The 57,671-nt window shown below is 38.1% G+C and carries 58 protein-coding genes and 2 pseudogenes (2 of these 60 running past the window's edge); 47 read left to right on the forward strand and 13 right to left on the reverse strand.

Annotated features, from left to right (window positions below; all coding sequences use genetic code 11):
* The 7 genes and pseudogenes from LG329_RS17425 to LG329_RS17455 form a co-directional block, all read left to right on the forward strand.
* On the forward strand, positions 1-91 hold the end of the coding sequence (locus tag LG329_RS17425) for an MBL fold metallo-hydrolase (RefSeq protein ID WP_404452102.1). The gene continues 611 nt to the left of window position 1, outside the view; only the last 91 of its 702 coding nucleotides appear in the window; its start codon lies off the left edge, out of view; the stop codon is at positions 89-91.
* Between the two features lie 270 nt (positions 92-361).
* The gene (locus LG329_RS17430) at positions 362-1,165 is read left to right on the forward strand and encodes an RNA polymerase sigma factor (protein ID WP_404452103.1); all 804 of its coding nucleotides are present in this window, start codon (positions 362-364) and stop codon (positions 1,163-1,165) included.
* A 24-nt stretch (positions 1,166-1,189) separates the two neighbouring features.
* Positions 1,190-1,303 (forward strand): annotated as a pseudogene (locus LG329_RS17435) (ATP-dependent Clp protease proteolytic subunit); the annotation flags it as partial.
* A 68-nt stretch (positions 1,304-1,371) separates the two neighbouring features.
* Positions 1,372-2,421: an SDR family oxidoreductase gene (locus LG329_RS17440; protein ID WP_404452104.1), complete on the forward strand. Its 1,050-nt coding sequence runs from the start codon at positions 1,372-1,374 to the stop codon at positions 2,419-2,421.
* A gap of 373 nt (positions 2,422-2,794) precedes the next feature.
* Positions 2,795-3,007 carry a helix-turn-helix transcriptional regulator gene (locus tag LG329_RS17445; RefSeq protein ID WP_404452105.1) on the forward strand — a complete coding sequence of 71 codons (213 nt, stop codon included), beginning with the start codon at positions 2,795-2,797 and terminating at the stop codon, positions 3,005-3,007.
* Positions 3,004-3,483: a hypothetical protein gene (locus tag LG329_RS17450; RefSeq protein WP_404452106.1), complete on the forward strand. Its 480-nt coding sequence runs from the start codon at positions 3,004-3,006 to the stop codon at positions 3,481-3,483. Before LG329_RS17445 ends, LG329_RS17450 begins: the two co-directional genes overlap by 4 nt.
* A gap of 124 nt (positions 3,484-3,607) precedes the next feature.
* Positions 3,608-4,168, forward strand: coding sequence for a GNAT family N-acetyltransferase (locus LG329_RS17455; protein ID WP_404452107.1), 561 nt, complete (start codon positions 3,608-3,610; stop codon positions 4,166-4,168).
* Between the two features lie 254 nt (positions 4,169-4,422).
* Here the strand turns inward: LG329_RS17455 and LG329_RS17460 are convergent.
* Positions 4,423-5,756: pseudogene (locus tag LG329_RS17460) on the reverse strand (purine-cytosine permease family protein).
* A 389-nt stretch (positions 5,757-6,145) separates the two neighbouring features.
* Between LG329_RS17460 and LG329_RS17465 the strand changes: the two are divergent.
* Positions 6,146-6,541, forward strand: a complete 396-nt coding sequence (locus LG329_RS17465; protein ID WP_404452108.1) for a VOC family protein — start codon at positions 6,146-6,148, stop codon at positions 6,539-6,541.
* A 62-nt stretch (positions 6,542-6,603) separates the two neighbouring features.
* On the opposite strand, the gene LG329_RS17470 is transcribed toward LG329_RS17465, so the two are convergent.
* Complete coding sequence (locus LG329_RS17470; RefSeq protein ID WP_404452109.1) at positions 6,604-7,248, reverse strand: peptidylprolyl isomerase; 645 nt, start codon at positions 7,246-7,248, stop codon at positions 6,604-6,606.
* 366 nt (positions 7,249-7,614) lie between these two features.
* Here LG329_RS17470 and LG329_RS17475 point away from each other — a divergent pair, with 366 nt between their 5' ends.
* The 5 genes from LG329_RS17475 to LG329_RS17495 all read left to right on the forward strand — a co-directional run bounded on the left by LG329_RS17475 (position 7,615) and on the right by LG329_RS17495 (position 12,612).
* On the forward strand, positions 7,615-8,004 hold the full coding sequence (locus tag LG329_RS17475; protein WP_404452111.1) for an SRPBCC family protein: 390 nt from the start codon (positions 7,615-7,617) through the stop codon (positions 8,002-8,004).
* 166 nt (positions 8,005-8,170) lie between these two features.
* The gene (locus LG329_RS17480; protein WP_404452112.1) at positions 8,171-9,280 is read left to right on the forward strand and encodes an amidohydrolase; all 1,110 of its coding nucleotides are present in this window, start codon (positions 8,171-8,173) and stop codon (positions 9,278-9,280) included.
* Between the two features lie 129 nt (positions 9,281-9,409).
* Positions 9,410-10,780 carry a Na+/H+ antiporter NhaC gene (gene nhaC, locus LG329_RS17485; protein ID WP_404456755.1) on the forward strand — a complete coding sequence of 457 codons (1,371 nt, stop codon included), beginning with the start codon at positions 9,410-9,412 and terminating at the stop codon, positions 10,778-10,780.
* Positions 10,781-10,807: 27 nt separating this feature from the next.
* Positions 10,808-11,920 carry a mandelate racemase/muconate lactonizing enzyme family protein gene (locus LG329_RS17490; RefSeq protein WP_404452113.1) on the forward strand — a complete coding sequence of 371 codons (1,113 nt, stop codon included), beginning with the start codon at positions 10,808-10,810 and terminating at the stop codon, positions 11,918-11,920.
* On the forward strand, positions 11,917-12,612 hold the full coding sequence (locus tag LG329_RS17495; RefSeq protein WP_404452114.1) for a hypothetical protein: 696 nt from the start codon (positions 11,917-11,919) through the stop codon (positions 12,610-12,612). Before LG329_RS17490 ends, LG329_RS17495 begins: the two co-directional genes overlap by 4 nt.
* A 50-nt stretch (positions 12,613-12,662) precedes the next feature.
* Here the strand turns inward: LG329_RS17495 and LG329_RS17500 are convergent, their stop codons facing one another.
* Positions 12,663-13,010 (reverse strand): winged helix-turn-helix transcriptional regulator, encoded by a 348-nt coding sequence (locus tag LG329_RS17500; RefSeq protein ID WP_404452115.1) that lies wholly within the window; start codon positions 13,008-13,010, stop codon positions 12,663-12,665.
* A 175-nt stretch (positions 13,011-13,185) separates the two neighbouring features.
* Between LG329_RS17500 and LG329_RS17505 the strand changes: the two genes are divergently transcribed.
* Together LG329_RS17505 and LG329_RS17510 are read left to right on the forward strand one after the other, a co-directional pair.
* The gene (locus LG329_RS17505) at positions 13,186-14,244 is read left to right on the forward strand and encodes an LLM class flavin-dependent oxidoreductase (RefSeq protein WP_404452116.1); all 1,059 of its coding nucleotides are present in this window, start codon (positions 13,186-13,188) and stop codon (positions 14,242-14,244) included.
* Positions 14,245-14,256: 12 nt separating this feature from the next.
* Positions 14,257-14,823, forward strand: coding sequence for an NADPH-dependent FMN reductase (locus LG329_RS17510; protein WP_404452117.1), 567 nt, complete (start codon positions 14,257-14,259; stop codon positions 14,821-14,823).
* Between the two features lie 85 nt (positions 14,824-14,908).
* On the opposite strand, the gene LG329_RS17515 is transcribed toward LG329_RS17510, so the two are convergent.
* Positions 14,909-15,781 (reverse strand): GNAT family N-acetyltransferase, encoded by an 873-nt coding sequence (locus LG329_RS17515; RefSeq protein ID WP_404452118.1) that lies wholly within the window; start codon positions 15,779-15,781, stop codon positions 14,909-14,911.
* A gap of 429 nt (positions 15,782-16,210) precedes the next feature.
* Here LG329_RS17515 and LG329_RS17520 point away from each other — a divergent pair, with 429 nt between their 5' ends.
* The 5 genes from LG329_RS17520 (at position 16,211) to LG329_RS17540 (ending at position 24,680) form a co-directional block, all read left to right on the forward strand.
* Positions 16,211-19,612 (forward strand): phosphodiester glycosidase family protein, encoded by a 3,402-nt coding sequence (locus LG329_RS17520; protein ID WP_404452119.1) that lies wholly within the window; start codon positions 16,211-16,213, stop codon positions 19,610-19,612.
* Between the two features lie 246 nt (positions 19,613-19,858).
* A complete protein-coding gene (locus LG329_RS17525) occupies positions 19,859-22,765 on the forward strand; it encodes a beta-N-acetylglucosaminidase domain-containing protein (protein WP_404452120.1) in 2,907 nt (968 codons plus the stop codon).
* Between the two features lie 189 nt (positions 22,766-22,954).
* Positions 22,955-23,506, forward strand: coding sequence for a GNAT family N-acetyltransferase (locus LG329_RS17530; RefSeq protein WP_404452121.1), 552 nt, complete (start codon positions 22,955-22,957; stop codon positions 23,504-23,506).
* Between the two features lie 225 nt (positions 23,507-23,731).
* Entirely contained in the window at positions 23,732-24,256 is a 525-nt protein-coding gene (locus LG329_RS17535) for a hypothetical protein (protein ID WP_404452122.1), read from the forward strand.
* 31 nt (positions 24,257-24,287) lie between these two features.
* Positions 24,288-24,680, forward strand: coding sequence for a UPF0715 family protein (locus LG329_RS17540; protein WP_404452124.1), 393 nt, complete (start codon positions 24,288-24,290; stop codon positions 24,678-24,680).
* 865 nt (positions 24,681-25,545) lie between these two features.
* On the opposite strand, the gene LG329_RS17545 is transcribed toward LG329_RS17540, so the two are convergent.
* Together LG329_RS17545 and LG329_RS17550 are read right to left on the reverse strand one after the other, a co-directional pair.
* Positions 25,546-26,481: an EamA family transporter gene (locus LG329_RS17545; RefSeq protein WP_404452125.1), complete on the reverse strand. Its 936-nt coding sequence runs from the start codon at positions 26,479-26,481 to the stop codon at positions 25,546-25,548.
* 481 nt (positions 26,482-26,962) lie between these two features.
* Positions 26,963-27,976 (reverse strand): DUF3231 family protein, encoded by a 1,014-nt coding sequence (locus LG329_RS17550; RefSeq protein ID WP_404452126.1) that lies wholly within the window; start codon positions 27,974-27,976, stop codon positions 26,963-26,965.
* Positions 27,977-28,184: 208 nt separating this feature from the next.
* Here LG329_RS17550 and LG329_RS17555 point away from each other — a divergent pair, with 208 nt between their 5' ends.
* The 4 genes from LG329_RS17555 to LG329_RS17570 all read left to right on the forward strand — a co-directional run bounded on the left by LG329_RS17555 (position 28,185) and on the right by LG329_RS17570 (position 31,518).
* Entirely contained in the window at positions 28,185-29,501 is a 1,317-nt protein-coding gene (locus tag LG329_RS17555; protein ID WP_404452127.1) for an alpha/beta hydrolase family protein, read from the forward strand.
* Positions 29,502-29,729: 228 nt separating this feature from the next.
* Positions 29,730-30,410 carry a phosphatase PAP2 family protein gene (locus LG329_RS17560; RefSeq protein ID WP_404452128.1) on the forward strand — a complete coding sequence of 227 codons (681 nt, stop codon included), beginning with the start codon at positions 29,730-29,732 and terminating at the stop codon, positions 30,408-30,410.
* An 82-nt stretch (positions 30,411-30,492) separates the two neighbouring features.
* Entirely contained in the window at positions 30,493-31,110 is a 618-nt protein-coding gene (locus tag LG329_RS17565) for an HAD family hydrolase (protein ID WP_404452129.1), read from the forward strand.
* A 105-nt stretch (positions 31,111-31,215) separates the two neighbouring features.
* Positions 31,216-31,518 (forward strand): DUF3892 domain-containing protein, encoded by a 303-nt coding sequence (locus tag LG329_RS17570; RefSeq protein WP_404452130.1) that lies wholly within the window; start codon positions 31,216-31,218, stop codon positions 31,516-31,518.
* A 54-nt stretch (positions 31,519-31,572) separates the two neighbouring features.
* Here the strand turns inward: LG329_RS17570 and LG329_RS17575 are convergent, their stop codons facing one another.
* Positions 31,573-32,622, reverse strand: coding sequence for an aromatic acid exporter family protein (locus LG329_RS17575; protein WP_404452131.1), 1,050 nt, complete (start codon positions 32,620-32,622; stop codon positions 31,573-31,575).
* 493 nt (positions 32,623-33,115) lie between these two features.
* Here LG329_RS17575 and LG329_RS17580 point away from each other — a divergent pair, with 493 nt between their 5' ends.
* The 9 genes from LG329_RS17580 to LG329_RS17620 all read left to right on the forward strand — a co-directional run bounded on the left by LG329_RS17580 (position 33,116) and on the right by LG329_RS17620 (position 41,897).
* Positions 33,116-33,400: a hypothetical protein gene (locus LG329_RS17580; RefSeq protein WP_404452132.1), complete on the forward strand. Its 285-nt coding sequence runs from the start codon at positions 33,116-33,118 to the stop codon at positions 33,398-33,400.
* A gap of 24 nt (positions 33,401-33,424) precedes the next feature.
* On the forward strand, positions 33,425-33,829 hold the full coding sequence (locus LG329_RS17585) for a hypothetical protein (RefSeq protein ID WP_404452133.1): 405 nt from the start codon (positions 33,425-33,427) through the stop codon (positions 33,827-33,829).
* 104 nt (positions 33,830-33,933) lie between these two features.
* Positions 33,934-34,089 carry a small acid-soluble spore protein O gene (sspO, locus tag LG329_RS17590; protein ID WP_404452134.1) on the forward strand — a complete coding sequence of 52 codons (156 nt, stop codon included), beginning with the start codon at positions 33,934-33,936 and terminating at the stop codon, positions 34,087-34,089.
* 538 nt (positions 34,090-34,627) lie between these two features.
* Positions 34,628-35,218, forward strand: a complete 591-nt coding sequence (locus LG329_RS17595) for a TetR/AcrR family transcriptional regulator (RefSeq protein ID WP_404452135.1) — start codon at positions 34,628-34,630, stop codon at positions 35,216-35,218.
* 567 nt (positions 35,219-35,785) lie between these two features.
* Positions 35,786-36,553, forward strand: coding sequence for a 3-hydroxyacyl-CoA dehydrogenase (locus LG329_RS17600; RefSeq protein WP_404452136.1), 768 nt, complete (start codon positions 35,786-35,788; stop codon positions 36,551-36,553).
* Between the two features lie 33 nt (positions 36,554-36,586).
* Positions 36,587-37,732, forward strand: coding sequence for an acyl-CoA dehydrogenase family protein (locus LG329_RS17605; protein ID WP_404452137.1), 1,146 nt, complete (start codon positions 36,587-36,589; stop codon positions 37,730-37,732).
* Between the two features lie 60 nt (positions 37,733-37,792).
* On the forward strand, positions 37,793-38,944 hold the full coding sequence (locus tag LG329_RS17610) for a thiolase family protein (RefSeq protein ID WP_404452139.1): 1,152 nt from the start codon (positions 37,793-37,795) through the stop codon (positions 38,942-38,944).
* Between the two features lie 132 nt (positions 38,945-39,076).
* Positions 39,077-40,216: a CaiB/BaiF CoA transferase family protein gene (locus LG329_RS17615; RefSeq protein ID WP_404452140.1), complete on the forward strand. Its 1,140-nt coding sequence runs from the start codon at positions 39,077-39,079 to the stop codon at positions 40,214-40,216.
* Between the two features lie 61 nt (positions 40,217-40,277).
* Positions 40,278-41,897: a long-chain fatty acid--CoA ligase gene (locus tag LG329_RS17620; RefSeq protein WP_404452141.1), complete on the forward strand. Its 1,620-nt coding sequence runs from the start codon at positions 40,278-40,280 to the stop codon at positions 41,895-41,897.
* A gap of 86 nt (positions 41,898-41,983) precedes the next feature.
* Here LG329_RS17620 and LG329_RS17625 read toward each other — a convergent pair whose 3' ends face one another.
* The gene (locus LG329_RS17625) at positions 41,984-43,474 is read right to left on the reverse strand and encodes a BCCT family transporter (protein ID WP_404452142.1); all 1,491 of its coding nucleotides are present in this window, start codon (positions 43,472-43,474) and stop codon (positions 41,984-41,986) included.
* Between the two features lie 222 nt (positions 43,475-43,696).
* Between LG329_RS17625 and LG329_RS17630 the strand changes: the two genes are divergently transcribed.
* On the forward strand, positions 43,697-44,206 hold the full coding sequence (locus LG329_RS17630) for a GNAT family N-acetyltransferase (RefSeq protein WP_404452143.1): 510 nt from the start codon (positions 43,697-43,699) through the stop codon (positions 44,204-44,206).
* Positions 44,207-44,283: 77 nt separating this feature from the next.
* Complete coding sequence (locus tag LG329_RS17635) at positions 44,284-44,454, forward strand: hypothetical protein (RefSeq protein WP_404452144.1); 171 nt, start codon at positions 44,284-44,286, stop codon at positions 44,452-44,454.
* A 285-nt stretch (positions 44,455-44,739) separates the two neighbouring features.
* Here LG329_RS17635 and LG329_RS17640 read toward each other — a convergent pair whose 3' ends face one another.
* Both LG329_RS17640 and LG329_RS17645 read right to left on the reverse strand, forming a co-directional pair.
* Positions 44,740-46,659, reverse strand: a complete 1,920-nt coding sequence (locus LG329_RS17640; protein WP_404452145.1) for a vWA domain-containing protein — start codon at positions 46,657-46,659, stop codon at positions 44,740-44,742.
* 281 nt (positions 46,660-46,940) lie between these two features.
* Entirely contained in the window at positions 46,941-47,816 is an 876-nt protein-coding gene (locus LG329_RS17645; RefSeq protein WP_404452146.1) for an AAA family ATPase, read from the reverse strand.
* Positions 47,817-48,055: 239 nt separating this feature from the next.
* Between LG329_RS17645 and LG329_RS17650 the strand changes: the two genes are divergently transcribed.
* The 5 genes from LG329_RS17650 to LG329_RS17670 all read left to right on the forward strand — a co-directional run bounded on the left by LG329_RS17650 (position 48,056) and on the right by LG329_RS17670 (position 50,664).
* Positions 48,056-48,463 carry a hypothetical protein gene (locus tag LG329_RS17650; protein WP_404452147.1) on the forward strand — a complete coding sequence of 136 codons (408 nt, stop codon included), beginning with the start codon at positions 48,056-48,058 and terminating at the stop codon, positions 48,461-48,463.
* A gap of 122 nt (positions 48,464-48,585) precedes the next feature.
* Positions 48,586-48,777 carry a helix-turn-helix transcriptional regulator gene (locus LG329_RS17655; RefSeq protein ID WP_404452148.1) on the forward strand — a complete coding sequence of 64 codons (192 nt, stop codon included), beginning with the start codon at positions 48,586-48,588 and terminating at the stop codon, positions 48,775-48,777.
* Positions 48,778-48,789: 12 nt separating this feature from the next.
* On the forward strand, positions 48,790-49,185 hold the full coding sequence (locus tag LG329_RS17660; RefSeq protein ID WP_404452149.1) for a hypothetical protein: 396 nt from the start codon (positions 48,790-48,792) through the stop codon (positions 49,183-49,185).
* 161 nt (positions 49,186-49,346) lie between these two features.
* Positions 49,347-49,922: a DUF4256 domain-containing protein gene (locus tag LG329_RS17665; RefSeq protein WP_404452150.1), complete on the forward strand. Its 576-nt coding sequence runs from the start codon at positions 49,347-49,349 to the stop codon at positions 49,920-49,922.
* Between the two features lie 244 nt (positions 49,923-50,166).
* The gene (locus LG329_RS17670) at positions 50,167-50,664 is read left to right on the forward strand and encodes a hypothetical protein (protein ID WP_404452151.1); all 498 of its coding nucleotides are present in this window, start codon (positions 50,167-50,169) and stop codon (positions 50,662-50,664) included.
* Between the two features lie 627 nt (positions 50,665-51,291).
* Here LG329_RS17670 and LG329_RS17675 read toward each other — a convergent pair.
* The gene (locus tag LG329_RS17675; RefSeq protein WP_404452152.1) at positions 51,292-51,459 is read right to left on the reverse strand and encodes a hypothetical protein; all 168 of its coding nucleotides are present in this window, start codon (positions 51,457-51,459) and stop codon (positions 51,292-51,294) included.
* A gap of 216 nt (positions 51,460-51,675) precedes the next feature.
* Between LG329_RS17675 and LG329_RS17680 the strand changes: the two genes are divergently transcribed.
* The 5 genes from LG329_RS17680 (at position 51,676) to LG329_RS17700 (ending at position 55,497) form a co-directional block, all read left to right on the forward strand.
* A complete protein-coding gene (locus LG329_RS17680) occupies positions 51,676-52,110 on the forward strand; it encodes a cell wall hydrolase (RefSeq protein WP_404452153.1) in 435 nt (144 codons plus the stop codon).
* A 282-nt stretch (positions 52,111-52,392) separates the two neighbouring features.
* On the forward strand, positions 52,393-53,661 hold the full coding sequence (locus LG329_RS17685) for a cytochrome P450 (RefSeq protein WP_404452154.1): 1,269 nt from the start codon (positions 52,393-52,395) through the stop codon (positions 53,659-53,661).
* A 288-nt stretch (positions 53,662-53,949) separates the two neighbouring features.
* Positions 53,950-54,420: a DJ-1/PfpI family protein gene (locus LG329_RS17690; protein WP_404452155.1), complete on the forward strand. Its 471-nt coding sequence runs from the start codon at positions 53,950-53,952 to the stop codon at positions 54,418-54,420.
* 168 nt (positions 54,421-54,588) lie between these two features.
* A complete protein-coding gene (locus tag LG329_RS17695; protein ID WP_404452156.1) occupies positions 54,589-55,227 on the forward strand; it encodes a hypothetical protein in 639 nt (212 codons plus the stop codon).
* Between the two features lie 114 nt (positions 55,228-55,341).
* Positions 55,342-55,497, forward strand: coding sequence for a DUF1540 domain-containing protein (locus LG329_RS17700; protein WP_404452157.1), 156 nt, complete (start codon positions 55,342-55,344; stop codon positions 55,495-55,497).
* 162 nt (positions 55,498-55,659) lie between these two features.
* Here LG329_RS17700 and LG329_RS17705 read toward each other — a convergent pair whose 3' ends face one another.
* A complete protein-coding gene (locus LG329_RS17705; RefSeq protein WP_404452158.1) occupies positions 55,660-56,031 on the reverse strand; it encodes a YybH family protein in 372 nt (123 codons plus the stop codon).
* A gap of 374 nt (positions 56,032-56,405) precedes the next feature.
* Between LG329_RS17705 and LG329_RS17710 the strand changes: the two genes are divergently transcribed.
* Positions 56,406-56,924, forward strand: coding sequence for a DinB family protein (locus tag LG329_RS17710; protein WP_404452159.1), 519 nt, complete (start codon positions 56,406-56,408; stop codon positions 56,922-56,924).
* 117 nt (positions 56,925-57,041) lie between these two features.
* On the opposite strand, the gene LG329_RS17715 is transcribed toward LG329_RS17710, so the two are convergent.
* On the reverse strand, positions 57,042-57,329 hold the full coding sequence (locus LG329_RS17715) for a transposase (RefSeq protein ID WP_404452160.1): 288 nt from the start codon (positions 57,327-57,329) through the stop codon (positions 57,042-57,044).
* Positions 57,330-57,567: 238 nt separating this feature from the next.
* Between LG329_RS17715 and LG329_RS17720 the strand changes: the two genes are divergently transcribed.
* A protein-coding gene (locus LG329_RS17720; protein ID WP_404452162.1) for a peptide ABC transporter substrate-binding protein crosses the window boundary here: on the forward strand, positions 57,568-57,671 show its start. 1,567 nt of this gene lie beyond the right edge of the window; only the first 104 of its 1,671 coding nucleotides appear in the window; its start codon is at positions 57,568-57,570; its stop codon lies off the right edge, out of view.

Here is a 57,671-nt window from a genome sequence, read left to right on the forward strand (position 1 = left end):
CTCACCATCCTTGTTAGCGGTTGGCCACGGCGATGCGCTTGATCAACCATTACTAGAGATGGACCGCGCAATTAAACTCGCACAAAGTTGAGGATACTTATAATCGGGTTAAGCTCTTCATCATCGTATAAGGAACGAAATAAAAAAATATTTCTATTCAACAATACGAACGGGCGCTTTCTGGAATAAAGGTCAGTGCTCACTTTTCATTTAAAGGGCTATTTTGTTAAATAAAAGATTAATAATCAAAATTAGCAAAGACCATCCATTTTTCAAAAAAATTTTTTATATACCCGTATCTTTTTGTTTTGATTTTTCGTTTATAAGAAGTGAAAGACCAAAATTGAGGAGTGGATTTGCAATGCGGCCGCATGTACAAAAAACTCTCGCTGTAGCGAATGAAAAGTTTGAGAATGCTGTTCAACAATACCTGAAGGACTTAGAAAACTATTGCCAATCATTGAGTAACTCAACATGGGATGGAGAAGACCTGATGCAGGAAACATTGACCAAGGCTTATAAAAGCTGGATTGGAACACCGAAGTCTGTGTCCAAAGCTTATTTATTTCGAATTGCCTCCAATACATGGATTGATGAATTCCGAAAATGCAAGCCGGATGTAGTTTTTAATTCGGATATGTCTGAACGAATGGCGAAGAAAGAAATGAATTCGGATGTTATGTATAGTGCAATTGAAATGTTGTTGCGTGAGCTTACGCCTAAACAACGTGTTGCCATGTTGCTGTCTGGAATGGACTACACAGCACAGGAAATCGCAGAGATGACTGGAACAAGTGAAGGGGCAGTTAAGGCAGCTCTCCATCGTGCTCGAAAAAGATTAAATCGGATGAAAAATGAAGATGATTTAAACATGGACCATCACAGAGTTATAACGTATGTCACTGCAATACAAAATGGGAAACCGGAAAAATTAATAGATCTCTTTCAAAAAGAAATGTTGGAACCCCACCAAATGTCCGTCACATCTGTTCAAATAGTTTCTAGACCAAGGGTAGCAATACAACAAATTTCGAGAGTAGGTGTGTCATACTTACTTGTGGCAATTCAAGTTAACAATGGAAATCTCTTATTTATACCATTTTATAGGTCAGAATGGCTGAATTCATCGTTATGGTTGACGCAGGAGTCTTCATTCGTCTCATAAAGAAAGGGATATCCAAGATGTCGAATGTCAGAACGTTCGTATGATATTTATTCACGGTTATTAAAGGACCGGGTTGTGTTTCTTGGGGCAAAGGTCAATGATGAAATTGCGAATAGTATTGTGGCGCATTGTTGTTTTGCGGTGGATTCAGAGTATAATTGAAGGAATTTTTATTTGATATTAAACGAAAGGAATGGAGGAGAACTATGAAGGTTCTTATTTTAGGAGGTACTCGTTTTTTAGGAAAAGCTTTAGTGGAAGAAGCATTGAAAAGAGGGCATGAAATTACCTTATTTAATCGTGGGAACAATAAAGAAGCGTTTCCTGAGGTTGAGCAGCTAATCGGTAATAGAGACAGCGATGTATCACTTCTAAAAAAACGGAAATGGGATGTTGTAATGGACACATGCGGATTTGCTCCTCATCAAATCAAAAAAATCGCTTCTGTACTTGGGGATAACATCGAACATTATACATACATCTCGAGCATCTCGGTTTATAAAGATTGGATTCCACCCAATATTACAGAAGGGTATCATTTAACATCCATGATGCCGCCCGCTGATAAATTGAAAGACGTTGAGGATGGCAAAATCTCTCCTTATGAGTACTACGGTGCGCTGAAAGTACTATGTGAAGAAGAAGCAGAGAGGCATTGGCCAGGACGTGTTTTGCAAATAAGAGCAGGTTTGCTGGTCGGACCGTTTGACTATTCGGATCGTCTTCCCTACTGGATTCAGCGTGTAGCGCAGGGTGGTAAAGTATTAGCGCCGGGACGTTCAGATCGTCCGATTCAATTGATAGACATAAAAGATATAACTACATGGGTGTTCAATATGGCGGAAAACAGAAAAGTAGGTACGTTCAATGTAACAGGCCCGAATTATGAATTGACTATGGAAGAGCTATTGAACACTTGTAAAACTGTTACAAACAGTGATACCGAATTTGTGTGGACAGAAGAACATTTTATAATGGAGAACAAAGTACAGCCATGGACAGAAATGCCTTTATGGATCCCTGAACACTTTCCGTTAGACGGAGAGGCTGAACCTTGGAAAGGTGCCTTTGACATCAGTATAGAAAAAGCTGTTAATGATGGTCTTTCCTTCCGCCCTCTTGAAGATACTATTTATGATGCGTATCAATGGGTGAAAGAAAGACAGAATACAGAACGAAAAGCGGGGATATCACTAGAAAATGAGAAAGAGCTGCTAGAGACTTGGCTCCAAAAAGAGAAAAAGAAGACATTGTGATGTTCTTTATGAAATCAGTTCAACAAAAATAGTTTTCTCTTAACTTCCATTTAGAAATAAGGTAAACAAATTTTCAGCAAAAGAGGCGCAATTCTGTAGTTAGAATTGTGCTCTTTTTATTGCAGATGGGCGAGTACTTGATTTAAAAACCTGATTATCCGCCAGTAAACAAAGCTTCTGGAGGAAGGTGTTCCAAATAAGTCTGTTTGAGAGGGGTTCTTTCCTCTTGTATAGGGCGCGTTTCTGGAGTTGAATGCGTCTTTTTTAATCTAAATTAAAGTAATAATAAACTTAACGTAATGTTAACTTGACTTAACATTATGTTAAGTTTATTATATTTATAAATTAAAATAATGAAATGAAGGAGATCAATGTGCAACTATCCAATCGAATTAGGGAATTGCGTGCTCGTTTCCAATGGACCCAGCAAGATCTTGCGTCAAAAGTGGGAGTAACTAGACAAACAATTGCTGCATTAGAAAAGGGAGATTATATTCCTTCTCTTCTCTTAGCGATGAACATTTGTCTTGAATTTCAACTGACTGTTGAAGAGGTATTTCAATTAAAAGGGGAGGAACAACAATGAAATTAAAAGGAAACTATTTATTAAATATAACGGTCTTAGCCTTGTTTGGATGGGGAATGATAGCATTTTATGATACAGCAATGGAAATTAAATCTACTATTGATAATTCAAATATAAATGGTTTTGGTTTTTCGTTGAATGTACTACCGATTATTCTTTTTTTAATTGTTGCCATACCAGCTTCAGTTGTATTTACTCGAAAACAACGAAAGGATAAAAAGGGATGGAAGGAAGCAATTCTCTTTCCAGCTGAATTTAGGGAAAAAGATGAACGAGAAAAAGCGCTAACTTCGAAGGCTTGTCGAAATACTTATATATCAACGTTGATTGCATTTCCATTTCTTGCTGTATGTATGATATTTCAGCCGTTTGCTTCTGATTATTTTGCTGCCTATCCTATTGTTGTTTTAATGCTTTTTCCAATTACACAAGTAACAGTTTATTATCTGTCATTAAAAAAGGACTACGCTGATTGATAAGAAACTGCTAAAGTATCTATCGTAACCCTGGCTATATAACACATAGCACTAATCGGCTTAGAAGTTGCTAGAGTAATTGAGACAACTAATCTTATAATTAATAGATAGGGGACCGAGGTTAATGGAGGTTAGTCAAAAAGAATTTTGTATTAATAATTTACGTTATAGCATAAGGTCTGCAATTGATCAAGATGCAAAAAACTTGTCTGAAGTAAGATTACAAATAGATGGTGAAACTGAAAATTTGGATAGAGAAAAGGGCGAGGCGTACATAGATGAATCAGGTTTTAAACAGATGATTCAAGACGACACAGAAAGTACTAGTAACCTATTTTTAGTTGCTGAAGCAGGTGAAAGAGTTGTAGGTTTTTCAAGATGTGAAGGGAACAAACTAAAAAGAATTTCTCATAAAGTAGAATTTGGGGTCTGTGTATTAAAAGAATACTGGGGATATGGTATAGGAAAGAATCTATTAAAAGAAGCTATTCATTGGGCAGACTCAAATGAGATTAAGAAAATCACGTTGAACGTCCTTGAAACAAATGATAAAGCTGTAAATCTTTATAAAAAGTATGGTTTTGAAGTGGAAGGTATCTTAAAAAATGACAAGATTCTATCTGACGGGAATTACTATAATACCGTGTTGATGGGTAGGTTTAATGATAATTTAATAATAAGATGATTTTGTGTTACAGATTTATGGCATGGTGTTTCTGATGGGATAGACATGTATTCAAAAATGAAAAAGTATGAGAAACAAAGTCTCAATACTGTATTCATGTATTGGATAGAAAAGTCTATTTTGTGCTATTTATAATAAGGAATTAACAAGTAATTACTTTATGTCAGGGCTTAACTGCATACCAAAAGGACAGCACCTATTTAATTTTGGTGCTGTCCTTTTAACATGAAGATGGGGGCTGACCCCCAAAATACTTATCTAATATAGTCTTCTTTATCAATATCGTTGGCTTCATTCTTGACGTAGTATTTACCTTTAGTGGCAATTGCCAAAACGATGGTGAGGATAGCAGCAAGGATTGCGGAGAAGAATGCAGCAGTACTTTGTAGGAATGTTCCCATGAATCCTAATGCTGCGATAGTACCTAGGCCACTTGAAATAACTAGTGATCCAACACCAACCGGATTCCACTTAAATAAATAGTTTTGTCTTGCCTCAAAATAACTAGGACCAATCTTCAGGGCTTTTTTAACAACAATTGCATCTATAACTATTATAGTTGCCCAAGATAAGAGAAAGACCCCTTGAAATGTCAAGACTACTTCAAGATGATCGACAATATTGAGAAGCATCAGGATGATTGCTGATATACCAGTAACCACTACCCAAAAACGTCTTCCAGGCTTAAATTTAAATACATTTTCAAAGAAGCTCGATAAGGATAATGAACCGCTATAAATATTTGTAACATTAATCCTGATTTGAGTTAACATCGTAAATAAAGCTCCCCAGATACCAAGTAGCAACACAATATATACTCCAGGATTCGGCTCTCCTAGACGAACACCAAACCAGATGCCAAGACCACCCATTACTCCGAAGCAGAAGATTTGTGGGACAAACCCGATAGCAAAGATTCCAATTTTCGTATCCTTAGGTTTTAAAAAGCGGGCGTAATCCGAAGCAAGAAGGGGAGTTAAACCCATAATTCCATGTTGCATTCCGATACAGAGTAATAATGCAGTTCCTCCAACTTGAACACCTTCTGGCATGTATGACCAAAAGCTTCCATCATACGAAGAAGGCCCCATAGCGGCCATTACAATAGCAGCAATTAGAAAAATAAAAAATAAAGGCAATGACCATTTCTGTATTTTGTCTAATTGCTAACGGGAAAGAATTCGTGAACAGCAGCGACCAGGATTAACCCTTCCAATGCACAATACATGATGAAATTGGTTGCATAAATAAATGAAGTCAAGGATGCGCCAACATATCCAAACCCGCCACCTCTAGATAACAAATTGACGTTCATTCCAGATTTAGCAGATAAATAGGCAATAAAAGTTCCCAATACCCCTGCAACAACAATTGCGTAAACAGCAGATATAATAGCATTTATAGCTCCAAATTGAAGTGCCATAACACTTCCCATCTGAAAATAAAAAATAGCTGTTGCAATACCAAATGTAATATTGGTAATACTTAACCAACCCATGTTTCTCTTATCTCGAGGTACTCTATCTAGTGAGTAATCACCATCCAGTTCCTCGGGCTCTTTACTTTCTTGAGATTGATAGGCTTCCATTGTAATCAGCTCCTTTTCTATGTTGTAAAGTGCAGACATAACGTCGTGCCAATAGAAGTGCAACCTTATTAACCTATCAATAAAGAAAGAATGATTCAAACCGTAATATACTGCATATAGCACGGATAGTTCAAGAAAAAGCCTATTAATCTCTTTAATACTGTTATTAACTTATAAATAGTTATTATCTGTATATAAGTAACCTTAATAGTCATTAATATTCGGAATTACGGCCAGTCCAAAGTTTGATTCTATTTTTTTGAACCATGGTAAATTGAATATATTTAATTATTAATATATTCCCAAATTTGTTATAATAATGGAGTGCCGAAGACTGTTGAATATGCTACATAATTTAATGGTACAAAATTAAATCTAGGAGGAAAATGATGGGAAGATTAGTGCATTTTGAAATCCATGTGGATGATATGGAAAGGGCTACGAAGTTTTATGGAGAGGTATTTGGCTGGAATTTTGAAGATTGGAGCGAATATGCTGGCATGCCTTATATGGGAGCTGTTACTGGCGATGAAAATGAGCCTGGAATTAACGGAGCTTTGATGCAACGCCAAAGTCCTCCTCCAGAACCAAAACAGGCTTTGAATGGCTATGCGTGTACAATGGGAGTGGAAGATTACGATTCTATCGAAGAAAAAATTATTAATAATGGAGGCAAGGTAGCATTGCCTAAATATGCTCTGCCGGGAATGGCTTGGCAGGGGTATTATATTGATACGGAAGGAAACACATTTGGCATTCATCAACCAGATGAGAACGCAAAGTAGAGTAAATAAGAAAAATCTCAGTTAATTTTGAACTGAGATTTTTCTTATTTACTCTACTAGAATTATTCAATTACATCTGGCTCAGAATAATCATATCCATTGGTCTCTACTTTTACATTTTTCATTCGCTGTTCTTCTATTGGTTTGTCAGCAGCATTTCGTTCTACAGAAACGATCGCATCAACGACCTCCATGCCTTCGACTACTTTTCCAAATGCAGCATATTTTCCATCGAGGTTAGGGGACGCTTTAACCATGATAAAGAATTGTGATCCTGCTGAATCAGGATCTGACGAGCGAGCCATCGAAATAACGCCGCGTTCATGTTTTAAGTCATTTTCAAAACCATTTGAACTAAACTCACCCTTAATCGAATATCCGGGTCCACCTGTACCATTTCCTTTAGGGTCGCCACCTTGAATCATGAATTCAGGAATCACGCGATGGAAAATTAACCCATCATAAAAACCCTCTTTGACTAGAGAAATAAAGTTATTGACGGTGTTTGGGGCTTTATCCGGATACAATTCAATCTTTATCTCCTTGTCATTTTCCATTGTAATGGTGACTATTGGATTCTCTTGATCAGACTTTTCCTGGCCCTTTGACTCACTATCTGATTCTTTTCCGCAAGCTGTAAAAATTATAACGAACAACATTGCACTAACAATTAACAAAAATCGTTTATTTCTGGTTAACTTCTTCATCCCATCCCAAACCTCCCTGTGAAATGCAAAAAAACTTTCAAAATAATATATAATGTTAGCTTCTCATGTATCTAGTAACCTGTGGAATAGGTATTATTAACCAAATTTGACCTTGTTCCTCTTTGAAAGTCTGACTATAACTATTTTGATAGATTAAGAAATAAATATCCAATACGGAGCCGATTGCAGAATAAGCAGGAGTTTATTAATGGTTGTCGAATTTACTTTATATATAGTTTTTAGCAAAAGGTACTGGTAAAATAATAGTGTGGGATAATAGATATGAATTTGGAGGAAATCAGCTTGAGTATTCATTTTGAAGTAAAAAGAACTTTTCAGGTATCTTAACAAAAAGCGTATACAGGTTTGCTTGATCTCGATTCTGCCAAGAACTGGATGCAAGGATTAGTGGGCATAGAGCGATTGGATGAGGGTCCATTGCAAGTGGGAAGTCAATGGAAAGAGACAAGAAAGATGTTTGGAAAAGAGGCTTCTGAACACTTTGAAGTTATCGAACTCGAAGAACCAGAGAAAATTGTACTACGCTGTGATGGGACGAAAGGAACAATGGGAAAAGGAGAGCTTGTGTTTACATATATAATTTCTTCATCGGATGATTATACAGATATTACTTTATCCGGTGAAGTAAAGGGACTTACTGGTTTATCCAAATTGTTTGGAAAAATGATGGCAGGAACCTTTAAAAAAGCAAGTGCGAAAGATTTGGATGCGTTAAAAAGTTATTTGGAAAAGTGAATCATTTTGTATAGAATTAAAACGCTTAGAGGGAGGCAATTCTGGGCGTTTGTTGTACCGTTTCATGTGTCGTAGCATGGGGCGGTATTTTTCTTCTTTAAATAATCTTTGTGTAGAAATTTTTTCGGAAAATGTGTAGTATTCTAAAAAAGGAGGATGGATTCTAATGGTTAGTAACATTAAACAAATGATTCATGATTGGTTTCAATACTTTCACTCCTATCCGGAAATTAGCTGGAAAGAAGTTGAGACAACCAATAAAATTGGCTCAATTTTGGATTCGATGGGGGTAACCTATCACAGGTTTAACGATGTGACTGGCCTTGTTGCTGAAATTGGCACTGGTGATGAAGTTATTGCGGTTCGTGCTGATATTGATGCGTTATGGCAGGAGGTAGATGGGAAGTTTCAAGCAAATCATTCATGTGGACATGATGCAAATATCTCGATGGTGCTTGGTGCACTCGCTTACTTGAAGGATGAAAAGTTAACAAAACGAATTCGCTTTATATTTCAACCAGCTGAAGAGAAAGGTAATGGTTCTGAAGCAATGATTGAGCGTGGTGTAATTGATAATGTCTCCTATTTATTTGGCGTGCATTTACGTCCGATTGAGGAACTTACTTTTGGTCAAGTTTCTCCCGCAATCCAGCATGGTGCTGCTGTCTTTTTAGAAGGGAAAATTCAAGGAGAAGATGCACACGGCGCAAGGCCACATCAAGGGAAAAATGCTATTGATGTCTTATTTTCTATCCAGCAACTACTGAAAAATATTTATTTTTCACCATTTGAACCATATTCTATTAAACTAACAAAAGTTCAAGCTGGTGGAGAGAGTTTAAATATCATTCCGGGGTCAGCTTCTTTTGCTATTGATCTACGTGCCCAAAATAATTCAGTGTTGGCCGAGATACAAGAACGAGTTGAAAAAGAACTAGAAACTATTTCAGCATTACATGAAGTAACTATTTCAACGGACTGGATTGATTATACACCAGGAGCAGAGGTTTCAGCAGATGCTGCAGCAATTGCGGGGGAAGCGATACGCGAGGTAGTTGGCGATTCGAATACAATGCCAACAGTGGTAACTTCTGGAAGTGACGATTTCCACTTCTACACGATTCATGATACCAACTTAAAAGCAACAATGATTGGAATTGGTGCGGATTTAGTACCAGGACTGCATCATCCCCAAATGGAATTTAACCACGAAGCATTGGATATCGGTGCAAGAACTTTAGCAAAAACAATTGAAAAGTGTGCAAATAAAAATTGACAGGTCGATAAACTGCATCTAGAATTAACTAAATAATCTTTAAATAGAAATAATTGAAAACACATTACAGGAGGGAATATCTTGAAAAATAAAATAAACATTTGGTGGGCTTTATTGCCCTTGGTAGTAATGATTGTTGTCATGATTCTAACGATTGTTGTATTTGAACAAGGACCACATATTCCCTTAGTTATTGGAACTGTTATTGCTGCTTTAGTTGCTTGGAAAAAGTGTGGTTTTAAATGGAAAGAGATTGAGGAGATGATGTATAAAGGTGTTAAGTTAGCGCTACCCGCAATTGTAATTATTATGCTGGTCGGTTTAATAATAGGCTCTTGGATTGGCGGTGGAGTAGTTGCTACGATGATTTATTATGGCTTGGAAATCATTTCACCATCACTTTTCCTCGTCACAATTGCAATCATTTGTGCGATCGTCTCACTTGCGATTGGAAGTTCCTGGGCAACAATGGGAACGATTGGAGTAGCAGGAATGGGGATTGGTATTAGTATGGGCATCCCTGCGCCTATGATAGCTGGAGCTGTCATTTCAGGAGCATATTTTGGTGACAAAATGTCTCCTTTGTCAGATACGACGAACCTGGCTTCCGGGTTAACTCATACCGATTTATTTGTACATATCAAACATATGTTGTGGACAACTATTCCGGGCCTATTAATTGCCCTTGGTGTTTATGCGTACTTAGGAAAGGATTTTGGCCAAAGTGCGGCAGAGTCTGCTGATATAGGCAAAACAATTACTGTTTTACAAGAAAGTTTTGTTATATCACCTTTTTTATTATTGGTTCCGTTAGCCGTAATATTACTTGTTGTGATGAAAGTACCTGCAGCCCCAGCATTATTCGTAGGGATCATTCTTGGCTTTTTAGCGCAAGTTGTCATTCAGGGTGACTCTATAGCAAGTGCCTTGGCAGTTCTGCAAAGTGGGTACACGATTGATACAGAAAATGCAGTGGTAGCCGATTTATTAAATCGGGGAGGGCTCGATTCCATGATGTACACTGTTTCATTGGCAATTGTAGCAATGACCTTTGGTGGTATATTAGAGTATTCGGGCATGCTGCAATCGATCATGGACCAATTATTAAAAGTAGTGAAATCATCTAGCTCGTTAATAGCGTCAACCCTTGGTGCATGTTTTCTGACAAATGTATCGTGTGCAGAACAGTATGTTTCCATTGTTGTACCATCAAGAATGTTTGCTAAAGTTTATACAGATAAAAATCTTCATTCCAAAAACTTATCCCGAGCACTCGAAGATGGAGGTACATTAACATCTGTTTTCGTACCATGGAATACGTGTGGCGTGTTTATTCTTGGAACATTGGGTGTTCATGCATTTGCCTATGCTCCATATGCGATATTGAATTTTATTGTACCGATTATTTCCTTGATCTACGCATTCACAGGATATACGATTGCCAAATTATCAACGGAAGAAAAGCTTGCTATACAGGAGAAAGAAGAAGCGGCTGGATAAACAACGATAGATAGGAAGGATTATATTATGAAAATATCAGAAATCGAAATTTTTGCTATCGAACTGCCACTTATTGAGCCATTCGTGATTAGTTATGCTAATTATAGCTCGATGCCATCCATTATCGTTAAAATTACAACAGACAATGGACTTGTTGGTTACGGGGAAGGTGTGGCTGATGAGCATGTTACAGGTGAAAGCTTTGAAAGCACGTTCCATGTTCTTGCATCAACAATTGCACCAAAAATTTTAGGTGAGAATCCGATAAATATGGAACGAATTCATGATGTAATGAATACATCCATCTATGGTGTTCCAACCGCTAAGGCGGCCATCGATATAGCTTGTTACGATGTGGTAGGTAAAGCGTTAGGCGTTCCGGTGTATGCGCTTTTAGGTGGTAGATACCATGAAAAGTTTCCAATTACACATGTGTTAAGCATTGATACACCTGAGAAAATGGCAGATGATGCTGCAAGACGTGTTAAGCAGGGATATCGTTCCTTTAAAATGAAAGTTGGTACAAACATCGTTGAAGATGTGAAACGGATTCAGTCTGTTTATGATCGAGTGGATGAGAATATTTCAATTCGTGTCGATGTAAACCAAGGTTGGAAATCGAGCTCCAAAACATTACAAGCGCTTGATAAGTTACAGGGTGTTTCATTGGATTGGCTCGAACAACCAGTTATAGCAGACGATATCGATGGCATGGTCGAAGTAAAATCAAAATCGCCCATTCCTATGATGATTGATGAAGGTTTACGTGGAGTACGAGAGATGCGAGAAATTATTGCAAAACGTGCGGCTGACAAGGTAAATATCAAATTAATGAAATGCGGTGGAATTTACCCAGCTGCTAAACTAGCACATATGGCTGAGATGGCCGGTATTGATTGCCAAGTTGGTTCGATGGTAGAGTCGTCAATCGGGTCAGCAGCAGGATTTCAAGTTGCATTTTCAAAAAAGGTTATAACGAGTGTTGAGTTAACAGGTCCTTTGAAATTTGAAAAAGACATAGGTAACCTGCAATATGATGTACCATTTATTCAGCTTAATGAAAAGCCCGGATTAGGTATAGACGTTGATAAGGATATGTTAGATGAATTAACCGTGCATTCAAAAAGGGTGACATTATGAGTGGAAAAGTCACAACAGGAGAACTACGTGATGGACAACCCTTTGACGTTCGCTATTTGACATTTGCTGATTTGTCTATCATTATGCAGCTACAAAAGAAAGTTGAAAATGCACTTTTATCAAATGCCACTTTAGAGCCACTTAGTAAAGAAGAGTTTACCGAAATTTTATCTGAACATCAATTCATGATAGGCGTCTTTGTAGATGAGAAAATGATAGCGTTCCGGGCAATGCGGCTCCCTGAAATGGACGGGGAACATTTAGGAATTGATGCAGGTCTCTCAGATGAAGAACTTTCAAAAGTCATCTATCAGGAAATTTCAACTATAGACCCTGATTATCGGGGAAATGGATTGCAAAATTATATGGGTAAGCTTTTTATGAATAGACTCGATAGTAAACGTTTTCGTTATGTTTGCGCAACTGTTGCTCCTTTTAATATTCCTAGTATAAAAGATAAACTGGAACTAGGTTTAGAAGTTGTTGCATTAAAAAGGAAATATGGTGGAAAACTTCGGTATATTTTCATGAAAGATTTAGCCGATTCTAGGAGTGAGCGCGTCTTTAATGAGGAAGTTTCCCTTAAGATGAGCGAAATTGAGAAGCAACAAAATTTATTACACTCAGGCTTCCTGGGAATATCTATTAAAGAAGTACAGGAAGAGTGGTATGTGAACTATTGTAGGATTTAATAGGTTGAATTAAAACGCTCAGAGGCAATGAACTCTGGGCGTTTTTTTGGTTACTCGCTCTTTTGATTCAATTTTTGCTTCTTATGCAACGTATGCTTCGTTCCCCATTCATGCATGGCTTCTAAAATGGGTTCCAGGCTTCTACCATATTCGGAAATGGAATATTCCACTTTGGGAGGAACCTGTGGGTATACCACGCGCTGAATAATGTCTTCTTTTTCTAATTCCCGTAACTGCTTTGTCAGCATTTTCTGTGTGATTCCAGGCAAACTACGTTTAAGTTCGCTAAAACGTTTTGTGCCTTCTTGGAGCAAATGTAATAGAATAATCGGTTTCCATTTACCGACTAAAATACCTAAAGCATCCTCTACACGGCAGTATTCCGGCACCTTGTCCATTTTATTTCCTCCTTAGTATCTTTTTGTATACTATAACACTTAAAAGTGCGTACTTACTAAAACGTGCTATCTATTCTATAATAGCATTATAAGAAGATTGTCGAAAGAAGGCAATGAATAGCAAACGCGACAAGTATTGGCCAAATTTAGTATGAAATGAAAGGTTGACAAATAGATGGAAAAATATCGTATTGATCAAAGCAAAGGGATGGAGTTTGGTATATATACACTAGGTGATCACTTACCTAATCCTTTAACAGGAGAGAGAATTTCAGCAGGAGAACGTATTCGTGAACTCATTGAATATGCCAAGCTAGCCGATCAGGCAGGGATAGATTTTTTCAGTGTAGGTGAAAGTCATCAGGAGTATTTTGCAACGCAGGCGCATGCTGTTGTTCTTTCTGCAATTGCTCAGGCTACAGAGAATATTAAAATTGCAAGCTCCTCTACAATAATTAGCACATCAGATCCGGTACGTGTATATGAGAATTTCTCCACGCTTGATTTGATTTCAAAGGGTCGTGCGGAGATTGTTGCTGGTCGTGCCTCTCGAATAGGACTTTTTGATTTGCTGGGCTATAATGTTCGTGATTACGAAGAATTGTATGAAGAAAAGTTTGACCTGTTGTTAAAGATTAATGAAGAGGAAAATGTTAATTGGAGTGGAGAATTCCGCGCTCCTTTAAACAATGCGAAGGTGCTTCCGCGTCCACAAAATGGCTCAATGCCGATTTGGCGTGCAGTAGGTGGGTCACCTGCTAGTGCAATCAAGGCGGGTAATGCTGGTGTACCGATGTTCTTGGCTCATTTAGGTGGACCAGCTACCGCTTTTAAGCGTGCTGTTGATGCTTATCGCGAGGCTGCACAACGTAGTGGCTTTGATCCAGCAGAGCTACCTGTTGCAACGGCCTGTTTTTTCTATGCTGCTGAAACATCACAGCAGGCTCTAAAAGATATGTATCCCCACATCAATGAGGGGATGAAGCGAACGAACGGACAAGGGTTTCCAAAGCAGCACTTCGCACAGGGCGTAGATCCGCATAATGTCATGAATATCGGTAGTCCACAGGAAATCATTGAAAAAATTCTCTATCAGCATGAAGTATTTGGCCACCAACGTTATATTGCACAAATCGATTTTGGTGGAGTGCCATTCGATCGATTAATGAAAAATATTGAGCTGATTGGTACAGAAATTTTACCAGCAATCAAAAAATATACGGCAAAAAAATAGGGGGTAGAAACAATGAAGATTGTTGGGTTATCCGGTTCAAAAGTGGGCTCGAAAACAAGGACGGCTATGAACTATACAGTTAAATCTGTCACGGAAAAATATCCTGATGTTGAAGTGACATTAATTGATTTGGCTGAATATGATGTTCAGTTTAGTGATGGACGTAATTATTTGGATTATGAGGGCGATACAGGATATGTAGCAAAAACGATAATGGAAGCAGATGCCATTATTATTGGTACACCTATTTTTCAGGCATCCATACCAGCTACATTGAAAAATATATTTGATTTACTACCCGTAAACGCATTTCTCGATAAAGTTGTCAGTATGCTTGTAACAGCAGGTTCGCCAAAACATTACTTAATTGCAGAACAACAATTAAAACCTATTTTGGGTTATATGAAAGCACAAATTGTTCAGTCGTATGTATTTATCGAGGAAAAGGATTTCTATCGAAAAGAAATTACAAATGATGATGTGTTATTCCGAATCGAACGGTTAGTGGAAGATACAGTAGTATTAACGGAAACATATACGAAAATTCGTGAAGCTAAAGAAGCGGATTACGGTTTTTGATAAAAAATTGTAGGATCATTTTTTGGATCGAAATGACCACGTCGAAAAGTAGACCAACTTCCCTGGAGGATGTTGGTCTTTTTGATTAGTATTTTAGCCACTTCGATTTATCCATACCATACAAAATCCATGGTGAAGGCAATTCAAATTGATGGCCGGTGGGGAGGGAGAGTGCTGCCTCCTTTGTGATATCCATCCATATGTAAGTTTCTTCTTCTGTCTGCTTTGCTAGCTGTCGGTAGTCGTTTGAAATCGTCTCCCATAACCCTTTTTGCGAAGTGATGTCATTCCATGGATAGACGGTATGCAAATAATGATGCTTTTTTTGATCGTACTTTGTAATCAGTGCTCGTGTTTTTGCTTCATTTTCATAAAAAGACCATTGCCTTAAATCATGCTCCTGAAACAAGTCTTTTGAAATTGGAAAAGTATAATAGCATTCGTACGGGAATACAGACGCTGATGTTGCATACATTTCCTGCACCCAATCTTTTTTTCGCTGGATATCCGTGACAGGATTCCACAATTTTGAGCCTGATTCCAGAGCCGATGTATCCTTCGTGATAGCGCCGTGTAGCGTGGAATATGGGGTTAGTCCGATTTTTGCCATTACACGACATGCGGCTGTATTATGTTCCTGTGTATTGGCTCCCACCCACTGAATGTCATTTAGTTGGAATGCTTCGTTGATCATATGAGACATTAGTGTTGTTGCAAATGAATTTCCTTTATATCGACGGTCACTTCTTAATCTCCCTAGCATCGCATAACGTTTTGCGTAAATAGAGTATCCCCCCATACTGACCATTTGGCCATCAAGGAAGAATCCATATAATCGATTGTTTCCTGTTATAAGTCTACTAAATATACGTTTTACATAATCGTCTTCAATTCCTGTATCCATCGCTTCCAAATGGGGATAGTCTTCACTGTGTAGAACCCGGATGGTCTGATCCATTGGTATGTCACTCCCTGAATATTTCTTTCACTTGAGGCATTATTCTTTCAAATTGCCTATTTAAGTATAAACATAAATCTTTTTGATTGAAATTATTGAGCCCTAACTATTGTACTAGTTCGTTTTTGAGTAGTAATGACCATATTTGTTTTTAGAATATTCAGGTATAGTTATAGTAATTAAATCTACTAACAAAACTACTTTTTATTAGTGGCTCTTTTTGCAAAGTTGTTTAACCTCACAGTGGAAATATACTCGCTTTCTATTTTGAAAGCGATTTCAACATAATTTAATAAAATTTTACAAAACATTTATATTCACTTCATGTTCCTTTGATAGCTTATATAGTGAATGAAGAGAAAGAGGGTTTACTTTTCCAGAGAAGATTATTGCGAGTTAATTTAATTATCTATTAGGAGGGGATTTTTAATGAATCAAAAATGGAGGATACGAAGTTTACTAGTTTTTATCATTGCTTTGGCATCAATCGTTCCTGCCTTACATGCAGATGCGGCATCCAATCCTGTATCTGATGTCCGGTCATCATCTGATCGAACAGAGCCTGAGAGGACTGTTGGTTCAGATGGGAAAACAATTGTTTCTAAGGAAGAAACCACAACAATAGGTCCGGGAGTTGAACTGACAACGTTCGAACGTTTTGATGCCCGTGGCTGGATAAACGGAGAAATCATGACAGTGGATTTGGCAAATGATCAAAGTTCAACAGATCTGATTTTTTCAGGTGAAATCTCCGATGCGATGCCGGTGTCAGAAATGGTTGAGGCAGCTGGTACTATTGGCGGTGTGAACGGGGACTTTTTCGATATTAATAGAACAGATGCACCGCTCGGGACAGTTATTAAAGGCGGTAAGCTATTAAAAGGCCCACAAGGTTCGCACACGTTGACAGCTGGTGTGGACGAGCAGGGTGTCGGAAAAATCACAGAAATTTTCCTGGAAGGCAATGTAACACTACCAACTGGTGATTATCCGCTGGCAGCCCTTAACCAATATGCTATTCCAGTAAATGGAATTGGCCTGTACACCTCTGTATGGGGAGAAGCGCAGCGTTCAACAAGCGGGTCTGATGTGTATGAAGTGACTGTTCAAAATGGCAAGGTGACGACGGTTGCTGATGGTGCTGGGAAGGGTGAAATTGAGAAAAATACAATGGTACTTGTAGGCCGTGAACAAGGGGCTGATAGATTAAGAGAACTTTCAGTTGGCGATGATGTCACGGTTGATTACACACCGGCAGTCGATGGGAACTCGCTGATGGATTTTGCAGTCGGCGGGAATGTCATGTTGGTTGAAGATGGACAAGTTAAAGGGGGACTGGATGACAGTACGACTGCACCGCGGACGTCTGTTGGATTTTCTGAGGATGGAAAAACGATGATCCTCGTTGCAATTGATGGCCGTCAAGTCGACAGCCGAGGAATGACTTATAAAGAATTGGCAGAATTTATGAAGGAACAAGGAGCTTATACAGCTTTAAATATTGATGGCGGTGGTTCTACCACAATGGTGGCTCGTAAAGCGGGCAGGGAAGATGCCGAAGTGGTCAATTCACCCTCTGACGGAGAAGAGCGGAACGTGCCTAATGGGATTGGTGTTTTTGCGAAAGCTGGAAGTGGTAATTTGACTGCCTTTTCAGTTGAAACGCTAATTGACGCTGAAAACAGTAACCGAGTTTTTCCTGAATTAAGCAGAACGTTTGTCGGGCTGGGGCATGATGAAAATTATTGGCCAGTGGATGTCAACGGCATTTCCTGGCAGGCTATACCAGCTAAGGTCGGGTCTTTTGGCAAGGATGGTATATTTTACGCTGAAAAATCCGGATCTGCGGTAGCTCGGGCGAAAATTAAATCTAAAAAAGGAACAATGCCATTGACCGTACTTGGTGAGTTGAACCGGATTGAAGCGACAACATCACACCTCGTGCTTGAAATGGGCAGGGAAAGCAATTTTTCCGTGACTGGTTACGATAAATACGGGTATTCTGCTCCAATTGAGCCACGGGATATCAAATTAGAGTATGACGACTCAGTTATTTCAATTGAAAAAAACGAAGATGGTAGTTTTACCGTACAACCAAAACAGGACGGGGCGGCGACGCTAATTACCATCCAGGTGTTGGACCATGAGATACAGGTTCCTGCGACAATCGGTCTGACAACAGAAGTAGTGTCCAATTTTGAAGACGTGTCGGGATGGGATTCTACAAGCTATCCATCCAGTGTTGAGGCTTCGTTGGAACTTGTTGAAGGCAGGACTGGAAGCGGTCTTCAGCTGAACTATGACTTTACGACAACGACAGCAACGCGTGCCGCTTACTTACAGGCTTCACCGCTTCTCGAGCTTCCCCGGGATGTCCAAAAAATTGGTTTATGGGTCAATGGTGATGGTAACGGAGCCTGGCTGCGTGCTGTTATTGAAGACGATACTGGAACAAGCTATACCCTGAATTTAGCAGATGAAGTGGACTGGACAGGCTGGAAACACATTGAAACGACGCTGCCGGAAGGAATTCAATATCCGGTCAAATTATGGCGTATCTACCCGGTTGAAACGATTGGCAAGGAACAATATACCGGACGGCTGATATTCGATGATCTGACAGTCGAGGTCCCACCATCTGTCGAGATGCCAGAACAGGAAGCGGTTAAGCCGGATTCATTAGTCATTCAAAATGATACAATCGGCGAGGACCGCTGGAAATTTGCCGTTCTTGCTGACAGCCAGTTTACAGCAGATTCACCTAATAGCCGTGCAGCGAAGATGGCTCGGAAATCATTACGTCAAATTGTCCAGGAGAATCCTGATTTTCTGGTCATAAATGGTGATCTTGTTGATTCAGCATGGGAAGAGGATTTTGCGTATGCCAAACAAGTTCTGGAAGAAGAAGTTGGGGATGAAATACCGATTTATTACATTCCGGGAAACCATGAAATTGCTGGGCCGGGAACACTGGATAACTTCCTGGAGGTTTTTGGGGAAAACCGTTATAGCTTTGACCATGAAGGTACACGGTTTATTCTACTTGATTCGTCAACAGGCAGTTTCAGGACAAGTGATTTCAAACAATTGATTGAACTGAAAGAATCGCTCCAGGATGCAAAATCAGACCCTAGTATCAACAATGTTGTTGTTTTCGGCCATCATCCGACAAGGGATCCGCTGCCAACTGACAACAGTCAGCTCCAAGACCGTAAAGAAGCTGATTTAATCGAGAATTGGCTCACCGAATTCCGTCAAGATTCAAAAGGAAAAGGTGCCATCTATATCAGTGGTCATGCACATACAGTGAATATTGATCGCGTAGAGGGTGTGCCATATATGGTTGTCGGCTCTTCCGGAAAAGCTCCATATGGGCCACCTGATGCAGGCGGATTCTATGCTTGGACACTTTTCGGAGTGGATCCAACACCAGTGCCTGACAGAGCGCATGGTACGGAGCAGGCTTCAACGAACAGCAACGTTTACGGCCAGGAATGGATCGAAGCAGAGGTTCGTCCAATACTAGAGTCGATTACACTTAACGCACCGGAAACAATCAATGCCGGTGAAACGTTGAAGATTGACGCGACAGGTCATCAGCCCGGCAATTTAGATTTTCCGCTTCGCTACCCGGCATCTGTCACATGGGAAGGAAGCGATAATGTCTTTATTGGTACAGGAAGTGAACTCGATCGCGCTAAAAAGTCAGGGCAGTATGCAGCAGTTTTCAATACATCAACCAAAGAACTAACAGCCCTTACTGCTGCTGAAATCACGCTGACCGTTTCTGCTAATAATGTGGAAGCAGATAAGACAATTACTATTCAATAATTTTTCACTGTATGTACAGTAAGGGCTGCGCTTATAGCAGTCCTTACTGTACATACAGATAGATAAAGGCTTACAACTTAGAAATATTAAAATAAATGAAAGGTGGTTTTAGCTATTAGTCTATCAAAAAAATTGTTGGTGCTTAGCCTTAGTTTATTATTAGCTTTACCAATTGTAACCGGAAGCCATGCAAGTGCGGAGAAGAATACGTTACAGATCAATCCTTTGCCACGGGAGAGCGAAATAGTGGGGAATGGTTTCCCGTTAACGCCTGTTGTTGGACTTGTTATAGGGGCAAACACGGATGAAGCGGCAGTTCGTGAAGTTGAACAAGCTTTAAATGAAGCAGATGTAAAGCGTATTGTTCGAAAAAATGCTAGTGAGTCAGCACCGAATACCCCGGTTACAATTTGGATCGGTGGTCCCGAGGAGAATCAGGCCTCCTTGGAAATCCTGCAACAGCTTAATGTGGACGGTCCGGGAGAGTTGAAGGCAGAAGGTTACGTTGTCGCTTCGAAACAGACAGATAAAAAGCGTATTGTACTCGCTGGAAAGAACAAGGCCGGAACGTTTTATGCAGCACAAACATTTGAACAATTGATTCAGAAGAGACAAGGTCGTGACTGGATTCCAGAAGTAGAAATACGGGATTGGCCAGAAATGGCTATGCGTGGCTCAATCGAGGGATTCTATGGTCCACCATGGTCACATGAAGATAGATTAGAACAGTTAGAGTTTTATAGTGAAAATAAAATGAATGCATATATTTACGCGCCAAAAGATGATCCATATCATAGAGAGAATTGGCGTGATCCATATCCAGAAGACGAATTGAATAAACTCAAAGAATTGGTTGATAAGGCAAATGAAAATCATATAGAGTTTACCTTTTCACTCTCTCCTGGTAATACTGTTTGTTATTCGGGGGATAAGGATTTTGAGTTGTTAATGGATAAAATGCAGGCAGTATGGGATTTGGGTGTGCGATCCTATGCAATTTTTCTAGACGATATTAGTTATAATCTTCATTGTGAACAGGACCAGGCCAAATTTGGAGACGATGCAAGTCCAACGGCTGCAGCGCAAGCTTATCTCTTAAATCGTTTCGATGAAGAATTTATTCAAACCCATGAAGGTGCTGAGTCTTTGATTACGGTTCCGACAGATTATGCAGGAAATGACTCGACTGTCTACAGGGCGCGATTTGCGGAATTGGTAAATGGTGACGTAATCGTTATGTGGACTGGATCCGCAGTGGTTCCGGAAAAAATCACATCAGAAGAAGCCGAACAGGTTTCAGAGATTTTTCAACATGATTTGCTCATCTGGGACAATTACCCGGTCAATGATTATGACCGCAATCGACTGTTTCTAGGTCCTCTGGTTAATAGGGACGGCGATTTAGCTGACCATGGCGTCATTGGTTTGACAGCAAATCCGATGAATGAAGCGGAAGCGTCTAAAATACCGTTGTTTACCATTGCAGATTATACGTGGAATCCGAAAAATTACGATCCAAATGAATCATGGGAGCGAAGCATAGAATCCTTTGGCGGTGAGGCAGCGGACGCGCTAAAAACGTTCGCAGAGAACAATTATTCATCACCAATTAACGGTAATGAGTCTTTGTCACTCAAGCCATTAATTAAAGAATTCTCGAATAGTTATGCCTCTGGAGATACAGAAGAGATTGCCCAAGAATTGATTGGTGAATTTGGAAAACTTGAAGATGCACCAGATAAACTCCGAAATACGTTGGATAATCAGAACTTTCTTGATGAAGTGGCTCCATACCTTGAAAAGCTGGAACTTTACGGGAAAGCGGGAAAAGCGGCGGTGAACATGCTGAAGGCGCAAGAAGAAGACAATGGTGAAGCGGCATGGAAGCAGCGATTAATTTTACAAGAAGCATTAACAGATGCGAATGAACTATCTCAAAAAGTTGCTGAGGGCGTTATCAAGCCATTTTTGAACGATGCCATTCAGAAAAATAATGAGTGGTTAGAGATTAAAGTAACCCGTGGCACGAGTACATTAGGTATCTATCAGGATTATTCGCTTTCAAATATGATCGATGGAGATCCTAATACGTATTTCTGGAGCAATGAGGCTGCAAACGCTGGAGATGCAGTAGGAATTGATCTTGGGGATATTGTTGTAGTGGAATCTATTGAACTGTTAATGGGTACTGGTGGAAAATCTGCAGATTACATCCATCACGGTGTAATGGAGTATTCAACAGACGGGGAAAACTGGACTGCATTGACCGAAAAACATAATCAAGCTGAGATACAAGTAGAAACAGAAGGTATTGAAGCAAGATATGTTCGTTTCCGCGCAACGGAAAATCAAAATAATTGGGTGCAAGTTAGAGAGTTTGATGTGAAAATTGAAGGCGAAATGGAGACATTACCTGTAACAACGATGGGAACCTATCAAAATTATGCATCTACCAATATGATTGACGGGGACAATAATACAATCTACTGGAGCGGTGAACATGTGAACACTGGTGATGCAGTGGGGGTTGACCTTGGCAAAACCTATACCGTCAGTAGCGTAGAAGTGTTAATGGGTTCAGAAGCAAGCCCGGATGATTATATTGATCATGGTGTATTGGAGTATTCAGTGGATGGCGAAAACTGGACAATGTTGACAGAAAGTCGTGATCAGCCTGAAGTCAGACTTGACACGGATGGTATTCATGCAAGGTATATCCGGTACAGGGCTTTATCTGATCAGGATAATTGGTTACAGGTAAGGGAGTTTCGAACTGAAAGTAATAAAGGAAGTGAAAATGTAAGTGGCGGACCTCCAGCAGCAGAAGGATCAAGTCTTGCCGATCTAGCTGATGCATCACTTTCAAGTGCATATCAGGCAAACAGAACACCAGAAGCAGGTGAATCAATAACATTGATGTACTCTAGTAAGCGTGTTCTGAATGAGCTCGTTATTTTGCAGGGTGAGCAATCCACTGCAAAAGCGGAGATACAAATTCAGGAACAAAATGGTGAATGGAAAACTGTTGGAACACTTTCAGGATCTTATTCCAAGGTGGGAGTTGGTTCTGCGACAAATAAAATCAGGCTGGCTTGGCAAGCGGGATCAGGTGTTCCAATTATTCATGAAGTCATTCCACAATGGGAGAAGTAAATTGAGTTGAAAAAATAAAACTTGAATATTAATAAAATTTTGTTAATGTGTAGTGCTTTAGTGAGTGATGTGATACAATAATGGCAGATTTCATTAGAAAGGGTGTGACGCTTATGGCAAGTTTAAATAATTTTGTTGACCGTCGCTATAAGACTCGTGAAAAACAAATGGAAGGACGGGATCACACCCTTGATTACAGGAACAAAAATCGAACTACGACCTGTGTCGTTAGAAGATTTTAAAAGAACTTACGAATGGCGAAACGATGAGGAAACTGCGAAAATGGAAGCAGGACCTGGTTTATTTCGCCACAGCCACGTATCTTTAGAACAGATTGAAGATAGTTATGAAAAAGCAATAAAAAAACTGGATAAGCGAGAAGAAGGGGAATTTTCCATTTATACACAAGGGGAAAATTCAAAACATATTGGTTTAATCGGTTATCGTGAACTGAACATTGTTTCACGACGTTGTACGGTTGGTATTGGAATTGGCGATAAAGAGTGCTGGGATAAAGGTTATGGATCGGATGCCATGAAGGCACTTATCCATTATTTGTTTCAGACGATGAATCTGAACCGTGTGCAGCTTGATACGTGGAGCGGAAACGTGCGTGCTATTCGCTCCTATGAAAAATGTGGCTTTATTGTCGAAGGGCGAATGCGTAACGATGCCTATATAGATGGAAAGTATTATGATACCGTTGTAATGGGGTTATTAAAAGAAGAATTCCAATACTAATATTTTGTGGGCACCTTAGTAGGGGTGCCCTTTATATATATATTTTAGATGCAAACTGTTTTATTGAATCCTTCTTTATACCGGTAGCGGGAATCTGCTCATAAACTACAAGTACAGATGGTTGTGGGAACTTTTTGAGAAGGAAGCTTAAGTTGAATTTATCTCGTTTGATCTTTTGAAACCTATTAACATAATAAAACGTATTATTTTATAGGAGGAGATTATATGAAAAAACAAACGTATAGATTTTTTGTAACCGTTTTATTTGCTTCACTTCTTTTACTATTAGTAGGTTGTACCGAAAAAACAGAAACGAAAACGCAAGACGAAAATATACAGACAATTGAAGCTGTATTACAAAAAGCTCTTAATGGTCCAAGTGATGAAATGATAAAAATATCAGAAAGTGAGGGACTCGAAGATTTAGTGAAATACGATGAAAAACTGTATAAAGATTATTTTGCGAATGAGACGTCCTACCTGCACTTTGTAAATAATTACAGTTCAACATTAATGATGGAACCGATGAGAAATAATTACAAATTAAAGGTAAAAAACATTGAATATGAGAAATCAGAATCTAAAGAGATAATTTATGATTTCACCGTAGAATTACAGTACCAAAAAGAAGACAGTGAATCATCAGAAGTGGAAATGGTGACCGGAGAGGCTAATATGGATGAAGGTCATAAAATAGAGGGTATGGTCATTCGTATTAGTGACTTTTTGGGTTCTTTGCACAAAAAGTAGATATTATATTTAATTGTAGGAAGTGTTTTTTATGGATAATGTAAAAGGTAAAATAAGGGTAGATTCGAGTATGGTGTTTCGCTCTCTACTCTGCTCAATTTTTTCAGCATTAACACTTAGCATAATTACTACAGTCTTTTTAATTGATTTCCATTATATAGCTATTATAGTCTTTGCTTTTTATTATTCTATTTTCTATGTATTATTTGCTACCCCAATCCAATTGAAGTTAAATCAAAATCCTAAGAAATATAATATTATTTATAATGTATTCTACGTATCCGGGGCTTTTATAGCTACTGCTATTGCCACTATTGTAATGTCCGGAGAGAATCCTTTTATAATATTAAACTTCTATATTATTAGTATTTTAGCTGCTATTGTGTTTTGGATTTTTGACTCAATCTTCCTACAAAACAACTAATCAAAGAAGATGAAGAAGGCTTGTACGGAGAAGAAATTTCATAATCGGTAATAAATTAAATGATTTGGAGAGATATAAATTGGTATTACAAATTACTTCTATTTTCATACTAACATTTGCAATCTTGGGGATTATTAGTTTCATCTTGAATACATATTTCCCCAATAGAGCAAGAAGCACGAAAACTGGTGGGTTTATAATCTATCTTACGCAAAGCGCAATCATCACTATTCTTTTTGTTTGGTTCATATAGTTGTTATTGATCCTTTACATATACTAACTGTTTTCCACTGTTTATAACGTGATTGGTGGAATGCTTTCCACAATTAAAGGGGTGTATTAAATTAAATCAGGTAAACTTGTAAGTAAGCCATTATCTATATTTAACATTATCATTATAAGCATAGGTGTAATAAGTACTGTTTTAGTATTTATGGACCGCCAAAATTATTTAATTTACAGTGAAATTGTATTTTTGTGTGTGTTTATTTTCTACTTAGTAAGGGGAATTTATTTTATTAAATATGATGATTATAAGTCCGCAATAATGTGTTTTATACCTGTAGTAGTATATATTGCTGCAGAAATATTATAAGTTTTAATGTATAGTGGTGCTTTTTAAAAACCCAGGAAAATTGTAGTTGAAAATATATATGTGAATAGATTCACTTAAACAAACGGGTGCAATTCTGTAACTAATAAGCGTCCATTTTTGTACCGAACAGTCCTACTTAAAAGGGCACGTTTCTTTAAAAAGAATCGTACCCTTTTTTCAAAATACAGTTATTAGGAAATTATCATAAGTTCTGGTATTCCATAAAGGATAAAGATGTCCCTTCTGAAAAAGGCTTTCATTAATATTTATTCATTCGATATTCTTATTACGGAGACGCTTTTTTAATTTCATCAATTCCAATAGGTCTTTCATTTCACCTATAGTAATCGATAGAAGGATGATTATAACTCCAAACCATCGCAGGGCAGTCACCTGTTCGGATAACCACATAACAGCAACTATAACAGATACAGGCAATTCTATAGAGCCCAAAATAGTGGCTAAACTAGAAGGCAAATGTGGAGTCGATATTGCAAAGAGTAATGGGGTTAAAATCATTCCACACAAAGCAACCCCTCCAGCATAAATCCATAAACTCTCTCCCCATATGCTCCCATTTAACAAAATAGTAGGCGGGAAAACAGCGAAAGTTAGGATGCCCGCCCCTGTTATCATGATAGGTGTTCGGATCGTTGCAGGAATATCAACTGCTACACGCCCACTGACAAAGACAAACGCTGAATAAGAGAATGCGGATCCAATACCTAATACTAATCCAATAAGAGGGACATCATACACCTTGCCACCAATAATTCCTGCAGCAAAAAGCACACCAACCAAAGTTAAAATCACGGATAATATAGTTTTTTTATCTGGTTTTCGTCGATCAAAAATCCATTCATATAACACTCCGACCCATACGAACTGAAATAATAACACAACAGCTAGTGAAGCTGATAAATACTGCATGGCACCATAATAGAGGATACTTGTTAAACCGGTAAAGCAGCCGGCAATCATCATAGCAATAATATTTTTTACGTTAAGTTTTCTTACTGCCCAAGGATACCGTTTCATTGCAAAAATTCCTATTATCCACAATACAAATAAAGCAATTACAACTTGTGCTACCATAATCTTCCCAAGAGTCCAACCATCAGCAAAACCCAATTTAATAAATAACGGATTAAATCCAAAGCTACTGGCACCGATAATAAAAATTATCATGGCTGTATGACGTTTCATAAAATTTGCTCTCCCCAAATCAAAACATTTTTTTAAATATATTGCGTAAATAATCGCATAGAAAATACTATAGACAAAAGTCTATAGTACCAAATTCCGATCAAACTAGTAAAGCATATGATCTGGTACCCAGGGCAAAATAAAGAACAGTAAAATGTTTAACATAAGGTATACTGTAAATAGAAAGTCATAAATAATAAAGACTGAACGGTGCGACTAACACCATTCAGCCTAAGTACAATAGCCCTTTAAAGGGGCAACCCATAACAAAAGATAAGAAATAACCACCTATTGCTTGATCGGCGAAAGGTGGTTATTTCTGTTTATTCAGATATACGATTAATGCTCCAAAATTAAGCATTTAAAAAACCGATTCAAAAACTGACATAAGCCAAATCCCTTTGAGTTACCACCCATGTTCTTTGAATCACTTTAACTAAAACCACAACTATGGATAGCAAGACAATTAAGTGCCTAGTCATTAATTACCCTGTCCGTTTGACAATTTTGTTCTGTCGATAGCTTGAGGGGGCTCTTCCATCCAGCCGTTTTTTATGAGAATCTTTCCTCCGTCTTTAGCAAAATCGTACGTGTTTACCATGATGCGTCCCATCTTTAAAGGTAGGTCACCTCGAAAACTGAAACCCGCCCCAACTGCATTACTTCCCATACCGAACATCGATAATAAATTTGTGATATACATCATGACTTTGTCAGAGAATGGTGAAATGGTTGAGTCAGTTATGTTTCCTGTCCAGGTGGATGGTGCTTGCAGATCACTTTCTAATAAAAGGCCACTCATAACAGTTATTACCTTTTCCGCAAGTTTTGCGCCCCGTTGAAGATACTGTTTAACCTCAGGGTTCTCAGCAACTTGTGCAAAACCAGTCATTAATTGTCTTCCAGTGATGTTTGCTTCTAAAGCCTGATACACTAAACCAATTTCAACCGTATTTAGTACACGCTTTTTTTTCAAGGGGTTCAATCCACTGGATGTGTAACTTGTATTTTGGATAAATTCAACTTTGTCTGGCATGGGAACACCGGGTGGACGTGCTAAAACTCCTTTTTTTAATAGACATTGTGTAGTTTTGTTGTAAGTCGTCTGAATATCTGAAGTGAAGTCTTTATATATATTGTAGACATCTTCTCGATAAGACATCCCTGAGTGCAGGCCATAAAGTCCGATCAAAATCTTACTCAACATACGTATAAACATCAAATGAAAATTATCATCAAATAAACGGGGGGCATTAATGTCTATATCTTTTCCCGTAAAGGCAACAGGGATTGCTACGCCCTCATTCCGAAAAGTGGTTTCAATGACGTTTATATTTCTTGTCTCAATTTTTTTTACGGAATTCATAACAGCGTTGGTTTCTCTGTCGTTGGAGTTTTTAGTAAAACGTTCCAATACATGTAATATCATTGATTTTTCCTGATAAGCTTGCCACAGATTTCCTAATTCGGAAGAGGATAAAGGTATGTTAGCCACGTTAGACCTCCTAATCAATTTGATACGTCATTTGCTTCTCCCTTAATATTCACTAATAATATTTTTTTATTAATATGAATCTGTTTCACATATTTTGTTTTACGAGGTGTAAGGGCATTTAACAGTCGTTAATGAAACCTTTGTGTATAGTGGGCCGTAGTATATCAAAACAAAGCTATTTGAAAAGTTTAGCCTGGAGGTATCTGTTATGAAGGCGTGGATTATTAAAATTGGGTTATTGTTCGGCTTGGTAATCTTGGTGACGGGGTGCAGTGATGATACGGGACAAAAAGAACAAAAAGGAGATGGAGATGAAGTTACTATGGATACTTTAGCAGGTACTTGGAATGGTTCCATTCAAATACCGAATCAACCCTTACCTATCATGATTTCTTTTGAAAAAGGTAAGGGAATTACTGGGGCTATCAGTATTCCAGTTCAAGGTGTAAAGGATTATCCGCTTTCGGCTATAACAATAGACAAATCAAATATTTCATTTGAGATGGACATTCAGGGCCAACTCATCACATTTGACGGGAAGATAGAAAAGAAAGTGATAGAAGGGACGTTTACACAGAATGGTCAGTCTTTTCCTTTTGAATTGAGTAAAGGGAAAGGTGAAGTGGCAGATACAGAAGAAGAGGAAGGCCAGTTTCTTAGTATCGATACTGGCAAAGGAAAGCTATATGGGGAGGTAGAAATACCAGATGGAGAGGGGCCTTATCCAGTTATGATCATAATACCTGGTTCAGGACCTACTGACCGTAATGGGAACTCAGTGGCGCTGCCGGGGAAAAATAATAGTTTGAAGCTTCTTGCAGAACAATTAGCTGAGAACGGAATTGCCAGTGTTCGTTATGATAAACGCGGAGTTGGTAAAAATCAATCCACAGCCATTTCTGAGAAAGATTTACGATTTGATCGGTTTGTGAAAGATGCTGTGGCGTGGGCAGAGATGTTAGCGAAAGATAAACGATTTTCAAACGTGGGCATTATTGGTCATAGCCAAGGATCCTTAGTAGGTATTCTAGCTGCTCACGAAACGGATGTTGATGCTTTTGTATCGATTGCTGGTGCAGGTAGGTCGATTGATCAAGTATTATATGATCAGCTTAGGAAAGAGCTTCCAGATGATCTAACAAAAGAAAGTAAGGATATATTGGATAAACTGAAACAAGGTAAACATGTTGAAGATATAAGCCAGGAATTACAAAGTGTCTTCCGTCCTTCTGTTCAGCCGTTTCTATCTTCCTGGATGCAATACAATCCGGCAGAAGAAATACAAAAGTTAGACGTTCCCGTATTAATTGTAAATGGGAAGCGTGACATTCAAGTTCCAGTGAGTGAGGCAAAAATCCTTCATCAGGCGAAAAAGGATGCTGAATTTTTGTTAATTCCAAAGATGAATCATGTTTTAAAAGAAGCCCCAGAGGATCGAAAAGGTAATTTACAGACATATTCAAATCCTGACCTTCCATTAGCACAGGGGTTAATAGACGGGATTGTGAGCTTTTTAGAGAATTAATTTTGGCAGTTCAAGACTTAACTATAAAATGAAGGGTGGACTTTTTGAGTTCACTCTTTTTCTTATTTTGTTAACAGTGATAGGTGAAGGATTGGTGAGAATAAGTTCATCCTATAATAGACACATTATATAGAGTGCTGAATTCTAATAAGGATTTGTTCGATGTAAGTTAATTAGTTGAATCAAAAAGCTTGATTTACTGAACAAATCTAGAGAAAGGATTATCCTATGTCATTGTCATACAAAAGGAAACAAGCATATCTGATTACAGGAGCTATCATATTAATATCATTCTTTGTGGCTCTGGCATTAGCCTATGGTGAACCGAATTTGGCCGAATTGAATAAAAGGCTTGGGTCTAACCTTTATAACTTCCTTGGGGCTGGCTTTATCCCATTGTTTACGGTTATTACCTATATCGGATCAGCATATATATCCTATCCAATAACAGTAGTTTTGATCGTATATCTTTTGGTTCGAAAAAATTATTGGATTGCTGCATTGTTGGCGTATAACCTTATTGGTGTACGACTAATCAATCGCCTCCTAAAGTCCATTTTTGAGGTTGCTCGGCCAGAGTTGGAGCCTTTGGTACATGCTAGTTATTATAGTTTTCCAAGTGGACATTCCATGAACTCTATCGCTTTTTTCGGTTTACTGGCATTCTTATTTAGTCGATATATTTCACGTTCAAGAGCTCAATCAGTAAGGATTTGGAGAACAGTAGCTATATTAATATTTTTGATTGGACTTAGCCGTGTCTATTTAGGTGTTCACTTTCCACTGGATGTATTGGGTGGTTTTGCTGCAGGTGGGGCTTGGCTGTTATTAAGCATTTATATTCACTCCTTCCTGCCAATAAGAGAACAATCCACTCATAAGAAAAGGCATATGGGCGAGGAGAGTTAGGCCCATGATAGGAATGTTGAAGATGTAATGGTATAATTTCCCTGTATATTTAAGTTGAGCATTTATAGAGGGAGAGTTGATAATGGATAGTATTATTTTTGATTTAGACGGAACGCTATGGGACTCTATAGATACTGTATTGATTGCATGGAATAAAGAAATTAAGCAAATTAAACAAATAGATAAAGAAATAACAAGGGAGGAGCTTGAAGGAACAATGGGGCTCCAAATGAAGGAGATAGGTAGAAAACTCTTTCCTAGTCTTGATGAAGAAATGCAAGAAAAGATATTAGAACAGTGTAGTGCGGTAGAAATCCAAAATTTAAGTGAACTAGGTGGTAAGTTGTATGAAAACGTAGAAGGTGTACTGAAAGTCTTATCACAGAAATATAAGCTTTATATAGTAAGTAATTGTCAGCATGGCTACATCGAAGGTTTTTATAGGTATCACAAATTAAATAAATACTTTTTAGATTATGAGAATCCAGGAAGAACAGGACTTTCAAAAGGTGAAAATATTAAGTTAATCATAGAAAGAAATGATTTAACAAAGCCTGTCTATGTTGGAGATACTGAAGGTGACCGCAAGGGGGCAAAGTATGCTGGAATTCCTTTCGTCTATGCAAGGTATGGGTTTGGTGAAGTGAATAGCTATGATTATTCTATCGATAAATTTGATGAACTATTAGAAATTTTTTAAGGACAAAAAATCGCTCAAAATGGATATGGTAGGATCATTAATCTATTCCCAGCATAAATCCAATACCTCTCGAACATACTAACCATATGTTTGGGAGGTGTTTTTATGGATAATAACAATTTTGAAAAAATATATAATGATTACAAGAATCAAGGAGAAGAACCAACTCAACCGGAAGTAGAACCAGGCCAGGAACAAATCGTTGCAGTCCGTAAAAATGACGATGGTGACATCATAGCTTTTAAAACAGCAAGCGGAAAGGAACTGGACTATCTGACGGCTCTGGATGAAGCAAAAGCAGGTAAGTTAGCTCATGTAGATGTATTCCATAAGTATGGTCGGGATATTATCCGCAGTGAACCGGATGGTATAAAAGAAAATAACTTGGATAATTTGGAGAGTTTTTAATAAGAACTTTTCAGTGTCTCATGCCCAGTTCTTTTCAAGGTTCTGGGCTCAGTATTAATCCTTTTTTTCTTTTAATTCTCTTATTTGTACAAATCTTTCCAGCTTATCCAACTCAAAAAAGAGCTCAATAATACTGTTAGCAACAGGGAAGACAAAATTCCATTTATAAAGTTCCGCACCCTGTAATTCCTCGATTAGCGTATTGATGGTGACTTGCATAGCTGCTTTTGTTTCCTTCTGAAGATCCATATTAAGAATAATCTTTTTCTCATAAACTAGTAATATATTTTCACTGTAACTGTTTATTTCTTTGACTAGCTTTTTTATTAAGCGGGATTTATCGCCAGGAATTGCATCCATTTCCTTGATGTTCTTTTCTAACTGACGAATCAATGTTTGTTTTTTACTAAGCACCCGGATCATATGCTTGTAAATGATTATGTTCCTGTAAAAGCTTCTACGGTTTTTAATAAAGATTCGGCTTCTTTCATCAGATATGATTTCATAATAGTCATGTGCTTCGTTAATCAACTTCTCTACTTCCCTATCCTCTTGTTTCATCTGTGGAATGCTCATTGTCTCGTTCGGTAACACGCGTAACAAGAAGTTCATTTTGTCGCTGGCTTTTTTGATCATATTAAACAGGTTTTTCTGATGATCTGGAGGAAAGACGGTCATGTTGATTATAAAGGCAGAAAGCACCCCAATTGTAACCAGAGATAATCGATTGATCACATAGATAAGGCTTAACCCATCATCGTTTCCCAACATTAGTGTGATGATCGTCAAAACCGTCAGGCTTACAGTTTTGTAAAGGCCAAGTTTGATGCTAATTGCGATGGAAATGATAACAATCATCCCAACGGAAAGCGGATGACTTCCAAGCAAAAAAATACCAAGCATGGCAAGAAGTAGTCCAACACCATTAGTAATAACGACTTCTTTTATATAGTTATATGACCGCATAACAGAAGGCTGCATTGCCAATACAGCAGCAATAGCCGCCACAATTTCCAGATCCAGTCCAAGCATACCTGTAATAAGTAACGTCAATGCAACAGCAAGACCAGTTTTCACCATGCGTGGTCCAATATTAAATTCCATGTTTTGCACCCCTGTATCCTAGAATGAAATAATCCTCCTAATGACCAGGAGGATATAGTTATTTATATGCGGAGTTTTCGTGGAAAGACGATAAACATCAAAAGGTTTGGCCATTTGAACTCCACAACTTTTATATATTTCAACTGGTCGTTTACAGAAAAAAATTTAATATTTTAAACTTATCTTAACATATAGTCAAATATTTGGTAAAATACACCATTGGATGCAAGAGTAATTCTGTGAATTTTTGAAAGGATGTTAAGGATGTATGAATACCGATTTTTCAACACTCTCTCTACAAAACCTGCGACAATTTATGATGGAAACGAAAATGTTATAGGAACGGTATCAAAAACATATAACAAACCTGTACACAAACTGTTCGATTTATTGTTAAAAGGCCGGATATTATTACGCAATAGAAGATAACAAGGGGCAAACAATTTTTATATCCAAAAAGGATCCTAACGCCTTTAAAAGAAGACAGTACCATGTGAATTATTATGGAGGAAATAACGACTCATACTTACATTTGGTCGATAAGAAATCCTTCGATATAGGTCAACAAACCTCATTTGAATACAGAGGAAACACGTTCCAACTGAAACAATCTATCGGTGACTGGGCACAAATTTATAAAGAAGGCCAATTAATTGCTGAGTGGAAAAGTTCCCTAAAAGCTCCATTCAAAGCATATTTTAAATTAATAGATGAGAGTAATAAGAAAGATGAACTACTCTTTCTAGGATTGTTTCATACATATTTACACGCACCGTAATTTGAGAACCAGTAGTGAAAAGGGGTGAGTAAAATAAATAGAACAAAAGCAATCATGCTATCTATAACTGCTTTACTTTTCTGTACAATTTTAGGTAAGACAATTTACGACTGGATCACTATCCAACAGCTTGAAGGAGGGGCAGTATTTTTCATTTTTCTCTCGCTATCATTCTTTTTTAATATTCTTACCTGGGGAAATCATCAAGGTCCCGGTGAGGACAAAGACGAATTGGATAGACACATTGAATCACAAAGTGCTAAAATCGGTTATTTTGTTTTAATGATATTGTCTGGTTTAATTTTATTTATAAGTGAAGGCACGGGTGATTTAAATGAAATTGATAATACCCCACTTCTTGTTGTTGTTTGTCTAACTCTTGTGGTATTACCAATTACTGAGTATGTCTATGCGAAGAAGTATAGGTGAAATATTCATTACATTTTTGTAAAGGAAAGAGAACAACAATATCACAATCGCAATACATATAAATCCTCCATATCAGACAAAATAATGATATGGAGGTGCTTTCAATGGGCAAAAATAAGAAAAATAAAATTAATGGCGGCGTTAGTGACGAACAAGCTGTAAGAAAGGATTTATCGAGGCAATTTGATCACGAAATGGCTAATGAACCATTAACAGCAAATGAAAAGTATAACAATAAGAAAACAAAGAAGCGGCAGTAAGCAAAAATAGTGCTTGGCATCTGAAACTAGTTTAAATAGTTCCAGGTGTCTTTTTTTATGCTTCAGCGAGACATTTACCAGTAAGGATTTTAACTATTATATTTATTCTTTTCATCTTTTTTTATTTGACGGATGAATATTGATTGAAAAACACACAGTACTATTGATGTCCCCAATATTGTTAGCGCAAAGAAACTTTCCGCTTGATGATTTAAAGCTAATATTACATAAATTAGAAGAAGGAGTATCGCAATTGCTTGAAAAATTCTTAGTTTCTTTTCTTTAGATTCTATTTTATTCACTCCTTTCGTTGATTTATTAAAAGTATAACAATTATTGAAGTGTTGTAAAATTCTTATTCATAAAAAGAAGGGCAAGGAATGGCTTTTTTTATGAATTTGTCAGCGCTAAATTTTTCTTTCAATAGTATAATATAATCAATTAAACTTTCAGAAAATTAACTTGACATTTAAAAAGTGAATAATTAGAATAATAACTAAGTTCAATATAGGCTACATAGGGAAAGAAGTGAGCAGAAGTGTCCTTACGTGAAAGGAAAACGGCTAAGAAAAAAGAGGATATCCTAAGGACTGCCGTTCGTGTTTTATCGGAAAAAGGATACCATGGCACAACGATAGAAGAGATTGCATCCAAGCTTTTGATGACGAAAGGGTCTGTTTATTATTATTTTAAGGATAAACAGGATTTGTTGTTTCAAAGTCAACTCATGCTTCTGGGGCGAAGTATTGAAAATGTGGAGGCCATTCTTTGCCAGGATTTGCTGGTGACCGAAAAATTGCGAATGGCTATGGTTGGTCATATTGAATATCTGCTTTGTGAACGAAGTGGTTTTGAAATGATGGTCAAGCAGGAACAATTTTTTTCAACGGAGCAGAAGGAGGAAATTCTGCAGTTGAGAGATGATTATGGGAGATCCTTTGATCGGTTGATCCTGGAAGGAATAGAGGAGAATGTATTTGGTTCAGTTGATGTGAAAATAGTGAGAAATATTATATTAGGTGCGATGAATTGGGTTACCCAATGGTATTCGGAAAGCGGAAATAAAGATAAAACGGAGATTGCCGAATCAATTTCTGACTATCTATTACACATCCTAATTGAAAAATAAGGTTCTTTTTTAAACCACGCAGTTGATATAAACTACGACATAACTTCTATCTAAGTTAGATCACTTTAATGGAAACAAGTTATTTAGGCAGCCGCAGCCCGTATACACTTCGCTTTCCGCGGGCGGCTGGTGAGCCTTCTTGTACTACGCACTGCGTAGTCTCACCGATGCCTGTCCTCCCGCAGTCTACGTGTATAAGGGCTGCTGGTATAATATTTGCCAATAACAGCATTCGTTAGTTGAAAGAATTGGCCAAAAATTCTTACGTAAATAGCTTTACCAGTCCAGGTGAGAGGAGGGCGGTGACTCCTGCGGGAACAGCACGTGTCCGAAGACCCCGCAGAGTGGTCGATGAGGAGGGCCGACTAAAACCGTCCTTTGCGGACAACGTCGGCATACCCCTTGCCGGGGCAAGGAGGCTAAGGCCGTGCCCGCGGAAAGCATCCGCCCGGAGCGATCCTGGACGGCAGCAATAGCACGTGTCTTTCGAAATAAATATCATTTGTGGCAAAAACAACAATCTTTTAGAAAATAGCCGAAATTTAATCAGGTTTGGAGGAGAGCGGAATGAAAATTGAAAACAGTGTTGCAGTTGTTACAGGGGGAGCATCTGGGTTAGGTGAAGCAACGGTTAGGAACATAATTACAAAGGGTGGTAAAGCTGTAATTTTGGATTTGGCGGAAGAACAGGGGACTAATCTGGCAGAAGAATTAGGCAAAAATGTTTATTTTGTCAAAACAGATGTAACAGATGAATCAAGCGTTCAAGGAGCACTGGACAAAGCTGTTGAACTGTTTGGTGCCGTTCATGCCCTCATCAATTGCGCGGGTATTGCCATAGCTGAAAAGACTTTCGGTAAGAAAGGAAAGCATGATCTATCCTCTTTTTCAAAGGTTATCCAGGTTAACTTAATTGGTACGTTTAATGTAATACGTCTTGCTGCAGAGAAAATGGCAGAAAATGAACCCAATGAGGACTATGAGCGCGGTGTCATTGTTAATACCGCATCCGTTGCTGCTTTTGAAGGGCAAATTGGTCAGGCAGCCTATAGTGCATCAAAAAGTGGAATCGCAGGGATGACATTGCCGATTGCAAGGGATCTTTCTACACTTGGAATTAGGGTAATGACAATTGCTCCGGGATTATTTGAAACCCCATTGTTTGCAGGATTGCCAGATAAGGCAAAACAAGCGCTTGGAGAAATGACACCATTTCCATCACGATTAGGCTATCCGTCTGAATATGCAAGGTTGACCGAAAGCATTATTGAAAACCCGATGCTAAACGGTGAGACAATTCGACTTGATGGTGCGATTAGAATGCAGCCACGGTAGATCATTTACTGAAATGGGAGAGGTGTTTTTTATATGGAAAGATTGTATTTACGTGAAGAACATGCTATTTTTCGGCGCTCATTGCGAAAATTTCTTAAAAAGGAAGCATATCCTTATTTTGAACAATGGGAAAGCGAGCAACAGGTGCCACGGTCTTTTTGGAAAAAAGCTGGCGAGCAGGGATTTCTGTGTCCATGGGCTGATGAGATATATGGTGCGGTTCAGGCCGACTTTGGTTATTCGGTTGTAATAAACGAGGAGTTTGAGCGGGTTGGGACAGCAATGGTTGGACTCGGTCTTCATAATGACATTGTTATGCCATATATTGCATCACTCGGGACTAAATCTCAGAAAAGCGTTTGGCTGCCGGGGGCAATCAGTGGAAATTTGATTTCTGCAATTGCGATGACCGAGCCTGGTGCGGGGTCGGATCTTGCTGCTATTCGGACAACTGCGGTGAGAGATGGCAATGACTATATTTTAAATGGAGAAAAAACATTTATCACGAATGGCTATTCTGCGGATTTAGTTGTCGTTGTATGTAAAACAGACACGCAGGCAAAACCGGCGCATAAAGGGATTAGTTTAATCGTTGTCGAAGCGGATACACCTGGATTTTCAAAGGGTAAAAAACTTCAAAAGGTTGGACAGCACGCGAATGATACATGTGAATTGATATTCGAGGATGTCCGTGTTCCGGCACGGAATTTGGTAGGCGCGGAAGGAAAAGGTTTTTATTATTTAATGGAAAACCTGCAACAGGAACGGTTACTGGTGGCAATTCAAAGTGTAGCTTCAACGGAAATCATGCTTGATTTGACGATTGATTATGTGAAACAACGAAAAGCATTTGGCCAGAATATCAGCCGGTTCCAGAACACACAGTTTAAATTGGCTGAATTGAAAACGGAATGTCAAATCGGTCGGACGTTTGTTGATCGGCTGATTGAAGATCATGTTTCAGGAAAAGATGTCGTGACAGAGGTCTCGATGGCAAAATGGTGGACGACTGATTTAGCAAAAAAAGTTGCGGCTGAATGTATGCAACTGCATGGGGGCTATGGCTATATGGAAGAGTATGAGATTGCGAGAAGGTTTCGTGATACGGCAGTCTCATCTATTTATGCAGGTTCAAATGAAATCATGAAAGTAATCATTGCGAAGAATATGGGGTTATAGGATTCCTTTATAAGTGTTTATGAAAGGGCTTACAATTAGATGGTAGAAAGGGAGATAGATATGCGTGAAGCTGTAATTGTCGAGGTGGTTAGAACACCAGTTGGTAGACGAAATGGAATGTTAAGTGGGATTCGTGCGGAGGACTTGGCGGCGAAGCCTTTGGAGGAAGTTGTTAAGAGAGCGGGTATTTCTCCTTCATTAGTGGAAGACGTGATTTTCGGCTGTGTGTCCCAAGTAGGGGAGCAAGGTTTCGATATTGCGAGGCAAGCTGCATTGATAGCGGGTTACCCGGTGGAGGTCCCGGGAACAACAATAGATCGTCAGTGTGGATCGAGTCAGCAGGCTGTTCATTTTGCTTCACAGGCGATCATTAGTGGTGACATGGATGTAGTTGTGGCAGGCGGAATCGAGAATATGTCCCGCGTGCCAATGGGGTCGAATATGCAGGGGGTTAAATTGAGTGCGGCATTGACGTCCAAATATGAAATCATTAATCAAGGTCTATCTGCAGATCGAATTGCGGATAAATGGGGATTCAGTCGTGAACAAATGGATGAGTTTTCACTGGAAAGCCATAGAAAGGCACTTGCTGCTCAAGAGGCAGGGCATTTCGAAAAGGAAATCATGCCAATTGAGGTGACACTTCCAGATGGGACAAAAACAATTGTTAACCAGGATGAAGGGCCAAGAGCGAATACGAGCCTTGAGAAACTCGGTAGCCTTAAACCCGCATTCAAGGAAGATGGAAGTGTAACAGCAGGCAATGCGAGTCAAATTAGTGATGGCGCCGTAGCGATTTTATTGATGTCACGTGAGAAAGCAGAAGAACTTGGGTTAAAGCCAAGATTCCGTGTAGTTGCCCGTTCTGTTGTGGGATCTGATCCGACACTGATGCTAACAGGACCGATTCCTGCAACGGAAAAGGTGTTGTACAAAGCAGGACTCCAACTAGCGGATATTGATATTTTTGAAGTGAATGAGGCATTTGCTTCAGTTCCACTTGCATGGTTGAAGGAAACTGGGGCTGATCCGAAAAAATTAAATCCAAATGGTGGTGCGATTGCACTTGGACATCCCCTGGGTGCTAGTGGGGGCCGGTTAATGGCAACCATGCTGCACGAATTGGAACGGACTGGCGGTCGTTATGGTCTACAGACGATGTGTGAAGGGCATGGGATGGCGAATGCAACGATCGTTGAAAGGCTGGATTAAATTTCTATGAATCTGGTGGAGAATCTTGCATGATTAAGAATCAGATTCAATTTTCAATCGGCGGATATAGTAGATTCGAAGTTTCTCTGCCATTTCATAATTTCGTCTATGTTGCTAAAGGGAGGGTCTGTATTGCCGTTAAAAAACACACGGGTTTTAGATTTAACACGATTATTACCAGGACCTTATTGCTCCATGTTGCTTGCAGACTTTGGGGCAGAGGTTATTAAGATAGAAGATCCAAAAATGGGTGATTATGCCAGACACTATGAACCAAAACTGGACGAGGACAGCACACTGTTCCATTCGCTTAATCGAAATAAAAAAAGTGTCTGCTTAAATTTAAAGTCTGAGGATGGGAAAGCAGACTTTCTGGAAATAGTTGCAAAAGCAGATGTTGTTGTTGAGTCTTTTCGCCCTGGTGTGATGGAACGGCTTGGACTGGATTACGAGAAATTGAAAAACGTAAATCCAGGACTCGTATATTGTGCGATAACGGGTTATGGGCAAACCGGTCCGTACGCAAATAAACCTGGTCATGACATCAATTATCTTAGTTATGCAGGCTTGCTCAATTTGATGGGAGAAAAAGAGGGGAGACCGGTAATTCCTGCTACCCAAATAGCAGATATAGGAGGTGGTGCGTTCCCAGCTGCTTTAGGTATTTTATTAGCACTTATGGAAAGAGAAAAGTCTGGGGAAGGGCAATTTGTTGATATTTCCATGCTGGATGGAGTGATTTCCTGGTTGCAAACTGCTCTACCGAACTATTTATCTCATAATACGACGGTGAATCGTGGGGAGCAAATGTTAGCTGGAGGGCTGGCTGCGTATGCAGTTTATGAAACAAAAGATGGTCGCTTTCTTTCAGTCGGTGCCTTGGAGCCAAAATTCTGGGAAGCATTTTGTCTTGCGATAGAAAGAAGTGATTTTATTCCGCTTTTAGAGGCGCCATTACAGGAGCAATATCGGTTAAATTATGAAATACAAACGATTATATCCGAAAAAACGCTTTCAGAATGGCTCTCTATTTTTTCAGACATAGAAGCATGCGTAACTCCAGTATTGTCCTTTGAGGAAATGACTGAAGACCCACAAGTTATCGCACGCGGTATGATTCAGACAGTGAAACACGTAACATTGGGTGAAACAAAACAAATTAGTACGCCAATCAAATTGTCGAAAACACCAGGAGATATTCGTTCCCATGCTCCGAAACTGGGTGAACATACTACAGAGTTCATGAAAGAGATGGGAATTTTGAAGAAGTAGATTAGTGTTTTGAACTTTTTTAACACCAAATTTAGTTAAAAAAGAAAAGGGGTAATTTATGATGATGAATACACCATTAACTTTAGTTTCTCTTGTAGAGCGTGCTGAAAAGTATTTTCCAAAGAAAGAGGTCATTTCCCGTACCTTGGGAGGGGTACAGCGATTTAGCTATAAAGAAATAGGGGGAAGGACAAGATCCCTAGCAAGTGCACTGGAATCGCTTGGTGTGAAAAAAGGTGACAGAGTAGGAACGCTGGCATGGAATCATCACAGACACCTGGAAGCATATTTTGCCATACCTTCAATGGGCGCGGTTTTGCATACAATTAATATTCGGTTATCAAAGGAACATCTGAGCTATATTATTAATCATGCGGAAGATAAGGTTTTACTTGTCGATGCTGACCTGTTGCCGTTACTTGAAAATATTAAAGATGAATTGGAAACGGTGGAAGCATTTATTGTGATGACGGATGAAGAAACCTTACCAGATTCGAGTCTTAAACCTCTCTATTCTTATGAAATCCTACTTGATAAAGCAGATGAAAAGTATACATTTTCAAACAAAATTGCCGAAGAAGATCCTGCTGGAATATGCTATACATCGGGCACGACTGGTAAACCAAAGGGCGTCGTTTACTCCCATCGTGGTCTCGTCCTGCACAGTATGGCAATAAGTCTTGCTGATACGGCAGCGGTTTCGGAATCAGACGTCTGCTTGCCAGTTGTACCTATGTTTCATGCGAATGCATGGGGGATGCCTTTCGCGGCAACCTGGTCAGGGTCGACACAAGTTTTACCTGGACCTTATCCTACACCACAACTACTTGCTGAATTAATTGAATCAGAAAAGGTAACGATTACGGCAGGTGTTCCGACAATTTGGTTAGGGTTGCTAAATGAACTGGAAGGAAAAAGTTATAATACCAACAGTTTGCGTGCAATTCTTTGTGGAGGATCCGCAGCACCAATGGGGATGATACGAACCTTTGAAACAAAATATGGTATTCCGTTTATCCATGCGTATGGTATGACAGAAACGACGCCGCTTGTTATCCTTTCCAGGTTGAAAAGTTATCAGACCGATCTTCCTGAAGAGGAAAAACTGGAATTACGCTCAAAGCAGGGAATGGTTGTACCTGGAATTGAAATTAAGGTGATTAATGAAAACGGTGAGGCAAAACAAGATGGGAAGGATATGGGAGAACTTCTTATTCGAGGTCCATGGATTGCGGATGAATACTACAAAGACGAACGGAGTACAGATGCATTTCGTGATGGATGGCTTCATACAGGGGATGTTGCTACGGTCGACGAAGAAGGATTTGTTAAAATAGTTGATCGAACAAAGGATTTGATCAAAAGTGGTGGAGAATGGATTTCTTCAGTGGATTTAGAAAATGCCCTGATGGCACATGAAGCAGTTTTTGAGGCTGCGGTTGTCTCTGTCCCTCATCCCAAATGGCAGGAGCGACCTATCGCTTGTGTCGTGCTGAAAGATGGCTATCATGATACTGTTACCAAAGCTGATATTAATCGTTTTTTGGAACCGCAGTTTGCCAACTGGTGGTTGCCAGATGATGTTATTTTTATGGAAGAGATACCGAAGACTTCTGTTGGGAAGTTTTTGAAAATGGCATTAAGAAAACAGGTTAAGGAATATATGTCTTTGCAATCATGATGCTTAGTGCCTGGCAGTCGAAACTAGTTTGAATAGTTTCGACTGTCAGGCACTTTGTTTTTTTTCGGATAGTTTTAGGTTGCCTTTCACCTTTTTCTTCCTAACGTTTTCACTTCACTGTTAAGCGCTTTTAACAGTGAAACCATCATTAAAATCATTACGAATGAAAAAGGGAGTGCGGCGGCGATAATGGTATTTTGAAGTGCTGTTAACCCGCCAACATAAAGTAAAATCAGAGCAACTGAAGACTGTGCAAGGCCTAGAGCAATTTTTACACTATTTGGAGGTGTTAGTGACCCGTTTGTAGATTGCATGCCTAATACAAATGTTGCAGAGTCTGCAGACGTTACAAAAAATGTCATAATAAGTAAAATCGCCATCATGGATAAAAGGAATGAAAGTGGTAATTGGTCAAACATGTTAAATAAAACTAATTCCGTTTTATATTGCGTTAAATCAACACCGCTATTTTGTATATGGCCTGCTGTTGTGCCAAAGGTCGAAAACCAAATGGAAACAATAAGTGTTGGTATTACAATGACTCCAACCATAAATTGACGGATGGTTCTTCCGCGGGACACTCTGGCAATAAACATACCTACAAAAGGTGCCCAGGAGATCCACCAAGCCCAGTAGAAAAGGGTCCATGCATCAAACCATTTCCGATTATCGCCTTCAAGTGGTGCAGTACGGAAACTCCATTGTACGATGTTTTGTAGATACAAACCAAACGTTTCTGTAAACATGTTTAAGCTCAGTAATGTTGGGCCGACAATCAACACATTAATAAATAGCAGGATAGCAAGTATCATGTTCACATTGGATAAGTATTTTATTCCCTTGTTCAAGCCTGAACAGGCTGACATAAGAAATAAGGCGGTAACAATGAAAACAATGATGAACTGTGAGGTAAAGCCAACTTCTATTCCAAAGAGGTGGTTTAGTCCGCCGTTAATTTGGACAGCGCCGAAGCCGAGTGAAGTGGCAACACCAAATATGGTTGCAAATGTGGCAAGAACGTCTATCATTTTTCCAAAGGGTCCTTTCATTTTGTTGCCAAACAGTGGCTTTAATGTCGCGGAAACTAAGCCTGGTTCACCTTTGCGGAATTGAAAAAATGCTAGTGACAGTGCAAACAGACCATACATCGCCCATCCATGAATCCCCCAGTGGAAAAATGTAACGGCAAGTCCATTTTTAAACGCTTGTTCAGAGCCTTCCCCTCCAAACGGGGCATTCGAAAACGAGTGAAAAAGTGGTTCAGCCGCACCATAAAAAACAAGACCGATTCCCAAACCTGCAGAGAACAGCATGGCAATCCATGATCTTGTAGAAAAATCGGGCTTTTCATGGTCTTTGCCCAATCGAATTTTACCATAAGGACTAAATGCTATAAAGATGGTCATAATCACCAAGGCAGTCATGAGCCACATATAATACCATCCGAATGTTGTGGATAGAAAAGCATTAATATCGGTAGTTACTTGCTCAAATTGCGTAGGTAATAAAGCACCTAGTAAAACAAATATAATGACTAATGCGATAGTAATATAAAAAACACTAGAAACTTTTTTCATGCCAAACCTCCTTGTTATAAAACTAATTGAAAGTTACCGTCAATGTATAAATTATATTGTCACAAAAAACATACACTATACTTTTTTACAACAGGCTTTTCCCATGTGTTTGGTTTCATGAGAAACGATTTTGACGAAGTTTTAGATTTGTAATTTAGAGCCATTTTGTTTTTGATAAAGCGTATAATATAGGTATTATATTTTGGAATGGTGGTAATTAGTATGAATATTTCACTTGAGAAATTACATATCAAGGATGCTGAAGCTTTATTTGAGTTTGAACTTGAAAACAGGACTTTTTTTGAAGAAATGGTACCAACACGTGGTGACGATTACTATAACTTTGAGAATTTTAGAGTAAGACATAAAGCCTTATTGGATGAACAGGAACAAGGTGTTTCGCGTTTTTATCTGATCAAAAATAAAAACGGTTCTATTCTTGGAAGGATGAATTTAATTGATATTGATGAAACTCAAAGTCTTGGTCATGTAGGGTATAGAGTTGGACAAAAATATATTGGGAAAGGCATTGCTAAAAAGGCATTGAAATTGTTATTGGAGACTGTAGGCGATACGGGTATTGAAAAAATTAAAGCAAAGACGACAATTAATAACCAAGCGTCCCAAAAAGTTTTAGAGAATAACGGATTTAAAATTTTATCTACTGGTGATGAAACGTTTGAAATGCATGGTCAGAATTTAAAATTTGTATATTATTCTTGGTCTAAATAAGTATTTCATAATGAACGAACGGGTAGGATCCAATAAGTTTTGCTCAATGAATGTGATTGACGGAAGGGGAGGATTATATGAATAGGTATCAAAAAATATCATTATTTGTTTCAATTGGTTTTCCGCTTTTCTTTCTTATAATCACACTTATAACCGGAAGATGGGGATTCTTCTTATGGAGTTTACCTCCAAGTTTTATTACCGGTGTTACAACCTATTTTCATTCAAAAAAATACGTTAAAGAATAATATTGCAGCATTCTTATGGTGCTAACAAGCGCTTATCTACACTCTTATTAACTGTTGGATTTTAGTGGGAAATGGTACAATTATCAGGTGGATAGTATTTTAGAGGTGATATTGTGCTAATTTTAATTACTGTAATCTTAATAGTGTTTTTTGTTTGATTTTACAAGAATCAGAAAGCAAAATGAAACAATGATTGATTATTACCATTTTTAATAGTGGGTAAATATAAAAGTAAAAACGCTCAAAAAATCATTGATTTTTTGAGCAAGTTGGAAAGATCACCAGCTAAATCATCCGCAGCAACAACTTCTTCAAAAGTGGTGCGAAATGTTCAGGTAGCTCGGCAACACTTGGAATCATGACGCGTTCCTTCCCGTAAATATTTTTCATCGTTGAATCTTCTCTTTCGTCAATCTCTCCATCTGCTAAAAACATGCCAATCACATCGATGCCTTTTTTACGGGCCTCCAATACTGCAACGTTCGTATCGATAATGCCATTTTGATCATAATTCATAGCAGCTGGTTCGCCATCTGAAAATACAAGCAGGAATTTGTTCTTTTCTCTCCTGGCTGTTAATGCCTTTGTCATGACCCGTATGCTAAATCCATCGCGGTTATCTTCCTGTGGCTCAAGCTGCATGATTCTTGCCCCATTGTTCTTATAGTAAGAATCCGAGTGAGAATGGATTTCATGAAAATAATTCGGTTGATAGTTTTCCTTCACGTCATTTGCATCCTCCCAAAAACCGACGATGGAATGGGGGATCTTCAGCTGATTTAATACTTCATGAAACAGAACAATTCCTCGTTTGGTTTCATCCATTTTGTTATGCATGGAAGCGGAACAGTCCACGAGCAGGGTGAAAACGGCATCAACGTCTTTTGATTCCTGATTTTTCTTATAAAATACCCTCGGGTTTTCATCGACAATAACAGGCAGCAATTTTTTTGATAGGCGACCAAACATTAAATCTTTCCGTGGATCGTTCTTTTTGTGTTCCAATACTTTTTCAATGGTGGACGCAAGCTTTCGTTTGTAGGCTTCAATCGTACTTACTACTTTTTGGTAAGCCAGTTCATCTTCCTTCGAGGGTGATGTAGCTTTCTTTTCAATCGCGACAGCATCCTTATTTGCCTCGCCATAGATCGATTCGGTTGCTTGCTTTCCTTGGTTTGATCCTTGTTTCTCTAGCGAATCGACTTCTGAGTAATCATTTTTATCGCTTTGTCCTGAAGCCCCTTGAATGGTTCCCATCGTTTGATCAGCATCTTCGGTTTCCCTCGTTCCGCCACCCAAAATGTTTGTCTTCGTGCCATCTTCTAATTCAAATTGCAGAAAGGTTTGCTCCCTGTCACTGTTTTGATTTTCCCGGTGCCAGCTGGAAAATTGTTCATCGAAATACTCATTTTTTTCTTCATCTACTTCTTCTGTATCATCGTTCGCCACATCGTCTGTCCGTGTTAATTCATCGAATAATGTATTCAGGCTATACTTTTCGATGTTTGAGATGGGAAATGTGAAATAGTCCTTTACCATGTCGTTGTAATCGACCTCTAATTGCAAGACGATCTGCTCAGCAATCCTAATTACCGCTTTCGTACCTTTTGCTTCAAATGATGCATAAATATGCGGTTTTATTTTTTCCATATGGGTAAGCTGTTGCTCATTCGCCCTTGGAAAAGTTGGATCTGGCTGATCAGATTGGAGGACCAGATAGATGAGACAAAACAATTCATCAAGCGGATAGCTTCTTGTCACGGTCGTCGCAAGTTCTTTTTCAAAATGATGTTTCAAGTATTTTCTACGGATAGCAAATTCCCTTTTCGTACCTGGTCGATCTTTTGTAATGATCTCCTCCAGGCGTAGATCCTCCAGTAACGTAACAAGCTGAACAGCAAATTTGGGCAGACTTGATTCGTTTGTCTGTTCTAAATAGGCTTTTAAGGAGGGCACGTGTGATTCATGTAATGTTCCAATCGTCCGTAAAAACACATCCGTTTTATACCCGGACTCCTTAATCACTTCATTCACCACATCCCAGAAATGACTGCCTGTCACCCTGTCATCGATAAGGTCAATAAATGACCCATATGTATAGTCGAATGTTAAATCCGGATTATCCGCTAAAATAGTGGTTAAGTCCTGTAATTGCAGAAATAAATTCGTATCAATCTTGGAATCATCCCATCGATTATATTTCATCGGGTAACCTCCTTTCGTGTCTGGATTCCGCTTTTCTGTGTCTAGCTAGGCTCCTAGCGACTAGCAAATAGTTAGTCCTGATGAATGTACGGAAAGTTCACCGTACGTTCACAGTCCTATCTATTTGTACGTCACTGACCAGTTGCCTTCGCTTTTCTTGTCTAGCTGCTGCTCCTAGAAGCTGCTGTCATAAGCAAGGAACACTAAGAACGCTAAACCCATGCGTTCTATGGTTCCTTGCTTATGCGTCCGCTTCTGACCAGTCGCCTACGCTTTTCTATTTAGAACAGCGTGTCTGTTAGATTTTTGACAAACTCTTGTTCTCTTTCTTCCTCTAACTTGTCTACGATAGAACGAAGAATTGCACGTTTTGGCGGAATGATAACACTTAGATCACAAGCGTCAAGCAATGCGCGGATTGATGCAGCATCTTCTGATAGTTTTCCTTGGGAAACGGCACGAATGAGATCGGTGGACAAGGTAACAAACAAGTCAATTGTCTTTTCGTTCGTTAATTGTGTATTCGTTTGAATCAAGTTCTTTAATTGTTCGCCTTCAATATACGGAACATCAATGACAATGAAGCGGTTTTTCAGCGCCTCATTCAATGGGACTGTACCAACATAACCTTCGTTGATCGCAGCAATTACATTAAAGCCATTTTTTGCCGTAATGATTTCGTTTGTAAATGGATTGGTAATCGTTCTTCGGTAGTCAAGCACGCCGTTAATGAGCGGCAATGTTTCTGGTTTGGCCATATTTATTTCATCAATATAGAGAAAGGTACCACCATTCATGGCACTCGTCACGGGACCCGGTACAAATTCAATCCGTTGTTTTTCTGCTTCATATGTCAACGTTTTAAAGCCCATTAAGCTTTCTGCATCCAAATCCACCGAGCAATTCACACTGAACATCGGTTGATGGAATAGATTAGATAAGGTTTCAGCGAACTTTGTTTTTCCAGCGCCTGTAGGACCTTTCAGTAAAATGTTTTTCCCCATGCTAAGCGCCGAAATCGCATCGATTAACAGTTCTATATGAGGGGGGACATAGCCACCTTCTCGAATTAATTCTTGAAATGAGTCATCATTTTCTCTTTGGTTTTTATTCAAAATTGCAGTTATATTTTCTGGCAGATTGTAGTTAGTGTGCATGGGTAAACTCCTTTCAAAGACATTTTAAACCTTATGAGGAAAGATGACAAAGTTTGTGGGTTGGGAATAGGATTCTTGTCCCACTTTTCCCATACAAGCCTACAATTCTGAACTTGCCTGTTCTTCTTTAAAGTATGTATGTATCTCCTATATGAAGTAAACAATTTACATGGTGAGTCAAAAATTGATAGTTCTGAGATGAATACCTGAACACAACAGTTATGGAAAGGGGAGACAGCATGTTTTCTTTTCGAGGAGACGCACATAAACTTTTTCTTACATTAAAAGGGCAAAAGGATATCCATTCCAATAAGGAGCTTAAAGAGACAGCTGAAATCAAATCCTTCTATGAATCCCTTGAAAGCAAAACACTCCAATTAGTCCATTATCGAATGATTAAAGAACGAAACGGAATGGGGATGATCCCTATCTTTGTTACTGGAATTCCCTGGCTTTTGTTTTTAATTTCGGACAAAATTCAGGACGTTTTGTTTACGAAGGGCGGCATGCATTGGGCGGCTTTTATTTTTCTTTACCTCATTCTTCTAACGATTAGCGTGATTTTTCATTTTAAGGAAAAAGCATGGGCTGCGTTTCATATTGAAATGATCGAGGATATTTTGAGTGAGAGGGATAAAGGCAGTTAACGTAAGCAGTTTAGGAAACAATGAACCAACGAAAGTGTAAAACATAGTTGACATTATTGTTGGTTCCCTTATAATTATAACTGTAAAATATATTTTACAGTTATGGATTAAGTTGGTGATTTATGAAAAATCGAATAAAAGAATTAAGGAAAGCTAAAAAACTTTCTCAAGAAGAACTAGCGAATAGTTGTGATGTATCTCGTCAAACAATCAATGCAATTGAGAATGAAAAATATGACCCAAGTTTAAACTTAGCATTTGAATTAGCCAGAAAGTTGGATACTAGGGTGGACGAACTATTTCTAAAAGAATAGGGGGGGATTTATATGAAAAAAAATTCAAATCTGATAAGCGGGATATTCTTATCGTTAGCCACATTATTTTTATTATCGATGTATGCTTCAGAATATATCAATGGATTGGAAATAGGCATAACAGATGTGATGATTTTTGTTTTATTACTAACTTCCTGGTTTCAATTCTTCACATGGGGTTCGGATAAAAAGGTTCAAAAAGATGAATTAGGGAAAAAGGTAGCCAATAACAGTGCGAAATTAAGTTATCATATTCTAACAGGAAGTCTGTTCATTGTATGGATTATTGACAGGATTGTCTTCGTGAGAAAGAATGAATTTGGTAATGTTTCTTTGTTTATAGCACTTTGTCTTGCAACTATCCTCTTCCCAATAATCCAGTTTTTTTCAGCAAGGAAATACATATAAAGCAAAATAACCGTAAGCAATTTCTTGCTAATGAAACAGGCCAGGATTGTGGAGGAATATATTTACTTAATCATATAATTTATTGTAAACTGAATTCAGACAATTATTTAAACGATTTATTATAAAACCATTATGAGTATAACAATAAGGGGGAAATTAACATGACAAATAAAATCAGCAATAAAAAGGAATTGTCACTAGAACAACGTGAAGAATTAATCGGAGCATTGAAAGCCCGTTTTGAGAAAAACATGCACCGCCATGAGGGTTTTGAATGGGCTGAAGTCCAAGCAAAGTTGGATGCTAATATTGAAAAACTATGGTCGCTCAATGAAATGGAAAGAACTGACGGTGAACCGGACGTTGTTGGTCATGATAAAAAGACGAGCGAATACATTTTTAATGACTGTTCAGCAGAAAGTCCTAAAGGTCGCAGAAGTATTTGTTACGACCGTGAAGCGCTGGAGTCTAGGAAAAAACATAAACCAGAAAATAACGCTATTGATATGGCAACTGCCATGGGCATTGAACTTTTAACGGAAGAACAATATCGAGCGTTGCAGAAACTTGAAACTTTCGATAGGAAAACATCGAGTTGGGTGCAAACCCCCTCTGATATTAGGGAACTCGGTGGTGCCCTTTATTGTGATTGGCGCTTCGGGCATGTCTTTTTGTATCACAACGGTGCGGACTCTTACTATGGTGCCAGAGGGTTCCGTGGCTCGCTAAGAATCTAAATTTTGCACAAACAGCTAAATTTGAATTTGCGAATGGATCACCTAAGGAAAGGCTTTAATTTATTCTTCAACTATCGGGATGATGAAAATAAAATTATACAGAATGAAGTATTGAAATATATGGAATACAAGTGATAATATTATTAAATCAGTGTGTAGAGATATTGGTCTGATATAATTGATCAAAAATATATGTCTCATGATACGTCTGCCATCTGAAATATTATAAATGGAGATGACGAATATGCATGAGGAAACAAGATTACCCCGAAACGGAAAAGAATTTGTATTGTTTTTAGCCATCATTTCGGTGCTTTCAGTCAATATTATAGCACCACTTATCATGGGATTTGAATTTGGATTCAATAAAGAGGTTTATTTTAGAACATTACATGTAATTCCGTTTGTATGGATTTGTGTAATTTTATTGGTAATTCTAGTTGCAAACCCGATAGTTAGCAAATTGGTACCAAAGTTCATTAAACCTACGGACGGATTTAATGCAAGAGTATTGTTCACTATATTGTTTAGCGTAACCATTTTGTCCATTTTACTGACAGTTATCGGGTCTTGGATTGGCATGAGAGAAATTAGTTTGGAACCGATTCAAACGTTCTTTTATGATTGGCCACGTAACTTTTTCATTGCTTTTTGGGTTGAAACGTTAATTGCCCAGCCGATAGCAAGATTTGCAATGAAAAAATTACATGCAAGTCAGACAAGTAAAGCAGTAAATGCATAACACTTAATCTAAGTATTATTGTTGGCAAGGGTAATCCCTAAGAAATAATTTATAAGCCCACAGAGCCGATTGGTTTTATTAAAAAATCAGTCGGCTTTTTTAAGCATAAAGTATAGGTGGAAAAACATATTGGCGGACGTAGAAAAACGGAGAGGAGAGGTTAATAATAATATTTTTAATAATTTTGTCAGCTCTATTGGCAGGAACATATTTAGTGACACTTGGAATGTGGGAATTTAAGAGAAGGAATTAACAAAAAAAGATATATTACATATATGGCTATTGGATTATTTTTAGTATTTGCCGTTTTACGACTTTAAATTACTCAAGTCTTTGCTCCTAAAGGGCGCGTTCTGAAGTAAAGATCAGCGCTCATTTTTCAATTAAGCCATTTTGTGGAGGATTACTGATCAAGAGGTGGAATCCATGTTTCAAAAAGACAATAAATCTACATTATTAAATTATCTAGTTACATATGCATGTCTGTTCTTTATATTCTATTTCGCTGTCATGGTATTTAAATACATTACTAATGATAATTTAGATTGGTTAGAAACTTTTATATTCATGTTTTGTATTTCTCTTATATACCTTTTATTAAGGCAAACAAAAAAGAGATAAGCGCTTTTAATGCATGGGGCTATCGGTTTCGGTTTCCCCCTTATCTATTTTTTCGTATCTTACGGAAAGTGTTGCTTCGAACCACTTAGGAATTGATTTATTATGAACAAGCTGAAAATCAATTAACTCATCTTTACATTCCCATCTATGTAAGCTTCCATGTCTATCCTTCATTATTGCTCCTTGAAGGTATCTTAATCAACAGTATTAGCATAGAATGCATAACATGATAGTGTGTCATGTTTAATGTTAGGTGTTTGTTTATTTCCACGATCATTTGTAGCAGTATTGCTATGGCATTTTGTGGATCTAAAATTTTGAACGACAGTACCAATATAAATAATGAAATCAGGTAGACTTTTTTCATACAATATTTTGGGGGTGAAAAAAATGCCAATAGTAAAATACACCAGTGCAGACGTTGCTTTAATGGCAAGGATGATGAGAGCGGAAGCCGTGGGTGAAGGAAAACAAGGAATGTTGTATGTGGGAAATGTAATTGTTAACCGGGCAAAAGCGGATTGTTTAGATTTTAAAGATATAAGAACAATTAGAGAAGTCATTTTTCAAGTACAAGGAGGAAATTATTCTTTTGAAGCTGTTCAAAAGGGTAGTCTATTTTATAAAGGAGCGAGATCTGCTGAGAAAAGATTAGCAGAAAAGAATTTGAAATTTTGGAGACAACACCCAGCGAGATATGCTCTTTGGTATTTCAATCCATATACTGCATGTCCTCCAACATGGTACGGGGAACCTTTAACTGGTCGTTTTAAAAATCATTGTTATTATGAACCAGCAGCTGGAACATGTGCCAGTGTTTATTAATTTATTGTATTTTATGAAATTGTACTTAAACTGAGGCTAGTTTAAGAGGTACCTAGGAACTGGTTCCTAAGTAAAAGGCTCTTACTTTGTGTTCATCTACACAAAGTAAGAGCCTTAATTGTTTATTACTTTTTCTTTTATTATCGATATCGTCATTATCTTCCTCCGAACAACTATTACTTTTTCAATCGTTCAGAATACTGTTATTTTAGGTCCAAGTATATTGAGAATAAACAGGAAAGATCTACAAAGAATAAGAACATTATATAGGGGAAATGGGGGATGGATTTGTCAAATTCGAGTAAAATACCTCGGGAAGAAGGAATGGATCATACATTGACTCTGGCGAGAGAAGGATACATGTATATTTCGAATAGACGTCACAGTTTTAATTCAGATATCTTCGAGACCCGATTGTTTGGAAAGAAAGCGATTTGCATGGGTGGAAAGGAAGCTACGGAAGTTTTTTATGACAATGACAAATTTAAAAGAAAGGGTGCAACTCCAAAAAGGGTGGTGCAATCCTTTTTTGGCAAAAATAGTGTTCAGACGTTGGACGGGGCTGACCATAAACACCGAAAAGACATGTTAATGTCGGTCATGTCTCCTGATGGAATCCAAAAACTGACCGACATTGTAAAACAACAGTGGGACCAAGTGATCGATCAATGGGAACAGATGGATAAGGTCATTCTTTATGAAGAAATGCAGGAATTGATGTGCAGGATAGCTTGCCAGTGGGCAGGTGTACCGCTGCAAGAAGAAGAGGTAAAGAAGCGGGCAAATGATTTGGCGGCATTGTTCGAGTCAGCAGCTACTGTTGGTCCAGCTTACTGGGCGGGAAGAAATGCCCGTAATAATGTGAATAAGTGGATTGGAGAACTCATTAGTGGGGTTCGTAATGGAGAAGTGAATCCACCTGAAAACACCATATTATACATATTTGCCTGGCATCGTGATCTGGAAGGGAATCTTTTGGATACAGAGACTTCTGCTATAGAAGTGATCAATATCTTAAGGCCAGTTGTGGCAATCTCGATATTCAATAATTTCCTGACGCTTGCCGTACATCATTATCCGGAAGAAAAGAAGAAACTTGGATCTGGCGAGGAAAAATATGCTGAAATGTTTATCCAGGAAGTTCGCCGCTTTTATCCGTTTTTTCCGTTTATCGCAGGACTGGTAAAAAAGGATTTCACCTGGAACGGATATAATTTTAATGAAGGGACATTAACTTTGCTGGATGTATACGGATCAAATCATGACCCTGAAATTTGGGAAAACCCCAATCTGTTCAACCCAGAGCGGTTTGCAGAATGGGATGGCAGCCCCTTCGGATTTATTCCACAAGGTGGCGGCGATTACTGGATGGGACATCGCTGTGCTGGTGAGTGGGCCACCATTGAAGTCATGAAAGTTAGCCTTGATTACCTGGCAAGTCGAATGGATTATGAAATTCCTGACCAGGATTTAAGTTTCAGCATGGTCAGCATGCCAAGCATTCCTCATAGCAAAATAGTGATCAAAAATGTTAAGCGGAGGATTGTATAAATGATAAAAATGAACAAAAACCCTGGCAAAGGGGTTTTTGTTCATTTTCTTTAAGATAGTTTTTTCTTCGGTCTGAAAAGATTTCCTGTTTTCTATATCCGGTTACTCGTCATCTTCATCATCACGTTCACAATCGGATTGTAATTTCAGAATACTGTGTTAAAATTAAGTCGGTAGAATTTTCTTAGTAAACTTATAAAAGGGGCTGATTTTATGGAAAACAATAAAAAGGTGGTAAACCCAAGTAGTCTTGTTCTTTAGTTAAAAAAATAATAAGGAGATGGCCAGTTGAAAGCATTATTTTTTTTATACGAAGGATATGTAGATTGGGAAATCAGTCCCTTGTCCTACATGTTAAATGTTTCTGACGTCGAAATTAAAACGGCGGCATTAAGTGAAGAAGTCACGCACGAAGGAAAGTTCAAAATAAAGGTTGATTTGAATATTGAATCATGTGATCCCGCTGACTATGACATTCTGATTATTCCGGGAGGTGAACCTGCCCCGTTCGATAAGGATGAACGTTTGTTGAACCTCATTCGTCAATTTGATGAACAAGGTAAATTAATCGCAGCGATTTGCGGAGGCCCTACATTTCTAGCAGCGGCTGGCGTTCTTCGAGAAAGAAAATATTCAACATCAATTGATGATAATCCGGAATACACGCACTATTTTAATGAAAAGTACATGAGTGAAACAGATGTAACCAAATGCGAAAACTTAATGCTGAGGGAAACGCTTATATTGAATTTGCTATAGCTGTTGGAAAAGAGTTGGATATTTTTGAGGACAGGGAAGACGAATTAGAAACGGTATTGTTCTTTAAAAATCAACTAAGGGGATAAAATTTTTCCGTAATGACAAAAGGTCAGCCATCGTTTCTGGTTGACCTTTTTAATATAAAAGAAAAAAGTTTAGGATGTGATTGTGATTGATACTAGGTTAGAAAAGAAAAAATATGTTTGGTATGCAAGTTATGGTTCTAATTTAAATAGAGATAGGTTTTTATGTTATATAAAGGGTGGAAAACCTAAAGGATCTGAAAAAGTGGAGATTGGATGTAAAGATAAATCACTTCCAGTAAAAGAATCAACATATATCATGCATTATCCTTTATATTTCGCAAAAGCATCAGATCGTTGGCAAAAACAAGGAGTAGCTTTTATAGGGTTGAAAAAGGATGAAAAAAACCATACATACAGTAGAAAATACTTAATAAAGCTAGAGCAATTTATGGATGTGGTAAAACAAGAAAATAATGGTGCTAAATTAAATATTGATTTAAATGAAATAATAAAGAATGGATCAAAGACATTAAAAAGAAATTCCTGGTATGGAACTGTTCTGTTTTTAGGTGAGGAAGACGGGTATCCAATTTTAACTTTTACAGCTGATTGGGAAGGTGTTCCTTTTACTAAACCGTCTAAAGAATATCTAAGTATGATAATTAATGGTCTAAAAACAACTTTAGAGCTCGACAATACGGTTGTTTTAAATTATATAAGTTCAAAACCGGGAGTAGTTAATAATTACAATAGAAATGAAATTGAAAAGCTAATTGAATAATCATACTTATGTTGTTTTTAAATGGCAGCGTATCCAATGACGGATAAATGTGAATATAAGACATGTTTTTTTTAGGCTTTGTTGTTAATGATAAAGGAGAGGGAGGTGTTAAGAATGGCTAAAGATGTACTTTGCGAGGTAGACAACTGCACATATTGGGGCAAGGGGAATGTTTGTAACGCCGATCGAATATATGTGGTAACTCACAAACAAGCAAAAGCCAAAACAACAGAGGAAACGGATTGCAAAACTTTTGAAGTTAAAAGCTAAGTGACATACGTTACTACAAGAAGCATCTAATTTTTGTTGTTAACAGTGCATCATGGTATTTTCATGCAAATGTCACGATGAAGACTTTCAATGTATTTAAATATTATTTAAAAGGGGGCTTACCTAAGTCAAATGACCTTGGTCAGCCCCTTTTACTACTTCTTAATTCGTGAAAGTATTCTGGTCATGGACTAAAACCCATGTGTTTCCAAGCTTTTTAAAAAGTAATGTTAAATAATAAATCTTCTTGTAGGCATTGCCATCCTGATCAAGGTCATGGTAGTCAATTTCAGCCACCGCGTAACCCATCTCATGGGTGCTTTCTGCTTTTACAAGGATATAATTAAAGCTCCAGTCTTCATCAGCAAACCAATCCTTATTGAGTGCGGCCACATCTTCATATCCTTCAAACAGACGGCCGTTCGGCATAATGACACTTATAGCGGTTTGGTCAGAAAGTGTCTGTAAAAATGATTCAAGGTCCTTCGTTTGAATTGAGTCTAAATGTTTGATTACGGTAGAATGAAAATCCATGATACTCCTCCTGTAATTGAGAAATATCTGAATAGATATTCTCAATCTGTTAGTTTAGTTTTAACCTCAATTGGAAAAGTACACTTTTGTAGAACATGCGACATCACTCCTTTACTCTCAGTTGGGTAGTATTATAGCATAATATGCCAAAAGTTTACCGTAAATTCAAAATATTCTTCGCGGGTATCGCCGCATGCCTATTCAGCAAAGGAAAATTATTACACCAAAACGAAAAAAGACAACACTGATAAAGTCAGGTCGCCCTTTTCTGTATGTTTAACTAAATTATACCACCTTTCATTACGAATTATCAGTCTTTATTTTTCCTGTTTTATTGGTAGCCTTATATATAACCACTGAATGGAGGTAGATTGATGATTGATTATAGAATAATACCAAAAGAAAATTTTACTGACAAAATTGGGGAACTTGTATCTATGCTGGAACATACAAGGGACGTTACACTGTTTGAAATCTCAAATTTAAACCAAAGCAATTTAGATTATTTACAAAATGATAGTTCGAATTCTATTGGTTCTCTTTTATCACATATTGCGTCGATTGAGTTTGTACATCAAGTTATTTCATTTGAAAATAGAGACTTATTTGAAGATGAATATTTAAAGTGGGGAACAGCTTTAGAACTAGGAGACAAAGCAAGAGAAGTAATTAAAAAACAGTCTCTTGATTATTATTTAGATGAACTATCACAAGTCAGAGAAACTACATTATCATATCTGAAATCGAAGAAAGATAGCTGGTTGTTTTATGAAAACAAATGGGGTAATGATGTTTCTTATAATAATTACTATTTATGGTTTCACGTTATGGAGGACGAAATTAACCATCGTGGACAAATTAGAACAATTAAGCGATTGTTGAAAAATAAATAAAAAACTAGTATTTACTTTGAATGGGACAAATCAAAGATGAGTAACAGTCTATTGTACCCTTTCAGTGTTGATCATGGAGCTGTTTTTTTGTTGGATTTCTATTTGTAGAATACCTAATCATTTTTCCTCTATTGTTATGATTATTAATCGATAAAAAATGTATATAGCTAGATAGGATCCAGAAATTAAGAAAAAGGGATTTAAGAAGACTGCATGGATATTCGTCATAAATACGGTTTTATCTTTTATGATTTCGAAAATAGATAGAGAAGCAATATTACCAAAAATGATAGCTGATGCGACCGCCATCACATTAAAAACGGTACGAAAATTCGCCCACGATCTCTGTAAAAAGAACATAATCAAAGGGAATACCATACTTGCAATAATAAGAAAGACCTTCATTGAATCACCTTCTACATACTATTTAGTACCGTTAGTATTCACGTCTTTTTGTAGATAACTCATAAATCGTAATAAATATATTATGTTACTCTTTTTATTAGAATGTTAGCATCATTGAGATACCAAACTAATAAGAAATTAAAAAGTATTTGCAATATTACTAAAGCAAAGCTATAATACTATTAAGCTCTGATAGAGTAATTTTTCAGAAAAATCAACTTAAGAAGGGGACTATTAAATGAATGTAAAAAGTTGGGCATCATTGTTATTACTTGGTTTATTACTTAGTGTATTAGTAGCTTGTAACGGGGAAAGTGAAAATACAGAAGAAAAAGCGGAAGA

It is taken from the genome of Virgibacillus necropolis (assembly GCF_044793635.1).
In the GTDB taxonomy this organism is placed as follows: Bacteria; Bacillota; Bacilli; order Bacillales; family Amphibacillaceae; genus Virgibacillus_F; species Virgibacillus_F necropolis_A.

Excerpts from the sequence above, each read along its gene's own strand:
- LG329_RS17430 (WP_404452103.1), top strand. The coding sequence starts at position 362 with ATGCGGCCGCATGTACAAAAAACTCTCGCTGTAGCGAATGAAAAGTTT.
- LG329_RS17440 (WP_404452104.1), top strand. The coding sequence starts at position 1,372 with ATGAAGGTTCTTATTTTAGGAGGTACTCGTTTTTTAGGAAAAGCTTTA.
- LG329_RS17450 (WP_404452106.1), top strand. The coding sequence starts at position 3,004 with ATGAAATTAAAAGGAAACTATTTATTAAATATAACGGTCTTAGCCTTG.
- LG329_RS17455 (WP_404452107.1), top strand. The coding sequence starts at position 3,608 with ATGGAGGTTAGTCAAAAAGAATTTTGTATTAATAATTTACGTTATAGC.
- LG329_RS17465 (WP_404452108.1), top strand. The coding sequence starts at position 6,146 with ATGGGAAGATTAGTGCATTTTGAAATCCATGTGGATGATATGGAAAGG.
- LG329_RS17470 (WP_404452109.1), bottom strand. The coding sequence starts at position 7,248 with ATGAAGAAGTTAACCAGAAATAAACGATTTTTGTTAATTGTTAGTGCA.
- LG329_RS17480 (WP_404452112.1), top strand. The coding sequence starts at position 8,171 with ATGGTTAGTAACATTAAACAAATGATTCATGATTGGTTTCAATACTTT.
- nhaC (WP_404456755.1), top strand. The coding sequence starts at position 9,410 with ATGATTGTTGTCATGATTCTAACGATTGTTGTATTTGAACAAGGACCA.
- LG329_RS17490 (WP_404452113.1), top strand. The coding sequence starts at position 10,808 with ATGAAAATATCAGAAATCGAAATTTTTGCTATCGAACTGCCACTTATT.
- LG329_RS17495 (WP_404452114.1), top strand. The coding sequence starts at position 11,917 with ATGAGTGGAAAAGTCACAACAGGAGAACTACGTGATGGACAACCCTTT.
- LG329_RS17500 (WP_404452115.1), bottom strand. The coding sequence starts at position 13,010 with ATGGACAAGGTGCCGGAATACTGCCGTGTAGAGGATGCTTTAGGTATT.
- LG329_RS17505 (WP_404452116.1), top strand. The coding sequence starts at position 13,186 with ATGGAAAAATATCGTATTGATCAAAGCAAAGGGATGGAGTTTGGTATA.
- LG329_RS17510 (WP_404452117.1), top strand. The coding sequence starts at position 14,257 with ATGAAGATTGTTGGGTTATCCGGTTCAAAAGTGGGCTCGAAAACAAGG.
- LG329_RS17515 (WP_404452118.1), bottom strand. The coding sequence starts at position 15,781 with ATGGATCAGACCATCCGGGTTCTACACAGTGAAGACTATCCCCATTTG.
- LG329_RS17520 (WP_404452119.1), top strand. The coding sequence starts at position 16,211 with ATGAATCAAAAATGGAGGATACGAAGTTTACTAGTTTTTATCATTGCT.
- LG329_RS17535 (WP_404452122.1), top strand. The coding sequence starts at position 23,732 with ATGAAAAAACAAACGTATAGATTTTTTGTAACCGTTTTATTTGCTTCA.
- LG329_RS17540 (WP_404452124.1), top strand. The coding sequence starts at position 24,288 with ATGGATAATGTAAAAGGTAAAATAAGGGTAGATTCGAGTATGGTGTTT.
- LG329_RS17545 (WP_404452125.1), bottom strand. The coding sequence starts at position 26,481 with ATGAAACGTCATACAGCCATGATAATTTTTATTATCGGTGCCAGTAGC.
- LG329_RS17555 (WP_404452127.1), top strand. The coding sequence starts at position 28,185 with ATGAAGGCGTGGATTATTAAAATTGGGTTATTGTTCGGCTTGGTAATC.
- LG329_RS17560 (WP_404452128.1), top strand. The coding sequence starts at position 29,730 with ATGTCATTGTCATACAAAAGGAAACAAGCATATCTGATTACAGGAGCT.
- LG329_RS17565 (WP_404452129.1), top strand. The coding sequence starts at position 30,493 with ATGGATAGTATTATTTTTGATTTAGACGGAACGCTATGGGACTCTATA.
- LG329_RS17570 (WP_404452130.1), top strand. The coding sequence starts at position 31,216 with ATGGATAATAACAATTTTGAAAAAATATATAATGATTACAAGAATCAA.
- LG329_RS17575 (WP_404452131.1), bottom strand. The coding sequence starts at position 32,622 with ATGGAATTTAATATTGGACCACGCATGGTGAAAACTGGTCTTGCTGTT.
- sspO (WP_404452134.1), top strand. The coding sequence starts at position 33,934 with ATGGGCAAAAATAAGAAAAATAAAATTAATGGCGGCGTTAGTGACGAA.
- LG329_RS17600 (WP_404452136.1), top strand. The coding sequence starts at position 35,786 with ATGAAAATTGAAAACAGTGTTGCAGTTGTTACAGGGGGAGCATCTGGG.
- LG329_RS17605 (WP_404452137.1), top strand. The coding sequence starts at position 36,587 with ATGGAAAGATTGTATTTACGTGAAGAACATGCTATTTTTCGGCGCTCA.
- LG329_RS17610 (WP_404452139.1), top strand. The coding sequence starts at position 37,793 with ATGCGTGAAGCTGTAATTGTCGAGGTGGTTAGAACACCAGTTGGTAGA.
- LG329_RS17620 (WP_404452141.1), top strand. The coding sequence starts at position 40,278 with ATGATGAATACACCATTAACTTTAGTTTCTCTTGTAGAGCGTGCTGAA.
- LG329_RS17625 (WP_404452142.1), bottom strand. The coding sequence starts at position 43,474 with ATGAAAAAAGTTTCTAGTGTTTTTTATATTACTATCGCATTAGTCATT.
- LG329_RS17630 (WP_404452143.1), top strand. The coding sequence starts at position 43,697 with ATGAATATTTCACTTGAGAAATTACATATCAAGGATGCTGAAGCTTTA.
- LG329_RS17635 (WP_404452144.1), top strand. The coding sequence starts at position 44,284 with ATGAATAGGTATCAAAAAATATCATTATTTGTTTCAATTGGTTTTCCG.
- LG329_RS17640 (WP_404452145.1), bottom strand. The coding sequence starts at position 46,659 with ATGAAATATAATCGATGGGATGATTCCAAGATTGATACGAATTTATTT.
- LG329_RS17645 (WP_404452146.1), bottom strand. The coding sequence starts at position 47,816 with ATGCACACTAACTACAATCTGCCAGAAAATATAACTGCAATTTTGAAT.
- LG329_RS17650 (WP_404452147.1), top strand. The coding sequence starts at position 48,056 with ATGTTTTCTTTTCGAGGAGACGCACATAAACTTTTTCTTACATTAAAA.
- LG329_RS17655 (WP_404452148.1), top strand. The coding sequence starts at position 48,586 with ATGAAAAATCGAATAAAAGAATTAAGGAAAGCTAAAAAACTTTCTCAA.
- LG329_RS17660 (WP_404452149.1), top strand. The coding sequence starts at position 48,790 with ATGAAAAAAAATTCAAATCTGATAAGCGGGATATTCTTATCGTTAGCC.
- LG329_RS17665 (WP_404452150.1), top strand. The coding sequence starts at position 49,347 with ATGACAAATAAAATCAGCAATAAAAAGGAATTGTCACTAGAACAACGT.
- LG329_RS17670 (WP_404452151.1), top strand. The coding sequence starts at position 50,167 with ATGCATGAGGAAACAAGATTACCCCGAAACGGAAAAGAATTTGTATTG.
- LG329_RS17675 (WP_404452152.1), bottom strand. The coding sequence starts at position 51,459 with ATGAAGGATAGACATGGAAGCTTACATAGATGGGAATGTAAAGATGAG.
- LG329_RS17680 (WP_404452153.1), top strand. The coding sequence starts at position 51,676 with ATGCCAATAGTAAAATACACCAGTGCAGACGTTGCTTTAATGGCAAGG.
- LG329_RS17685 (WP_404452154.1), top strand. The coding sequence starts at position 52,393 with ATGGATTTGTCAAATTCGAGTAAAATACCTCGGGAAGAAGGAATGGAT.
- LG329_RS17700 (WP_404452157.1), top strand. The coding sequence starts at position 55,342 with ATGGCTAAAGATGTACTTTGCGAGGTAGACAACTGCACATATTGGGGC.
- LG329_RS17705 (WP_404452158.1), bottom strand. The coding sequence starts at position 56,031 with ATGGATTTTCATTCTACCGTAATCAAACATTTAGACTCAATTCAAACG.
- LG329_RS17710 (WP_404452159.1), top strand. The coding sequence starts at position 56,406 with ATGATTGATTATAGAATAATACCAAAAGAAAATTTTACTGACAAAATT.
- LG329_RS17715 (WP_404452160.1), bottom strand. The coding sequence starts at position 57,329 with ATGAAGGTCTTTCTTATTATTGCAAGTATGGTATTCCCTTTGATTATG.